Source organism: Candidatus Accumulibacter sp. ACC005, from assembly GCF_907163215.1.
Classification (GTDB): Bacteria; Pseudomonadota; Gammaproteobacteria; order Burkholderiales; family Rhodocyclaceae; genus Accumulibacter; species Accumulibacter regalis.
Genome location: NZ_CAJQUB010000010.1, coordinates 57672 through 113383, shown reverse-complemented (window position 1 = coordinate 113383; position 55712 = coordinate 57672). Strand labels below are relative to the sequence as shown.

General features: G+C 64.3%; 55 protein-coding genes and 2 pseudogenes (2 of these 57 cut by a window edge). 39 read left to right on the top strand and 18 right to left on the bottom strand.

The genetic code is table 11. The annotated features are described in order from the left end of the window. Together QZ613_RS12200 and QZ613_RS12195 are read left to right on the top strand one after the other, a co-directional pair. Positions 1-7, top strand: the 3' portion of a protein-coding gene (locus QZ613_RS12200) for a hypothetical protein (protein WP_043569052.1). Its footprint begins 410 nt before the window's first position; 7 of the gene's 417 nt are visible here — the last part of the coding sequence; its start codon lies beyond the left edge, outside the window; the stop codon is at positions 5-7. A gap of 421 nt (positions 8-428) precedes the next feature. Further along, positions 429-773, top strand: coding sequence for a hypothetical protein (locus tag QZ613_RS12195; RefSeq protein ID WP_291923444.1), 345 nt, complete (start codon positions 429-431; stop codon positions 771-773). 112 nt (positions 774-885) lie between these two features. Here the strand turns inward: QZ613_RS12195 and QZ613_RS12190 are convergent, their stop codons facing one another. Next, the gene (locus tag QZ613_RS12190; protein ID WP_291982669.1) at positions 886-1785 is read right to left on the bottom strand and encodes a FecR family protein; all 900 of its coding nucleotides are present in this window, start codon (positions 1783-1785) and stop codon (positions 886-888) included. 202 nt (positions 1786-1987) lie between these two features. On the opposite strand from QZ613_RS12190, the gene leuS reads away from it, so the two are divergent. Genes leuS through holA form a run of 3 tightly spaced genes read left to right on the top strand, consistent with a single transcriptional unit; the run spans position 1988 to position 6267 of the window. Beyond that, positions 1988-4612 (top strand): leucine--tRNA ligase, encoded by a 2625-nt coding sequence (gene leuS, locus QZ613_RS12185; protein ID WP_043569043.1) that lies wholly within the window; start codon positions 1988-1990, stop codon positions 4610-4612. A gap of 19 nt (positions 4613-4631) precedes the next feature. Continuing rightward, the gene (lptE, locus tag QZ613_RS12180; protein WP_291903904.1) at positions 4632-5249 is read left to right on the top strand and encodes an LPS assembly lipoprotein LptE; all 618 of its coding nucleotides are present in this window, start codon (positions 4632-4634) and stop codon (positions 5247-5249) included. 13 nt (positions 5250-5262) lie between these two features. After that, a complete protein-coding gene (holA, locus tag QZ613_RS12175) occupies positions 5263-6267 on the top strand; it encodes a DNA polymerase III subunit delta (RefSeq protein ID WP_043569041.1) in 1005 nt (334 codons plus the stop codon). Between the two features lie 35 nt (positions 6268-6302). On the opposite strand, the gene QZ613_RS12170 is transcribed toward holA, so the two are convergent. Beyond that, entirely contained in the window at positions 6303-6557 is a 255-nt protein-coding gene (locus tag QZ613_RS12170; RefSeq protein ID WP_291863220.1) for a hypothetical protein, read from the bottom strand. 291 nt (positions 6558-6848) lie between these two features. Here QZ613_RS12170 and QZ613_RS12165 point away from each other — a divergent pair, with 291 nt between their 5' ends. From QZ613_RS12165 to xerD, 4 genes are read left to right on the top strand one after another with little or no spacing between them, the layout of a single operon-like run. Beyond that, positions 6849-8105 (top strand): glutamate-5-semialdehyde dehydrogenase, encoded by a 1257-nt coding sequence (locus tag QZ613_RS12165; RefSeq protein ID WP_043569036.1) that lies wholly within the window; start codon positions 6849-6851, stop codon positions 8103-8105. 49 nt (positions 8106-8154) lie between these two features. Next, positions 8155-8727, top strand: a complete 573-nt coding sequence (locus QZ613_RS12160; RefSeq protein ID WP_043569034.1) for a chalcone isomerase family protein — start codon at positions 8155-8157, stop codon at positions 8725-8727. Positions 8728-8730: 3 nt separating this feature from the next. Then, positions 8731-9225, top strand: a complete 495-nt coding sequence (locus tag QZ613_RS12155) for a methylated-DNA--[protein]-cysteine S-methyltransferase (protein WP_291982666.1) — start codon at positions 8731-8733, stop codon at positions 9223-9225. Continuing rightward, complete coding sequence (gene xerD / locus QZ613_RS12150) at positions 9212-10126, top strand: site-specific tyrosine recombinase XerD (protein WP_291863215.1); 915 nt, start codon at positions 9212-9214, stop codon at positions 10124-10126. Before QZ613_RS12155 ends, xerD begins: the two co-directional genes overlap by 14 nt. Positions 10127-10250: 124 nt before the next feature. On the opposite strand, the gene cobC is transcribed toward xerD, so the two are convergent. From cobC to QZ613_RS12135, 3 genes are read right to left on the bottom strand one after another with little or no spacing between them, the layout of a single operon-like run. Continuing rightward, positions 10251-10859, bottom strand: a complete 609-nt coding sequence (cobC, locus tag QZ613_RS12145) for an alpha-ribazole phosphatase family protein (protein WP_291982664.1) — start codon at positions 10857-10859, stop codon at positions 10251-10253. Continuing rightward, a complete protein-coding gene (locus QZ613_RS12140; protein WP_291863598.1) occupies positions 10844-11596 on the bottom strand; it encodes an adenosylcobinamide-GDP ribazoletransferase in 753 nt (250 codons plus the stop codon). The genes cobC and QZ613_RS12140 overlap by 16 nt, the downstream gene beginning before the upstream one ends. Next, a complete protein-coding gene (locus QZ613_RS12135) occupies positions 11589-11786 on the bottom strand; it encodes a hypothetical protein (RefSeq protein ID WP_291863596.1) in 198 nt (65 codons plus the stop codon). Before QZ613_RS12135 ends, QZ613_RS12140 begins: the two co-directional genes overlap by 8 nt. A 514-nt stretch (positions 11787-12300) precedes the next feature. Between QZ613_RS12135 and QZ613_RS12130 the strand changes: the two genes are divergently transcribed. Continuing rightward, positions 12301-13233: a nidogen-like domain-containing protein gene (locus QZ613_RS12130; protein ID WP_043569026.1), complete on the top strand. Its 933-nt coding sequence runs from the start codon at positions 12301-12303 to the stop codon at positions 13231-13233. Between the two features lie 180 nt (positions 13234-13413). Continuing rightward, complete coding sequence (locus QZ613_RS12125; RefSeq protein WP_043569023.1) at positions 13414-14262, top strand: DUF6544 family protein; 849 nt, start codon at positions 13414-13416, stop codon at positions 14260-14262. A 54-nt stretch (positions 14263-14316) separates the two neighbouring features. Here QZ613_RS12125 and QZ613_RS12120 read toward each other — a convergent pair whose 3' ends face one another. Then, positions 14317-15516: a CaiB/BaiF CoA-transferase family protein gene (locus QZ613_RS12120; RefSeq protein WP_291982662.1), complete on the bottom strand. Its 1200-nt coding sequence runs from the start codon at positions 15514-15516 to the stop codon at positions 14317-14319. 100 nt (positions 15517-15616) lie between these two features. Then, positions 15617-16846, bottom strand: coding sequence for an NADP-dependent isocitrate dehydrogenase (icd, locus tag QZ613_RS12115; protein ID WP_043569019.1), 1230 nt, complete (start codon positions 16844-16846; stop codon positions 15617-15619). Between the two features lie 337 nt (positions 16847-17183). On the opposite strand from icd, the gene aceK reads away from it, so the two are divergent. Then, entirely contained in the window at positions 17184-18935 is a 1752-nt protein-coding gene (gene aceK, locus QZ613_RS12110) for a bifunctional isocitrate dehydrogenase kinase/phosphatase (RefSeq protein ID WP_291982660.1), read from the top strand. 33 nt (positions 18936-18968) lie between these two features. On the opposite strand, the gene QZ613_RS12105 is transcribed toward aceK, so the two are convergent. Together QZ613_RS12105 and QZ613_RS12100 are read right to left on the bottom strand one after the other, a co-directional pair. Beyond that, a complete protein-coding gene (locus tag QZ613_RS12105; protein ID WP_291982658.1) occupies positions 18969-20234 on the bottom strand; it encodes a glycerate kinase in 1266 nt (421 codons plus the stop codon). Between the two features lie 74 nt (positions 20235-20308). After that, positions 20309-21111, bottom strand: a pseudogene (locus QZ613_RS12100) (hydroxypyruvate isomerase family protein). A gap of 49 nt (positions 21112-21160) precedes the next feature. Here QZ613_RS12100 and QZ613_RS12095 point away from each other — a divergent pair. From QZ613_RS12095 to QZ613_RS12085, 3 genes are all read left to right on the top strand, one after another. Continuing rightward, entirely contained in the window at positions 21161-21721 is a 561-nt protein-coding gene (locus QZ613_RS12095; protein ID WP_291863587.1) for a cob(I)yrinic acid a,c-diamide adenosyltransferase, read from the top strand. Positions 21722-21755: 34 nt separating this feature from the next. Then, a complete protein-coding gene (locus QZ613_RS12090; protein ID WP_291863585.1) occupies positions 21756-22313 on the top strand; it encodes a hypothetical protein in 558 nt (185 codons plus the stop codon). Positions 22314-22452: 139 nt separating this feature from the next. Next, positions 22453-22647, top strand: a complete 195-nt coding sequence (locus QZ613_RS12085) for a hypothetical protein (RefSeq protein ID WP_291982657.1) — start codon at positions 22453-22455, stop codon at positions 22645-22647. Position 22648: 1 nt separating this feature from the next. Here the strand turns inward: QZ613_RS12085 and QZ613_RS12080 are convergent, their stop codons facing one another. Further along, positions 22649-23176 (bottom strand): hypothetical protein, encoded by a 528-nt coding sequence (locus QZ613_RS12080; RefSeq protein ID WP_291863583.1) that lies wholly within the window; start codon positions 23174-23176, stop codon positions 22649-22651. A 546-nt stretch (positions 23177-23722) separates the two neighbouring features. Next, positions 23723-24550: a FadR/GntR family transcriptional regulator gene (locus QZ613_RS12075; RefSeq protein ID WP_291863582.1), complete on the bottom strand. Its 828-nt coding sequence runs from the start codon at positions 24548-24550 to the stop codon at positions 23723-23725. Between the two features lie 218 nt (positions 24551-24768). Here QZ613_RS12075 and QZ613_RS12070 point away from each other — a divergent pair, with 218 nt between their 5' ends. From QZ613_RS12070 to QZ613_RS11965, 21 genes and pseudogenes are all read left to right on the top strand, one after another. Next, positions 24769-25746, top strand: coding sequence for a TRAP transporter substrate-binding protein (locus QZ613_RS12070; RefSeq protein WP_291863580.1), 978 nt, complete (start codon positions 24769-24771; stop codon positions 25744-25746). A gap of 57 nt (positions 25747-25803) precedes the next feature. Further along, entirely contained in the window at positions 25804-26298 is a 495-nt protein-coding gene (locus QZ613_RS12065; protein WP_043565750.1) for a TRAP transporter small permease subunit, read from the top strand. Between the two features lie 31 nt (positions 26299-26329). Further along, a complete protein-coding gene (locus QZ613_RS12060; RefSeq protein ID WP_043565748.1) occupies positions 26330-27607 on the top strand; it encodes a TRAP transporter large permease in 1278 nt (425 codons plus the stop codon). Between the two features lie 85 nt (positions 27608-27692). After that, positions 27693-28607, top strand: a complete 915-nt coding sequence (gene ltnD / locus QZ613_RS12055) for an L-threonate dehydrogenase (RefSeq protein WP_043565746.1) — start codon at positions 27693-27695, stop codon at positions 28605-28607. Continuing rightward, complete coding sequence (gene otnK / locus QZ613_RS12050; RefSeq protein ID WP_291863577.1) at positions 28604-29890, top strand: 3-oxo-tetronate kinase; 1287 nt, start codon at positions 28604-28606, stop codon at positions 29888-29890. Before ltnD ends, otnK begins: the two co-directional genes overlap by 4 nt. Then, positions 29887-30549, top strand: coding sequence for a 3-oxo-tetronate 4-phosphate decarboxylase (gene otnC / locus QZ613_RS12045; RefSeq protein WP_043565742.1), 663 nt, complete (start codon positions 29887-29889; stop codon positions 30547-30549). The genes otnK and otnC overlap by 4 nt, the downstream gene beginning before the upstream one ends. Before the next feature lie 15 nt (positions 30550-30564). Then, positions 30565-31353, top strand: a complete 789-nt coding sequence (otnI, locus tag QZ613_RS12040; protein ID WP_043565789.1) for a 2-oxo-tetronate isomerase — start codon at positions 30565-30567, stop codon at positions 31351-31353. Positions 31354-31370: 17 nt separating this feature from the next. Further along, entirely contained in the window at positions 31371-32372 is a 1002-nt protein-coding gene (gene denD, locus QZ613_RS12035) for a D-erythronate dehydrogenase (protein ID WP_291982655.1), read from the top strand. Between the two features lie 895 nt (positions 32373-33267). Beyond that, positions 33268-35218 (top strand): annotated as a pseudogene (locus QZ613_RS12025) (DNA topoisomerase IV subunit B). Positions 35219-35351: 133 nt separating this feature from the next. Next, positions 35352-37592, top strand: coding sequence for a DNA topoisomerase IV subunit A (gene parC / locus QZ613_RS12020; RefSeq protein ID WP_291982703.1), 2241 nt, complete (start codon positions 35352-35354; stop codon positions 37590-37592). Positions 37593-37616: 24 nt separating this feature from the next. Then, entirely contained in the window at positions 37617-38096 is a 480-nt protein-coding gene (locus QZ613_RS12015; RefSeq protein WP_043565736.1) for a CreA family protein, read from the top strand. A gap of 2 nt (positions 38097-38098) precedes the next feature. Further along, complete coding sequence (locus QZ613_RS12010; RefSeq protein ID WP_291863573.1) at positions 38099-39370, top strand: class I SAM-dependent methyltransferase; 1272 nt, start codon at positions 38099-38101, stop codon at positions 39368-39370. Positions 39371-39445: 75 nt separating this feature from the next. Next, complete coding sequence (gshB, locus tag QZ613_RS12005) at positions 39446-40399, top strand: glutathione synthase (RefSeq protein ID WP_043565734.1); 954 nt, start codon at positions 39446-39448, stop codon at positions 40397-40399. Next, on the top strand, positions 40381-41418 hold the full coding sequence (locus tag QZ613_RS12000; protein ID WP_291863570.1) for an FAD:protein FMN transferase: 1038 nt from the start codon (positions 40381-40383) through the stop codon (positions 41416-41418). The genes gshB and QZ613_RS12000 overlap by 19 nt, the downstream gene beginning before the upstream one ends. Before the next feature lie 80 nt (positions 41419-41498). Further along, positions 41499-41888: a PTS fructose transporter subunit IIA gene (locus QZ613_RS11995; protein ID WP_043565727.1), complete on the top strand. Its 390-nt coding sequence runs from the start codon at positions 41499-41501 to the stop codon at positions 41886-41888. A 25-nt stretch (positions 41889-41913) separates the two neighbouring features. Then, on the top strand, positions 41914-42183 hold the full coding sequence (locus tag QZ613_RS11990; RefSeq protein ID WP_043565725.1) for an HPr family phosphocarrier protein: 270 nt from the start codon (positions 41914-41916) through the stop codon (positions 42181-42183). A gap of 8 nt (positions 42184-42191) precedes the next feature. Then, positions 42192-43934 carry a phosphoenolpyruvate--protein phosphotransferase gene (gene ptsP / locus QZ613_RS11985; RefSeq protein ID WP_043565782.1) on the top strand — a complete coding sequence of 581 codons (1743 nt, stop codon included), beginning with the start codon at positions 42192-42194 and terminating at the stop codon, positions 43932-43934. 163 nt (positions 43935-44097) lie between these two features. After that, a complete protein-coding gene (locus tag QZ613_RS11980) occupies positions 44098-45225 on the top strand; it encodes a homoserine O-acetyltransferase (protein ID WP_043565723.1) in 1128 nt (375 codons plus the stop codon). Continuing rightward, positions 45222-45845, top strand: coding sequence for a methionine biosynthesis protein MetW (gene metW, locus QZ613_RS11975; RefSeq protein ID WP_043565720.1), 624 nt, complete (start codon positions 45222-45224; stop codon positions 45843-45845). The genes QZ613_RS11980 and metW overlap by 4 nt, the downstream gene beginning before the upstream one ends. A gap of 35 nt (positions 45846-45880) precedes the next feature. Further along, complete coding sequence (locus QZ613_RS11970; RefSeq protein ID WP_043565781.1) at positions 45881-47104, top strand: AmpG family muropeptide MFS transporter; 1224 nt, start codon at positions 45881-45883, stop codon at positions 47102-47104. Then, a complete protein-coding gene (locus tag QZ613_RS11965; protein ID WP_291863567.1) occupies positions 47071-47802 on the top strand; it encodes a uracil-DNA glycosylase family protein in 732 nt (243 codons plus the stop codon). The genes QZ613_RS11970 and QZ613_RS11965 overlap by 34 nt, the downstream gene beginning before the upstream one ends. A gap of 76 nt (positions 47803-47878) precedes the next feature. Here the strand turns inward: QZ613_RS11965 and QZ613_RS11960 are convergent, their stop codons facing one another. The 4 genes from QZ613_RS11960 to QZ613_RS11945 all read right to left on the bottom strand — a co-directional run bounded on the left by QZ613_RS11960 (position 47879) and on the right by QZ613_RS11945 (position 49964). Further along, entirely contained in the window at positions 47879-48205 is a 327-nt protein-coding gene (locus QZ613_RS11960) for a YqjK-like family protein (protein WP_043565716.1), read from the bottom strand. Beyond that, entirely contained in the window at positions 48186-48605 is a 420-nt protein-coding gene (locus tag QZ613_RS11955; protein ID WP_291863565.1) for a phage holin family protein, read from the bottom strand. The genes QZ613_RS11960 and QZ613_RS11955 overlap by 20 nt, the downstream gene beginning before the upstream one ends. Positions 48606-48620: 15 nt before the next feature. Then, the gene (locus tag QZ613_RS11950; RefSeq protein WP_043565713.1) at positions 48621-48944 is read right to left on the bottom strand and encodes a DUF883 family protein; all 324 of its coding nucleotides are present in this window, start codon (positions 48942-48944) and stop codon (positions 48621-48623) included. A 231-nt stretch (positions 48945-49175) separates the two neighbouring features. After that, positions 49176-49964, bottom strand: a complete 789-nt coding sequence (locus QZ613_RS11945) for an exodeoxyribonuclease III (protein WP_043565711.1) — start codon at positions 49962-49964, stop codon at positions 49176-49178. Between the two features lie 43 nt (positions 49965-50007). On the opposite strand from QZ613_RS11945, the gene pyrE reads away from it, so the two are divergent. Both pyrE and QZ613_RS11935 read left to right on the top strand, forming a co-directional pair. After that, positions 50008-50655 carry an orotate phosphoribosyltransferase gene (gene pyrE / locus QZ613_RS11940; RefSeq protein ID WP_291982701.1) on the top strand — a complete coding sequence of 216 codons (648 nt, stop codon included), beginning with the start codon at positions 50008-50010 and terminating at the stop codon, positions 50653-50655. Beyond that, positions 50639-51268 carry a hypothetical protein gene (locus QZ613_RS11935; RefSeq protein WP_291863562.1) on the top strand — a complete coding sequence of 210 codons (630 nt, stop codon included), beginning with the start codon at positions 50639-50641 and terminating at the stop codon, positions 51266-51268. Before pyrE ends, QZ613_RS11935 begins: the two co-directional genes overlap by 17 nt. 61 nt (positions 51269-51329) lie before the next feature. Here QZ613_RS11935 and gatB read toward each other — a convergent pair whose 3' ends face one another. The 3 genes from gatB to gatC all read right to left on the bottom strand — a co-directional run bounded on the left by gatB (position 51330) and on the right by gatC (position 54634). Beyond that, entirely contained in the window at positions 51330-52781 is a 1452-nt protein-coding gene (gene gatB / locus QZ613_RS11930; protein ID WP_043565707.1) for an Asp-tRNA(Asn)/Glu-tRNA(Gln) amidotransferase subunit GatB, read from the bottom strand. A 90-nt stretch (positions 52782-52871) separates the two neighbouring features. Beyond that, positions 52872-54341, bottom strand: coding sequence for an Asp-tRNA(Asn)/Glu-tRNA(Gln) amidotransferase subunit GatA (gene gatA, locus QZ613_RS11925; protein ID WP_291982652.1), 1470 nt, complete (start codon positions 54339-54341; stop codon positions 52872-52874). Next, positions 54338-54634 carry an Asp-tRNA(Asn)/Glu-tRNA(Gln) amidotransferase subunit GatC gene (gene gatC, locus QZ613_RS11920; RefSeq protein WP_291982650.1) on the bottom strand — a complete coding sequence of 99 codons (297 nt, stop codon included), beginning with the start codon at positions 54632-54634 and terminating at the stop codon, positions 54338-54340. Before gatC ends, gatA begins: the two co-directional genes overlap by 4 nt. A gap of 101 nt (positions 54635-54735) precedes the next feature. Between gatC and QZ613_RS11915 the strand changes: the two genes are divergently transcribed. Next, a protein-coding gene (locus tag QZ613_RS11915; protein WP_043565700.1) for a rod shape-determining protein crosses the window boundary here: on the top strand, positions 54736-55712 show its 5' portion. The gene runs 67 nt beyond the window's last position; the window shows 977 of its 1044 coding nt (coding positions 1-977); it begins with the start codon at positions 54736-54738; the stop codon falls past the right edge of the window.

Genomic DNA, 55712 nt, shown 5'->3' with positions numbered 1-55712 from the left:
GCAGTGAACGCGGCGCCGCCGAGGGCAAGCTCAGGCCCCTGCCTGAGCTTGCCGCTGCCGTCGACAATTGCTCAAGGTCGAGCACCATTCTGCCGTTGTGCGTACTTGTGCACGTTGGAAAAGCAGCTGGCGCTGCTAAGCTGGAGCTGGATCGAAGGGCAGTGGATGTTGCGGCGCGGTAGGGTCAGGCTGCTTCTCCGCGTTGCCGAGAAGACGGATGAACGTTCCTGATTTCTCGACCGCCGTGTGTTATTTCGGCCACAACTGGAGCGTCATCCGATGGCTTGAGAGAATCGATTAGAAGAAAACCCCAAACTTTTACTAGGGGATTGCTTATAATGATGCTGCATTGCAACACGACTGACCTCATAAGGTTTCGGTTGGAACGTTACAGTGCTCTGCATCGCCAGACTCTCAGGAGCAAGATCATGAAAGCACCAAAAATTCTGCCGTGGATCGCCCACAAGACCGGTATCAGCGAAGAGCTGGCGCTCAAGCTGTGGCGGCGTGCGGCCGGAGAAGCCGAGGAAATGACCGGTTGCTGCGACAGTTCGGATTACTACCGCCTGGCGGTGGAGCGTTTCATCGATCTCGCGCAAGCCGAGGGGAACTGCGTTCTCGTGCGCGACACGCCGAGCGTGACCTGTGTGTTCTGGCTGTGGCGTCACCAGAGCCGGATATCGAGCCTGCACCTGATAGCCGCCCAGAACGTCGCCAAGCTTCTTCAGCTGGGCGTCAGCAGGGCGCTGCGCATCGAGAAGCAGGCCGTCTGACAGTCCCGCCGCTGAAGCGGCGTCCACTTCGGGCCAGCGGGGCGCGTGCAGGTTGCGCTATGCTGCCTGGCCCGCCCCACGTTTTCGCGTCGTCGCCGCTCAGTACCGCGACTCAATATTGTGATACGCGCGGCGAAGCCAGGCTTAGCGCCTGCCCAATTCGCGCGGCCAGCGCTGCCGCGTCGTTCTTCGTCGCCAGCTGCGTGACCCTCACCGCATAATGATAGCCGCCGCCCGCAGCGGCTCGCGGCATGATCCGAACCGCGTAACCGGCAGCACGGGCGCGGTCGTAGAGGGCCAGGGCCGCCGCCTCGCTGTCCAGGACGGCCAGCTCGAGCAGCCACCGTCCAGCGCGCGTGGCCTCGCCGTTACCCCTCTGAATCCCCGCCTGCGCCGCCCACATGGAGAGTTGCCCGGCTGAGGCCGCTTCGCTCAGCGTCGGCGTCGCCCCCTGGCTGGCCAGATAGCAAGTTGCGGGCGCACTCAGCTGCTGTGCCTGATCGTCGGGGTGGACCACGGTGATCGTTCCTTCAAGCAGGCAGACGCGGTCGCCGTCGGCGTCGGCGCTGCCCCACAGGTCGGTTCCCCGTACCCCGGCGGTGAGCGTGCCAAAACGCAGATTGATCGCCCGCTCCCGGTGCTGCCGGGAGAAGGTCCCGGTGGTGAAGCGCAGGCTGCCGTGCGGGACGTCGATGGCCGCCGTGAACACCGGCTTCTCGCGGACGCCAAGGGCATTCAAACGCATTTCGCTGTTGTCGCCCAGGGCGAGCACGCTGCCATCAGCCAGCTGAATGCGCACGCGCGCATCGGCTCCGGTGACGAGCTTGTCCTGGTTGGCCAGGATCGTTCCCGGCACCAGCGCGTGCCGGACACCCTGGCGCTCGATCCACGCCGGCATCTGCAGCGCATCGACGATGGCGTTGGCCTGTTCCGCGCCGGTGGACGGCAGCGGCAGCAAGACGCCGGCCAGCAAACAGCCGCCAAGAAGGGTCTGCACGCGATGCCTGTTCATGGCCAGCTCCAGTGACAACGAGAGGGGGAGGATTCTAACACCGCTGCAGGTACCCCCGGCAGTTGCCAGCAGGACCGCGCATGCGAGCGCTCGAGTGAGGTCACCGGCGAGTTCCCATGGGGCGCCGGCGTGTCAGCGGAGCAGGGCCAGGCGGCTGTGCGTATAATTCGCGCTTCAGCCCATTTCCGGACCCCTACTGGCCATGCAGGAAAAGTATCAGCCCGCGGACGTTGAACTCGCCGCTCAGCAATTCTGGAACGACAGCGGCGCAGCGCGGGCCATCGAGGATCCCAGCCGGCGCAAGTACTACTGCCTGTCGATGTTCCCCTATCCGTCGGGCAAGCTGCACATGGGGCACGTGCGCAACTACACCATTGGCGACGTCCTGGCGCGCTTCCACGCCATGCTCGGCTACAACGTGCTGCAGCCGATGGGCTGGGATGCCTTCGGAATGCCCGCCGAGAACGCGGCGATCCAGAACAACGTTCCGCCGGCGCAATGGACCTACGCCAACATCGAGTACATGAAGGCCCAGCTGAAGCGCTTGGGCTTCGCCATCGACTGGGAGCGCGAGATTGCCACCTGCACGCCCGCGTATTACCGCTGGGAGCAGTGGCTGTTCACCCGCCTGTACGAGAAGGGCCTGATCTACCAGCGCCTGGGAACGGTGAACTGGGATCCGGTCGACCAGACCGTACTCGCCAACGAACAGGTCATCGACGGGCGGGGTTGGCGCTCGGGGGCGCTGATCGAAAAGCGCGAGATCCCGATGTACTACATGAAGATCACCGCCTACGCGGAGGAGCTTCTCGCCGACCTCGAGCAGCTCGACGGCTGGCCCGAACAGGTGCGCCTGATGCAGAAGAACTGGATCGGCAAGAGCACCGGCGTGCGCTTCGCCTTTCCCTACGAGCTTGACGGCGAGCCCGGGCAGCTGTGGGTGTTCACCACCCGTGCCGACACGATCATGGGCGTCACCTTCTGTGCCGTCGCCGCCGAACATCCGCTGGCCACCCACGCGGCGGCGCGCGATGCGCGGATCGCGGCCTTCGTCGAGGAATGCAAACGTGGCGGCGTCGCCGAAGCCGACCTGGCGACGATGGACAAGAAGGGCATGCCGACCGGCATTTTCGTCACCCATCCGTTGAGCGGCGAGCAGGTCGAAGTGTGGATCGGGAACTACGTGCTGATGAGCTACGGCGACGGCGCGGTGATGGCGGTTCCGGCGCACGACGAGCGCGACTTCGCCTTTGCCCGGAAGTACGGCCTGGCGATCAAGCCGGTGATCGCCGTGCCCGGCGAGACCTTCTCGCTCGAAGGCTGGCAGGAGTGGTACGCCGACAAGCAGCGTGGCCGCTGTGTGAACTCCGGCAGGTACGATGATCTGGATTGCGCCGCCGCGACCGACGCCATCGCCGCCGACCTGGCGGCCAAGGGACTGGGCGCGAAGAAGGTCCAGTTCCGCCTGCGCGACTGGGGCATCTCGCGGCAGCGCTACTGGGGCTGCCCGATTCCGATCATCCACTGCGCCACCTGTGGCGACGTGCCGGTGCCCGACGCCGACCTGCCGGTGGTCCTGCCGGAAGACGTGACCATCACCGGCGCCGGCTCACCGCTGAGTTCGATGCCCGAGTTTTACGCCTGCAACTGCCCGAAATGCGGCCAGCCTGCGCGGCGCGAGACCGACACCATGGATACCTTCGTCGAGTCGTCGTGGTACTTCCTGCGCTATTGCTGCCCGGACAACGAGCAGGCGATGGTCGACGAGCGCGTCGCCTACTGGTGCCAGGGGGGCATCGACCAGTACATCGGCGGCATCGAGCACGCCATCCTGCATCTGCTCTACGCGCGCTTCTGGACCAAACTGATGCGCGACGTCGGGCTGTTCGCCGGGCATTCGCTCGGCGAGCCTTTTGCCCACCTGCTGACCCAGGGGATGGTCGTTGCCCCGACCTTCTACCGCGAGGACGGCAACGGCAAGAAACAGTGGATCAATCCCGCCGACGTCGACGCCGTGCATGACGAACGCGGGCGCGCCAGCGGCGCCAGCCTGCGCGCCGACGGCCTGCCGGTGACCGTCGGCGGCATCGAGAAGATGTCCAAGTCGAAGAACAACGGCGTCGATCCGCAGGCGCTGATCGATCAGTTCGGCGCCGATACGGCACGCCTGTTCATCATGTTCGCCAGTCCGCCCGACCAGTCGCTGGAGTGGTCGGACGCCGGCGTCGAGGGTGCCTTCCGTTTTCTCAAGCGCCTCTGGCGGATCGTCTTCGAGCACGTCTCGGCGGGACCGCTGCCGCCGGCCGGCGATGGCGAACGCGGCGAGATACCGGCGCAATTGAAGGCCTTGCGTCGCCAGTTGCATCAGACAATCGGCAAGGTCGCCGACGATTATGGTCGCCGCAAGCAGTTCAACACCGCAATCGCGGCGGTGATGGAGTTGCTCAACGCCTATAACCGGGTGGCCGGCGACTCGGCCGCCGTTCGTGCGCTCAGGCAGGAGACGCTCGAGGCGGCGGTGCTGATGCTCAACCCGATCGTGCCGCACGTCTGCGAAGCGCTGTTTACGGCGCTGCGCCCGGGCTGCACGGCCAGCTCGCAGGCCTTTCCGGAGCCTGATGCGGCGGCCCTGGCCCAGGACGAAATCGAGCTCGTGCTGCAGATCAACGGCAAGCTGCGCGGTAGCCTGCGCGTGCCGGCAGGCGCCGACCGCGCGAGCATCGAAGCCGCCGCGCTGGCCTGCGAAGCGGCGAGCAAGCATCTGGCCGGTGCCGCGCCGAAGAAACTGATCGTCGTTCCCGGCCGCCTGGTCAATATCGTCGCCTGAGACCTTGAGGGAGATTCCCATGCGCCTGGCGCTACCGCCCACCTTGCCGGCCTTCGCGGCTCCCGTCCTGCTCGTGCTGCTTGCCGTGCTTGCCGGTTGCGGCTTCCAGTTGCGCGGCTCCTACTCCTTGCCCTACGAAAGCATCTACCTGGCGATGCCCGAGTATTCGGTGGTCGGTGCCGATCTCCGGCGGGCCATCCGCTCATCGGCTACGACCCGTCTGGCGCTGGAGCGCAACGACGCGCAGGCGACCTTTGTGCCCGGCGCCGAATATCGCGACCGTATCATCCTCTCCGTCTCCGGCACCGGCCGGGTCAGCGAACTGCGCTTGCGCTATTTGTACTCCTACCGCGTGGTCGACGACAAGGGTCGCGATCTGGTCACGCCGGGGACCATCGAACTGGTCCGCGACCTGACCTACGACGATTCCAACGTGCTCGCCAAACAGCAGGAGGAGGTGCTGCTCTGGCGCAACATGGAGGATGACCTGGTGCACCAGTTGATGCGCCGCCTGGCGGCCGGCAAGCCGGTCAAAGCGAGCGAATCGGCCACGCCAGGCGATGCGGCCAAGCGAGCCACCCCGGTCAAGCCCGCAGTATCGCCGGCCACGCCAGCCAAGCCGGACGCCGACCGGTAGCGGGCGAGGCCGCATGCAACTCAAGGGTGAACACCTCACGGCGCATCTCCAGCGCGAGCTCAAGCCGGTCTACCTGGTGCATGGAGACGAGCCGCTGCTGGTCATCGAAGCCGCCGACGCGATCCGCGCCGCGGCGCGCCGCTCTGGCTTCGACGAACGCGAAGTGCTGGTTGCCGGTACCGGCTTCAACTGGAACGACCTCTACCATGCTGCCGGCAGCATGTCGCTGTTTGCCGGTCGCAAGCTGATCGACCTGCGCCTGCCGACCGGCAAACCGGGGCGCGACGGCGGTGCCGCGCTACAGGCCTACTGCGCGCGTCCTTCGCCGGATGCGCTGCTGCTGGTGACCATGACCGGCGCCGACTGGCGCGAGGAGAAAGCCGCCTGGGTCGGCGCCGTGGCCGCTGCCGGGGCGGTCGTGAAACTGATCGCGCCTGGGCTTGCCGAGCTGCCGGCGTGGATCGCGGGTCGTCTCGCCGGTCAGCAGCAAAGCGCCGACGCGGCCGGCCTGCGCTTCATCGCCGAACGCGTCGAAGGCAACCTGTTGGCCGCGCATCAGGAAATTCTCAAGCTCGAAGTGCTTTACCCGTCGGGCGCGCTGAGCGGCGAGCAGATTCGCGACGCGGTGCTCAACGTCGCCCGCTACGACCTCGACGGCCTGCGCGAAGCGATGCTGGCGGGTGACGTGGTGCGCCTGACGCGCACCATCGATGGCCTGCAGCAGGAGGGGGAAGCGCCGCCGCTGGTTCTTTGGGCGATGACCGAGGAGGTGCGCGCGCTGGCCCAGATCAACGCCGGTCTCGAGGCGCGTCAGCCGCTGACCGAGCTCTTGAAGGAGGCCCGCGTCTGGGGTTCGCGCCAAGTGCAGATCAGGCAGGCATTGCAGCGGGTGAACGGAGGCCGGGCGCGGGCGGCGCTGGCGCACGCCGCGCGCATCGACCGGATGATCAAGGGGCTGGCCAGTGGCGACGTGTGGAACGAGTTTCTGCGCCTGGGTCTGAACATCGCCGTTGCCTGAGCGGCTCGCCGCGGGCGGTGGGCCTGCGGGTCACTTCAGGCTGGTTTGCCGCCCGCCATCCCGTCCGGCTCGTCTTCCTCCGGCGCCAGGTGTTCCCAGGCACAATGTTCGCTCTCGCCGCGGACATCGTTGAGGCTGGGCGACGCCTTGCTTTGCACCAGGCATTCGCCGACGCAACTGTCGCTGACGACGACCACCCTCAATTCGGTATCGACCTTGCGCTCTCCATCCCAGTAGCTGCAGGTGGCGCAAACTTTTACTTCGGTGGGCAGAATCAGTCTTGGTTTCATGGTCGGCGCAGGAACTCGAAAGTGAGGAATAGCCCTCTGATTGCGATTCTTTGCGGTGGTTCCGTTGACCCTCGCGCGCTGTCGATGCCTATAATCGCAACTCGACGACAAGACGGCCGTTGACGGACCCGGTAGTGGCCCTCATTGTCCTCGCTGCACTGCAACAAAGCCAGCCTTTTCGCGCCTCGTGTTGCGCTTGACGGGGTGCCGATGGCCGGCGCCCCGGGCCGGTGCAGCTTCTGGAACGGTGGTTGAATCCCTCTCGGCCGGTCGGCAATTCAGGAAAGCCTCATGAGCATAGAGCAATACGTCCATAGCGTCGGCAAGCAGGCGCGCGAAGCGTCGCGGGCCATGGCGCGTGCCGACAGCAACGCCAAGAACGCCGCGCTGCGCGCGATCGCCACGGCGATCCGGCGCGAGGCCGGCGTCCTGGTCGCCGCCAATCGCGAGGACCTGGCCGCCGCCGTTGCCGCCGGCCTCGAGCCGGCGTTGCTCGACCGCCTGACGCTCTCGGAGAAGGGCGTTGCGGCGATGGCCGAAGGCGTCGAGCAGGTCGCTGCGCTGGACGATCCGGTCGGGGAAATCAGCAACCTCAAGTTCCGCCCGAGCGGCATCCAGGTCGGCCGCATGCGCGTCCCGCTCGGCGTCGTCGGCATCATCTACGAGGCGCGCCCGAACGTCACCGCCGATGCCGCCGCCTTGTGCCTGAAGTCGGGAAACGCAGCGATCCTGCGTGGCGGCTCGGAAGCCATTCGCAGCAACCGGGCGATTGCCGCACTGGTCCACGAAGGCCTGGCCAGCGCCGGCCTGCCGGCAACCGCCGTACAGGTCATCGATACCACCGACCGCGCTGCCGTCGGTCATCTGATCACCATGCGCGAGTACGTGGATGTCATCGTCCCGCGGGGTGGCAAGGGATTGATCGCGCGCTTGCTGGCCGAGTCGCGGGTGCCGATGATTCAACACCTGGACGGCAATTGCCACGTGTATATCGACGACCACGCCGATCCCGAGAAAGCGCTGCAGATCATCGAGAACGCCAAGACGCAGCGCTACGGCACGTGCAACACGGCCGAGTCGCTGCTGCTGGCGCGTTCCGTCGCTGCCGATCTGCTGCCACTGATCGCCGGCATGTTGACCGACCGCGGCGTCGAGATTCGCGGTTGTCCGGAAACGCTGGCCATCGTGAATACCGCATGGCCGGCGAGCGAGGAAGATTACGCCAGCGAATACCTGGCGCCGATCATCTCGGTGAAGGTGCTCGCTGGACTCGACGAAGCCATCGAGCATATCAATGGCTATGGTTCGCATCACACCGACGCCATCGTCAGCGAAAACTACACGTCAGCGATGCGTTTCCTGCGCGAAGTCGACTCGGCGTCGGTGATGGTCAACGCCTCGACGCGTTTCGCGGATGGTTTCGAGTATGGTCTGGGTGCCGAGATCGGAATCTCGACCGACAAGATTCACGCGCGTGGGCCAGTCGGTCTCGAAGGGCTGACCTGCCAGAAGTGGATCGTCCTCGGCAACGGCGAGGTGCGTGCCTGAGCGAGGTCCCGGAGAGTCGATAACTTTGTGCGCAAGGAGGGGTGAGGCGATGAAAAGACTGTTGCTGGCGGCGATTGCCGCTGCGTTCTGCCAATTGGCGACCGCCGTCGAAGTGGCCGGGGTCAGGTTCGACGACAAGACCCGGGTGGGTAACGGCGAACTGCTGGTCAACGGCGCCGGCCTGCGCAAGAAGGTCTTCTTCCAGGTCTATGCCATGGCGCTCTACCTGCCGCAGAAAAGTGGCGACGCCGAGGCGGTGCTGGCCGCCGGCGGCGGCAAGCGGATTGCAATCACGCTGTTGCGCGACCTCACCGCGCAGCAGTTCGTCGAAGCGCTGCAGGAAGGCATGGCCAACAACCATTCCGAAGCCGAAATGGCTGGCCTGAAGGAGCGACTGAAACAGCTCTCCGATCTCATGCTGGCGATCGGCGAAGCGAAGACCGGGACGAGCATCGTCATCGACTGGCTGCCTGACAGCGGTACCCGTCTGATGGTCAACGGGCAGGCGAAGGGAAAGGACATCGCCGGCGAGGATTTCTACCGGGCCCTGCTCAGGATCTGGCTCGGCAACAAGCCGGTTCAGGACGATCTGAAGCAGGCCTTGCTCGGCAAGGCGTCCTGAGTGATGGCAGTGGCGGCGGGCAGGAAAGGCGATGGTGTTGCCTACCAGGCGGTGATCGCCGCACCCGGCTTCTGTCTTGGCGTGCGCTGCGACGAAGAAGAGGTGCAGCGGATCAGCTTTCTTCCGCCCAGTCCCGAACTTGCTCCGAAGAACGCGCTCGCTGCCGAGACCGCACGCCAGCTCACTGCCTACCTGGCCGACGCGGAGTTCGCGTTCGGTCTGCCCTTGCGCGCCTCGGGGACCGTTTTCCAGCGCCGCGTCTGGGAGCAGATCGCCGCCATCCCGACGAATCACACGCGCGCCTACGGCGAGATCGCCAGTGCGCTGCACAACGCGCCGCGCGCCGTTGGTCAGGCCTGCGGGGCAAATCCCTTTCCGGTGGTCGTTCCCTGCCATCGCGTTCTCGCGGCCGGCGGCGGGCTGGGCGGTTTCGCGCGCCAGAATGGCGGCTTTCTGCTCGACGTCAAGCGCTGGCTGCTGGCGCATGAAGGCTGCTGACGCCGACCCCACCGATCTCGCCGAGATCGAAGCCTTCTGCGATACCCTGTGGCTTGAAGACGGCCTGGCCAAGGCGTCTCTGGCCAGCTATCGCAGCGATCTCCTGCAACTCGCCGCCTGGCTTGCCGAGCAGCGCCTGGGCAGGCTGTGTGCGATCGACGAGGCGACCCTGCTGCATTTCGTCGCCACGCTTTCGCAAACGCTGCGCGCCTCCTCGCAGGCGCGCTACCTGTCCACCCTGCGCCGCTTCTATCGCCACCTCCTCGCGCGCGGCGTGCGCAGCAGCGATCCAACGCTGAAGATCGCCATGCCGGCGAAGCCGTCGCGCCTGCCGAAAGTGCTGTCCGAGCTGCAGGTCGATCGCCTGCTCGCGGCGCCCCAGACCGAAACGACGCTCGGCGAGCGCGATCGGACGATGCTCGAAACACTCTATGCGACCGGCCTGCGCGTCTCCGAGCTGGTCGGATTGAAGGTGTTCGAAGTCAATCTCGACATGGGCGTGCTGCGCGTCTTCGGCAAGGGCAGCAAGGAGCGCATCGTACCGCTCGGTGAAGTGGCGTGCGACTGGCTGCGCCGCCATCTCGCCAATGGACGGCGCAGCTTGCTCAATGGACGGCAGAGCGACGACCTGTTCGTCACCACCCGTGGCGCAGCGATGAGTCGGCAGGCCTTCTGGCAGCTGATCAAGCGCTACGCGCTGCACGCCGGCATGGACCCGGCGCGGCTGTCACCGCATGTGCTCAGGCATGCCTTCGCCACGCACCTGCTCAACCACGGCGCCGACCTGCGTGTCGTGCAGCTGCTGCTCGGCCATTCGGACATCTCGACGACGCAGATCTATACCCATGTCGCCCGCGAAAGACTGAAGAGCCTGCACGCCGAGCACCACCCGCGCGGTTGAGCGGCGACGCGAGCCGGCTGCGCCGGGCGTGCTGGTCCGCCGGCTGATCGGTGCCTCGTAGCCGTTCGCTCCGGCCCGGCGGTCGATACGGAATCCGCTGACAACGACGCGCCGATTGCACGCCTCAGCGATTGAGATAAAGCAGTCGGGCAGCGGTCGCCGGCGCGCATTGCGCAGTTCCCTGCCCACATCCGATCCGTCGAAGGTTGGCCTGACCATCGATTTCAAGCAGGGAGATGCTGCCGAAAGCGAGTGGCAGCTGGCTCCACTCGTCGATCGCCAGTCGCAGGCAGTGGCCGAGCGCAGCGCGGATCGCGCCAGCGTGGGTGACCAGAGCCAGGCGTCTTGCGTGTCCTGCGCGGAGGCTGTCCAGGCAGTCGATGACGCGCGCCTGCAGCATCGCCGCCGATTCGCCGCCTGGCGGGACGAAGTGCAGCATGTCGGCTGCCCAGGCGTCGAGCAGGTGGCGGTCGATCTCGTTCCAGCGCCGGCCTTCCCATTCGCCGAAGTCGATCTCCATCAGCCGGTCATCGTAGCTCGCTCGCGGGTGCAAGACCTCGGCAAGGCGGCGCGCGCGTTGCAGGGGGCTGGCAACGATCGGCGTACCGGCGGGCAGAAGCGAACGCAAGCGCCTGGCCAGTGGCTGCGGATCCTCGGCGTCGACATCGAGCTGGCCGTAGCAGATGCCGCTCTCGAGCAGGGGACGCGGATGGCGGATCAGGAAAATCTGCACAGCAGCCCGGCGTAGAAGGCGACTTCGGCCAGTTGCTGCGTGGCGCCGAGGCAATCGCCGGTATAGCCGCCGATCTGACGGCGGAACATCCGCCCCAGCCAGAGCGTTGCCAGGGCCGCGAAGAGGCAGCCAACAAGAGCCTCGAACGGGGGCAGAAAGAGCAGCGGCAGTAGCGTCGTGAGCGCGGCAAAGCCCAGCTCGCGCCAGCCGATGCGCGTGGCCAGCGGCTTCGCCTTGCCCTCGTCGCGAACGTAGTCGAGGGCGCGCAACAGCGTCGTCGACGCGAAACGCGAGAGTGCATGACCGGCCAGCAGCACGGCCGGAACCATTTGCGGGGCAAACTCGACCAGCGCCAGAAAGCGGGCCAACAGCAGGACGACGAGCGCGACGGCACCAAAGCTGCCGATCCGCGAATCCTTCATGATGCTCAGGATCTGCGCCTTCTCCCAGCCGCCGCCAAAGCCGTCGACCATGTCGCTCCAGCCGTCTTCGTGGAACGCGCCGGTCAGGTAAATGCTGCTGGCGATTGCCGCCAGAACGGCCAGCGTCATGGGCCAGATCTGATTGGCGGCAAGGAAGACCAGCGCGGCGATGGCGCCGATCAGCAGACCAACCGCCGGAAAATAGCGCGCGGCGCGATCGAGCGCCTCGCTGCTGTGACCGACCCACTTCGGCACCGGCAGGCGGGTGAAGAAGCGCAGCGCGCCGAAGAAGTATTCCAGCTCGCGCCTAAGCATCCGGCAGTGGCCGGCGGGTGCCGGATTCCTCAAGAACGATGCTGGCGACGTCCAGGCGAGGGCGGCACGAGCGACGCGTCTGCCGTCTGCCGTGCGTCTTGTCGTGTGCCGCCAGGCGCGTCGTCGGCGGGCGCAGTGCGGCAAGGCAGGCGGCGCTGGGTGGGCAGGTTTCCGGGCTGGTTGGCATCATTCGATCGCCTGGCTGAAGGGGTTCCCGATGGTATACCGAGATGCGCATTTTCCGCCATCGCCACACGGACATCCGCCGGGATGCGCGGGTTGGACGCGGCGCGTCACTTGGCCCGCTCGACTACCGCGGCAGGTCTACAAGTGTCGAAAAATTTTACACTTGTTTTCGGTCAGCGCGACGAAGTGCCTATCAGCGAGGCATGAGAGGCGTCAGGGGCGGCCGAAAAATAGCCGTCTCAGTACCGTCGACCACCGGCAGGAAAGTCCCAACTGCTTGATTTGTCGGGAGACGATTGGTATTCGCTAGGCTGTGTGTTGTGCGGACAGCAGCATTCCGAATTCTTTCATTACATCATGGGAATGGATATTGCTTCCGATTCTGGTGACGACGCTTGGGCCGGAATTGCGAGGATTTTTCTTCAACAGCAAGCTTCCAGTGCGCCAACGGGAGTTTCGTCGTTTAGGTCTGCAGTTCGTGCTGTTTACGCTCTTTTTTCGCAAGGGAGGGTTTCCTCATGATTCGGCATTCGGCTCTTTTTGCAACAGCAGCTCTGGCAGCGCTGGTTTCGTCCGGAACTGCACAGGCGGTGGTGACCGTCTTTCCGCAAGCGTCGCTGACCCCGTCGACCGATTACTACACCGATCGCATCGGTGGTGGCCTCGGTACCTCGATCGTCACCACTGGCGGCGGCAACGCCGCCAACGTTGGCGCTCTGGACGGTCGCAACGACGACGGATTTCAGGGTCCGATCGATCTGACCACCTTCGGGTTTTCGCCCGGTTTCACCTTTTTCGGGGGCCCGGGTACCTCGCTTTTCCTCAACAACAACGGCAACGTCAGCTTCGGCGCCGGGATTTCGGCATTCACTCCGACTGGACCGCAGGGGGCCTCGGCACCGATCATCTCGCCTTTTTTCGCCGATGTGGATACACGCAACGTGGCGAGTGGCGTCGTCTACTACCGTAATTCCGCCCCGGGTGAATTCATTGCCACCTGGGACCAGGTTGGGTATTTCGGTTCCCACGCCGACCTGCTCAACTCTTTCCAGCTGGTCCTGCGCGATCCTTCCGTCTACACGATCCCCGTGGGTGAAGGCGCGATCGGCTTCTTCTGGAAAACCATGGGCTGGGAAACCGGTGACGCCAGTGGCGGCAGTGGTGGTTTCGGCGGCACGCCGGGGGCGGTGGGTTTCGGCAACGGTTCGTCTGACGGGGTGATTCTCGAGGGCTCCACCCTGGCCGGGATTGCCGCCGTCGTACAGAATCACAATACCTGGTTCGACCAGGACCTGCGGCCGATTTGCGGCGTCCCCGGAGCGCCGCCTTGCCCGACCCCGGAACCCGAGAGTCTTCCTCTCCTTGCCATCGCTCTCCTCGGTTTGATCGGCGTCTACTCGCGTGGCAGGTTCGCGAAGCAAGCGCTAAGCCAATTGCAGCGCTCTTCCTGAGCGATCTTTCCTGCCAACAAACGGGCGGCCATCGGCCGCCTTTTTTTGTCGCTTCGCCAGCCGTTCTTTTGATCGTGCCAAGCACGTGCCACCTGCCGGGCGGTTTCGGTTAGCATGGGCGCGACCGTGAGCATGGCTGGCTCCGAATGAAGGTGGAAACACACCCGGGAGGTGTCGTCGATGGAATGGCTGTTGATTGTTGTTGTTCTTTCCGTGCTCGCTTACGTGGGTGTTTCGATGCTTGGCGGGGCACGCTGGTTGCTGCTGACGCGTGGCCTGCAAAAGCGCCTGGCTGCAGGGCGGCAAGCCGTCGCCCCGGCACGCTTCGACGTGCGCGAGTTGACCGGCCTGCCTGATCCCGTGCAGCGCTACTTTCGCGTCGCCTTGACGGCGGGGCAGCCGATGCTTGCGACGGTCCGAATCGAGCACGCGGGCAGCTTCAATATTGCCGAAAGCGGTGCTGACCGCTGGAAGCCGTTCACCTCGGGGCAGTTGGTGACGACGCGCCGACCGGGATTCGTCTGGGATGGGCGGGTGACGATCGTCCCGGGACTGACGGTGCATGTGCACGACGCCTACGTGGCCGGCGAAGGGACGCTCCACCCGGCGGTGTTCGGACTGACCTCGCTGGCCAGGCGGCAGGGCAAGGGAGACATTGCGCAGGACGAGTTGTTGCGCTTTCTGGGCGAGGCTGCCTGCTATCCGACGGCCCTGCTGCCGAGCCAGGGCGTACAGTGGCAGGCCGTTGACCAATCCTCGGCGAGGGCGACGCTGACAGATGGCGAGGTCACCGTCAGCCTCCTGTTTCGCTTCAGCGCAGACGGACTGATCGAGTCGGCCTGCGCTGACGCGCGTGGTCGCATGGTGAGCGGCAAGGTCGTTGCGCTGCCTTGGGAGGGGCTGTGGTCCGACTATCAGCAACACAATGGAATGTGGATACCGATGTGCTGCGAGGCGCGCTGGCTGCTGCCAGCGCCGCGGCCTTACTGGCGGGCGCGCATTGGGCTCATCGAGTACGAATTCGCATGATCCGTACGTGCTTTCCCCGGCTGAGGATTCGCACGGCGACCTTCAGGCGCCGCTTCATACACTGCCGGCGGCACGCAGGGCAGTGATCGCACTGGCCGAGTAGCCGAGTCGTTGCAGCGTCTCGTCGGTATGTTCGCCGAGTGCGGGTCCCAGCCATTCGGTGCCTCCCGGCGTCTCCGACAGTTTCGGAACGATGCCCGGAATCTTGAATGGCCTGCCGTCGGGCAGGGAGGCGGTTTCGATCATCTGCCTGGCCAGGTACTGCGGGTCGCTGACCATGTCGGCGGCCGAGTATATCCGCGACGCGGGAACTTCGGCGCCGGCCAGGACGCGCAGCACCTCGCTTTCGTCGTGCGCGGCAACCCAGTCGTCGATGGCCTTGTAGATCTCGTCACGACGGGTATCGCGGCCGGCGTTGTCGGCCAGTTGCGGGTCATTGGCCAGATCGTCGCGGCCGATGGTGTGCATCAGGCGCTTGAAGATTGCATCGCCGTTGGCGCCGATGGTCACGTGTTTGCCGTCCTGCGTCGAGTGCGTGTTCGAGGGCGTAATGCCGGGCATGATGTTGCCGCTGCGTTCGCGAACGAAACCGAAAACGTCGAACTCGGGCAGCAATGACTCCATGATCGCGAAAACCGCCTCGTAGAGAGCGACATCGACCACCTGCCCCTGGCCCCCGTTCTGCTCCTTGTGGCGCAGGGCCATCAGCGTGCCGATCACTCCCCACAGCGCGGCGATCGAGTCGCCGATCGAAATTCCCGTCTTGACCGGCGGCCGGTCGGGAAAGCCGGTGACGTAGCGCAGCCCCCCCATCGATTCGCCGATGGCCCCGAAACCGGGTTGCTGTGCCAGCGGTCCACTCTGGCCAAAGCCCGACAGACGCAGCATGACCAGGCCGGGGTTGATGGCCGACAGCGTTTCCCAGCCCAGACCGAGTTTTTCGAGGACACCAGGGCGGAAGTTCTCGACGACGATGTCGGCTTCAGCGACCAGTTGGTGAGCGATCTCGCGGCCGGCGGGGTGCTTGAGATTGACGGTCACCGATTTCTTGTTGCGCGACTGGACGTACCACCACAGCGAGGTGCCTTGGTAGAGCTTGCGCCACTTGCGCAGGGGGTCGCCGCCATCGGGCGATTCGATCTTGATCACCTCGGCACCGAACTCGGCCATGATCCGCGCCGCGAAGGGTCCGGCGATCAGGCTGCCGAGTTCGATGACTTTCAGGCCGGCGAGGGGTTTGCTCGATGTCGTCATGGCAATAAAGATCCTTTGTGCGCCTTGCGGCCGACCAAAGACAAAGCCCCCTTGCGGGGGCCTCGTCTGTGCAGCCTTGCCAGCGCCTTGCTTGTTACGCCTACATGCGCTCGATCATGGCGTCGCCGAATGCGGAGCATGAGACTTCGGTTGCGCCATCCATCAGACGCGCAAAGTCGTAGGTCACGACCTTGTCGCCAATCGCGGCTTCCATCGACTTGACGATCAGGTCGGCAGCCTCGAGCCAGCCCAGATGGCGAAGCATCATTTCGGCGGAAAGGATCAGCGAACCAGGATTGACCTTGTCCAGCCCGGCGTACTTGGGCGCCGTGCCGTGCGTTGCTTCGAAGCAGGCGTAGAGGTCGGAGATGTTGGCACCCGGGGCGATGCCGATGCCGCCGACCTGCGCCGCCAGCGCGTCGGAGATGTAGTCGCCGTTCAGGTTGGTGGTGCAGATCACGTCGTATTCGGCCGGACGCAGCAGAATCTGCTGCAGGAAGGCGTCGGCGATCGAGTCCTTGATGATGATGCCGTCCGGGAGCTTGAGCCAGGGGCCACCGTCGAGTTCGACGCCACCGAATTCGTTCTTGGCCAGGTCATATGCCCAGTCACGGAACGAGCCTTCGGTGTATTTCATGATGTTGCCCTTGTGTACGATGGTCACCGACTTGCGCTTGTTGGCGATCGCGTACTTGATGGCGGCACGTACCAGGCGCTCGGTACCCTCCCTGGAAATCGGCTTGATGCCGATGCCCGAGGTCTCCGGGAAGCGCATCTTGGTGACGCCCATCTCTTCGCGCAGGAACTTGATGACCTTCTTGGCGCCGTCGGAGCCGGACAGCCATTCGATGCCGGCGTAGATGTCTTCGGTGTTCTCGCGGAAGATCACCATGTTGGTCTTCGTCGGATCCTTGAGTGGCGAGGGGACGCCGCGGAAGTACTGGATCGGGCGTACGCACTGGTAGAGATCGAGTTCCTGGCGCAGGGCGACGTTCAGCGAACGGATGCCGCCACCGACCGGGGTGGTCATCGGTCCCTTGATCGAGACCGAGTATTCCTTGAGCGTGTCGAGGGTTTCCTTCGACAGCCAGACGTCCGAACCGTACTTCTGCGTCGACTTCTCGCCCGCATAGACTTCCATCCAGGCGATCTTCTTCTTGCCCCCGTAGGCCTTGGCAACGGCAGCGTCGACGACCTTGATCATCACCGGCGTAATGTCGACACCAATCCCGTCACCTTCGATGAACGGGATGATTGGGTTATCCGGGATAGCTTGCCCCGGAATGATTTTCTGGCCGCCTTCTGGGACTTTGATCAGACTTGCGCTCATGCCAACTCCATATAGTGTGGTTTGGTTGTATCCGTCTCACGTACCGGCACCGGCGCTGGGCAGCGCTATACGGTAGTGCGGGGCCGGCGGACCGGACTTTGCTGCGTGTTTGGGCACGAAGGATCTGACTGGAAGCAGACGCTCCTGCGGCACCGCTCGCGATTATGTCGCAAATGCAAGCGTTTTGCCAGCCCGTCGGGCGCTGGCAGGCCACCCGGCCGGGCCTGCAGGGCCTTGCCGGCGGCCAGTCGCACGCCGGCGGCGGCTGACGATGGTTTGCGACCCCGGATGCTACAATCGCCCGGTCAACACCATTCAGTTCATTCCGGCACCTCCCATGGATATTTCCACTGTAGAAAACGTGCTCGCCCAACGCATTGCCGAGGCGATGATCGACGGCTTCAATCGCCACTATCGACTGATTCGTGAATATGGCCAGAAAGCCAAGGGCCTGTTCGAGGCGGGCGACTGGAAGGGCGTCCATGTCGCCGTTCGCAGGCGTATCCGCTCCTACGACGAACGGGTCAGCGAGACCGCCGAGTCGCTCTGTGCCGACTTTGGCGCCGCGTCGCTCGACGATGCCACCTGGCAGCAGCTCAAGCTGTTCTACATTGGCCACCTGATCAACCACAAGCAGCCCGAACTTGCCGAGACCTTTTTCAACTCGGTGTGCTCGAAGATCCTGCACCGTACCTACTTCAACAACGACTACATCTTCGCTCGCCCGGCGGTGTCGACCGAATACATTCAGGCGTCGCCGCCGACCTATCGCAGCTACTACCCCGCGCAGAACGGCCTGTTCGACACCATCAGGCAGATCATCGTCGATTTCGCCTGGCAACGCCCCTTCGAGGATCTCGATCGCGACATCGGCTTCATCATGCGCAGCGCCGAGCAGCGCCTTGGTGAGTGGCCGGAGGCGGAAGCGAACGCGCAGATTCAGGTCCTGCACTCGGCGTTCTACCGCAACAAGGGCGCCTACATTTTCGGCAAGGCGATCAACGGCCATCACGAATTCGTCTTCGCTGTTCCGGTCCTGCATTCACTGGAAGGAAATCTGGTGCTCGACACGATCCTCCTCGACCGCTGGCGGATCAGTGTCCTGTTCTCGCTGTCACGCGCCTATTTCATGGTCGATATGGAAGTGCCCTCGGGCTACGTGCAATTCCTGCGGGACATGATGCCTACCAAGCCGGCTTCGGAGCTATACACCATGCTTGGTCTGGGCAAGCAGGGGAAGACGCTGTTTTTCCGCGACCTCAAGCAGCATTTCCGGCATTCCGAAGACCAGTTCATCATTGCCCCGGGCATTGCCGGTCTGGTGATGCTGGTGTTCACGCTGCCGTCATATCCCTACGTTTTCAAGCTGATCAAGGATGTCTTCGGGGCTTCCAAGGATATGGACCACGACACCGTCAAGCGCAAGTACCTGCTCGTGAAACAGGTGGACCGCGTCGGCCGCATGGCAGACACGCTCGAGTTTTCGCATGTCCTGCTCCCCAAAAAGCGCTTTTCGACCGAGTTGCTCGAAGCGCTGCGCACGCTTGCGCCGTCGCTGATCGAAGAGGACGGTGACGATCTGGTGATCAAGCACCTGTACATTGAACGTCGGCTGACCCCGCTGAACATCTATCTCGACGAGGCGACGCCGGAGGAGATCGACCACGCCGTTCATGAGTACGGCAGTGCCATCCGCGAGCTTGCCTGCGCCAACATTTTCCCGGGCGACATGCTCTGGAAGAACTTCGGCGTCACCCGCTATAACCGTGTCGTCTTCTACGACTACGACGAAATCGAGTACATGACCGATACCAACTTCCGGGTCATCCCGGAAGCACCGTACCCGGAAATGGAAATGTCCGACGAGCCCTGGTACTCGGTCGGCCGGCACGACGTGTTCCCGGAAGAGTTCGCCCGCTTCCTGCTCGGTTCGCCGAAGGTCCGCTCGGCTTTTCTCAAGTACCATCGCGACTTGCTGAACGTGGAGTTCTGGCAGACGGCGCAGGAGAAGATTCGCGCCGGTCACGTCGAGGATTTCTTCCCCTATCCGGAGGAACTGCGCTTCTGCAAGGCCTTCGCGGACTCTTGACGCGCAGCGCCTGGCGGGCGACGCCAACTTCGCTCAGCGCACGAGAATGGCGTGCAGGTCGTTGACGTTGGTCAGCGTCGGTCCACTGATCAGCAGGTCGCCGAGCGCCGAGAAGAAGCCCCAGGCGTCGTTGTCGTCGAGCGCGGCGCGGGCATCGAGACCCAGCGCCGCCGCACGCTCCAAGGTATGCGGGCCAATCATCGCGCCGGCGTTGTCCTCCGAGCCGTCGATGCCGTCGGTGTCACCGGCCAGCGCGTGGATCTGCGGCTGCCCCTGCAGGGCGATGGCCATCGCCAGCATCAGTTCGCTGTTGCGTCCGCCGCGTCCCTGGCCGCGGACGCTCACCGTCGTTTCGCCGCCCGAAAGCAGTACGCAGGGGGGCCTGGCCGGCGTGCCGTGGCGTGCGCAGCTCGTGGCGATGCCGGCCAGCGCGCGGGCCACTTCGCGCGCCTCGCCTTCAATCGCGTCGCCGAGGATCAGCGGTGTCACGCCAGCCGCTACGGCCTTTGCTGCCGCTGCCTGCAGGGCCAGGGCAGGGCTGGCGATGATGCGAAACTCGCTTCGCGCCAGGCGCGGGTCGCCCGGTTTCGGTGTTTCGAGTTCACCATTTTGCAGGCGCTGGCGCAGCTCCGCGGAAGTGCGGATGGCGTAGCGGTCGAGCACTGCCAAGGCATCGGCGCAGCTGCTCGGGTCGCCGACCGTGGGGCCCGAGGCGATGACTTCCGGGTCGTCGCCGGCGACGTCCGAAATGGCCAGCGTCAACAGCGACGCCGGCCAGGCGGCCGTGGCCAGCCGGCCGCCCTTGATCGCCGACAGGTGTTTGCGCAGGCAATTCATCTCGTGGATGCTGGCACCGCTGCGCAGCAGCGCGTTGGTGATCGCCTGTTTGTCGGCCAGGCTGATTCCCGTCGCCGGTGCCGCCAGCAGCGCCGAGCCGCCGCCGGAGATCAGCGCCAGGACGCGGTCTTCGGCACGCAAGCCGCGCAGGCGCTGCAGGATGGCGGTGGCCGCCGTCTGGCCGGCGGCGTCGGGGACCGGGTGCGCGGCTTCGACGATCTTGATGCGCTGGCACGGCACGGCGAATCCGTAGCGGGTCACCACCAGGCCGCTGAGCGGGCCGGGCCAGTGCTCCTCGACCGACCTGGCCATCGCTGCCGACGCCTTGCCCGCGCCGACGACGAGCAGGCGCCCGTGGCGATCGTCGGGCAGCTGCGCCGGCACGCAGCGCGCCGGCACGGCGGCCGCGGTCGCCGCGGCGAACGGCGATTCGAGAAAGTCGAACTCGGGGCAGGGGTTCACCGACGTCTCCTTGCGCTATGAAGCATTGATCCCGTGCTCGTTCGGACTGTGAGGCGACGCAAGCCGGCGTCCCGCTAGGCGGCCAGCCATTCCCTTGCCCACGCCAGGCCGCGGTCAGTGTCCGCCAGCAATGGCTTGTACTCGCGGCCAAGCCAGCCGCGATAGCCGAGGCGGCGCAGCAGCGCGCACAGGAAAGGGTAGTTTATTTCGCCGCTTCCCGGCTCGTGTCGGCCGGGATTGTCGGCCAGCTGGAAATGGGCAATGCGCCCGATGTTGGCTTCAATGGTCCGCGCCAGGTCGCCTTCCATGACCGGCGCGTGGTAGATGGCGTATTGAAGCCAGAGGTTTTCTTCGCCCGGCTCGGCGATCAGAGCCAGCGCTTTGGTCGGTGTATCGAGCCAGAACGCGGGGATGTCGACGCGGCTGCTGATCGGCTCGACCAGCAGGCGGATGCCGTTGCCGGCAAGGCGCCGAGCGGCGTGCCGCAGGTTGCTCATGAAAGTTGCCCGGATTGCCGCCTGCGGCGCATCGTCCGGCGGTACGCCGGCCGGGCAGTTGACCTGTGCGGGCAGCCGAGCTCGCGCGCGTAGGCGATTCCCTGCTCGACGCCGGCACGGAACTCGTCCTCGCGTCCGGGCAGGCAGGCGATGCCGCGTTCGCCAGCGTCCCAGTCGCCCGCGGGCAGGTTGTGCAGGACCTGCTGCAGCCGGTACTCGCGCAGCAGTCGCGACAGCTCCTGCGCGTCGAAAGCGTAGGGGAACATGTACTCGACGCCGCGAAAACCGGCGCGCGCCGCGCGCGCAAAGCGCTCGTCGAAAGGGCTGTCGGTGAACAGGAAGCTGAGGTTGGCGCTGAACTGCAGCGATCGGGCGGTCACGAAATCTCCTTCGGCTATAATCGCCCTTATTTTGATCAGGAAAGCCAGCATGGGCAATCGCCTCTCGAAAATCGTTACCCGTACCGGCGACGCCGGCACCACCGGCCTTGGCGACGGAAGCCGGGTGGCCAAGGACTGCCTGCGAGTCGAGACCATGGGACAGGTCGACGAGCTCAACTCGGTGCTCGGCCTGTTGCTGACCGAAGACATGCCGGACGCCATCCGGCAGGCCTTGACCCGCATCCAGCACGACCTCTTTGATCTCGGCGGCGAGCTGTGCATTCCGGGAACGAGCATGATCGGCGAGGCGCAGATCACTCGACTCGAGGCGCTGGTCGAGCAGTTCAACGACGATCTCTCGCCGCTCAAGGACTTCATCCTGCCCGGCGGCACACGGGCCGCTGCCTTTGCGCATCTGGCGCGCACCGTCTGTCGACGCGCCGAGCGTCAAATCGTCCATCTGGCGGCGACCGAGCAGGTTTCCGACTTTGCGCGCAAGTATCTGAATCGCCTCTCGGACCTGATGTTCGTCCTCGGCCGTTCGCTGAACAAGGCGGCTGGCACGAGCGACGTGCTGTGGGTGCAAGGCAAGGATCGCGGCGGCGACTGAAACCAGGCAATCACTTACTTCGAGGGGGTTCGAGATGGCGATCGGCATTACGGTCATTACTACTGCCAACCGTGCGCGGCGCTTCCTGCAGACCGGCGAGGCCGCCACCGAGCACACCATTGAGAGCCTCAGACGGAGCAGCCAGATGTTTACCGGCAAGCCTCTGATCATTGGCTCGGCAACACAGACCGAGGTCTTTGCGCGGGCGTCGATCGTCTGCGTCGAGTTCGAGGCAGCGAAAGACCTGAGCCCTTACGTGGCCAGCCCGCTCAACCTGGAGCTGACAGTGATGACCCCCGAGCAGCTCGCGGCGCCGGTCATCGGCGTGTTCGAAGGTGAGCATTTCAAGGTACGCATCGATTTCTTTTTCCGCGGCGGCCACGTCCTGCATACCCTTGCCGAAGGGGTTCGCAAGGCAGCGCTCGCCGAGCGTCTGATGAACCTGACCAGCTTCCTCGATCGTCCGGTGATGAACTACCGACTGGCCCATGGCGGCGTCGGGCTGATGAATCCGGCGACCATTACGCGCTTCCTGATCGCTCCGGGAGCCGGCGATCTGCCGCGTGATGCCTGGCTGGCGGAGTCGGCGTAAGGCGTTACTTCCTGGTCCAGTGTTACCGGCGCACAGAAGGAGCCCGACCAAGTCCAGCGCATCATTGAAGCCTTCTGACCAACTCAGGCGACGGGCTGTTGCCGCTGCCGAGAAGCAGGGGGTATCGCCCCGTGCGTTCATGGCGCACGCGATAGAGCAGGCGGCCACCTTGGCAGAGCCGCGCAGCAGCTTCGTGAGCGAAGCGCAAGCGGCACGGCAACAGATGCTGAGGACTGGCAAGGGCTACGATGCCAGCGAGGTCCACACCTACCTGAAGGCACGCATTGCCGACCGTAGCCATGCGCGGCTGAAAACCACATCTTGGCGAGACTGAGCTATTCGGAACAAGCGTTGGCCGACCTTGAACGACCAACCATCCGCTGCTTGGACGTCCGGTAGAGGTTGGCTTGCGTGAGTTGGTGATATCGCGTGGACGTAGCGCTTACCTGGCTCTCTATAGCATCGATCCAGATCAGGATGTCGAAGGTCGGGGCGTCTGCCGCGACCAAAGGAGAGCGGCAGGTATTGCGCACCAGGGTCGCCAGGTCGGCCATCAAGGTCGAGGAGCTGTGCGCCGGCGTACCGTTGTCAAGGGTGTGCTGGGAGACCTTGGCCAGGGCGGTTTCGCAGCGCGTGGCCGGCGCCACCGGGTCGCGGGTTGCCTTGGCCTCCTGATCGGTATCGGCGAACACCAGTTCGCGCCAGGCCTCGCGAATGATGTACAGGCCATCCAGCACCGCTTTCGCAGCGATACTGACCGCCTTGGGTGCGAAGGAGAAGCTCGTCTCGTCAATCACCAGTTCGCAGTGCTTGGCGAGCTTCTTCTCGACTCGCTCACGCTCCACTTCAGGTGTCGCGCGCAAGAGCCGCTTTGCTCGGTGTGGAAGGTAAGGCGTCCACCCACCCAGGCCGGGACGCGGTCGCGTTTGGCGGGAGCGTCAGCTATGCATAGCCACGGTCAGCCTTCCGGGCGCCGTTTTCGAGCAGACGTAGAGTAGCCTTTGGATCGGCGAAGCCGGCGGAATCTGCCTGGGCTAGTGTAGGGCTTCATTCTTGATGCGACTCTTGGCGACTGCTGAAAGCAGGGCGAAAACCCGGTGGTGGCTGAAATTTGCAGGGTCCATGCCGGGGCGGCCCTCGTCGCCACCCACGGCACTGACGAGCAGCGGGCTGGCGTGTTGCCGCCTTCCCGACGAGGCTCTCAGCAAGCCCGACAGCCGCGCGCAACCCCCGCGGTGGCTGGGATGTCTATGTTCCACTCTGCGTGCAACACTACACTAGGGCTGACGGGCAGTTGCGCCAAACAAGTCATCGAACTCGCCGAGCACGACGCAGGCGGTTTCGAGTTGCCGGCCACGGTGGTGGATTCACCCGTGGTCACGCGCTCGACAGACCCTGGCTGAGGCCGCTTATCTTGCGCACGACTCCTCGGCGTCGCTTTCCGCGGGGCTGATCTGGCGGGCCAGCTCTCCCCCCTCACCACGCCAGAAGTCCCGGTCCGCGGCACGTACCCGCTGAGCGGCGCCTTCCATGTGCTGCGTCGCGGCGGCGCGTGCGAGATCCGGGTCCCGGGCGGCGATGGCACTGACGATCTGCTCATGCTCGGCCCTCACCTGCCGCGCGAAATCCTCACGACGGGCTTCATTGGCTCGCGTCACCCTGACTGCCGAGCGAACGTGCTGCGCGAACATTTCGATGATCCGAACCCAATAGGGGTTTCCGGTCACTGCGGCGATGCACTGGTGCAGGCGGGCGTCTTCCTCAACGCCATCGCTGCCGGCGGCGACGGCCTCGTCTATGCGGCGCAAGGCATGCTCGATTTCCGCCAGTTGCCCAGGCGTGCGACGAACTGCGGCCAATGCCGCCACTTCCGACTCAACGCCACGGCGTACCTCGATCAGGTTCAAGAGCGCTCCGACTGATTCCTCGGTCATTCGGTCGCCGTCGACGAGGGTTTGCTGTCGATCGGTGGCCAGCACAAAAGCACCGCTACCCCTCCGTGTCTCCAAAAGGCCGTCCGCCTTGAGCCGTGCGATCGCCTCACGCATGACCGTGCGGCTGACGCCGAAATGCTTGGCCATGGCGATTTCCGACGGCAACCGGGTGCCGGGTACGAGACTGTCGCCGCGCATCTTGTCGAGAAGTTGTTCGGCCACCCGGGAGGCCAGGTTGCCGGCGACAAATCCAGGGGTTTCCTGGTTGGATGGGGGAAAAGGGAACAGGCGGGCGGTATTCAAGGCTTGATCTTCCTGCTTCAAGGCAGCGTGTTGTTGATGTAGCCAAACTATACAACAAGACAACTAACGTGGCTATGAAAAAGTAGTTGACTATTTGTTTAGGTATTTGTACATTTCTCCTAGACCACAACTCGACAACTTCTAGACATCTAGAAAGGGCAGCTCATTGAACTGTTGCCCAAAGTTGGGTCGTCACTCAACCCCTGGAGGAGATACGAATGAAACACAGCCCCTTACTTAGCTCGTTGCTCTTGGCACTTTGCTTCAGCACCGCCGGTGCAGTGCAGGCGGAAACCGTTCTTAAGCTCGGCTACACGGCCACCAATGATTCCCACTACGGCGTCGCGGCAAACGTTTTCGGAGAAGAGCTGGCGAAGCGGACCAATGGTCGTTACAAAGTCCAGCAGTTTCCCTCATCGGCCTTGGGCGGCGAGCGCGAGATGATCGAAGCGGTGCAGCTGGGAACCCAGGACATGGTGATCACTTCCACCGGTCCGGTGGGCAATTTCATCCCCGCGACGCGCATCTTCGATATTCCGTTCCTGTTCCGTGACTATGCGCACGCACGCAAGGTGCTCGATGGTCAGATCGGGCAGGAGGTGCTCAAGAAATTCCCGGCCAAGGGTTTCGTGGGCGTCGTATGGCTGGAGAACGGTTTCCGCCATATGACCAACAGTCGGCACCCGATCAACGTTCCAGCGGATGTCAAGGGTCTGAAGATTCGGACCATGGAAAACAAGGTCCATATGGAAGCCTTCAAGACCATGGGCGCGCTGCCGACGCCGATGGCGATGAACGAGCTCTTCACCGCGCTGCAGCAAGGCACAGTCGATGGTCAGGAAAACCCGGTGCCGGTGATTCTCTCGAACAAGCTGTACACCGTTCAAGACAACGTCTCCCTGACCGGGCACGTCTATTCTCCCGCGCTTCTGCTGATGTCCAGCGACGCCTGGAACAAACTGTCCGAAGCCGACAGAAAGGCCTTCCTCGAAGCCGGCAAGCTGGCGGCTGTTGCCAATCGCAAGCGGGTTAACGAGGACGAGGACAAAGGCATCGCGGTGATCAAAGGGGCCGGTGTGAAGGTGGTCGAGAAGGTCGACATCAAGCCTTTCCAGGAAGCCGTGAAGCCCGCTTATACGGTCTACGCCAAGGAGTTTGGCGCCGACGCCATCAAGAAGATTCAGGACGTCCAATAACCCACCTCTGAAAGGACGGGGTCGACGCCGCGTCGGTGGACCGACCCCGAAACGCCCATGATCAAGTTATTCCTCGCAGCCGAGCGTCGCGTCAGCTCGGCGATGATGGTGCTCGCCTGTTTGCTGATGGCCCTGGCCGCGACTCTTGGCTTCTACCAGGTGATCACCCGTTTCGTGTTCTCCGAGCCCTCCACCTGGAGTGAAGTCGGTGTGCGCATGACCCTGATCTGGATGGTGATGCTCGGCACGGTCGCCGCTTTTCGCCAGGGCGCTCTGGTCTCGGTGGATCTCATGTTCCGTCTCAGCCAAGGTAGCTGGCGGCGCATTCTGCACATCTTGATCACCACCGTCATCATCGCATTCCTCGCGGTCATCGTGTGGTTCGGTGCGGAGATCACCTGGAGGGTGCGTCACCAGGAGCTGGCAGGACTGGAAATGATCTCCATCGCCTGGGGCTATCTGGCGCTACCGGTCGGCGCCTTCTTCAGCATCGTCGCCGTCCTCGCCAACCACTTCGACCCGCGCCACATGGAGCTCGACACCGCTCTGTAGAACCGGCCACACCCAAGACAAAGGAGACCCCATGTCCGCTGCCATGTTCATCGTCATGATGCTCTGCTTCGCTTTCAGCATCCCTATTGCCGTATCCATCGGTTTCGCAAGCATCGCCGGTATCCAGTTGTTCGGCAGCGTTCCGCTGCTGGTGGTACCGAAAGAGATCTTCGGTGCCATCGACAAGTTCGCGCTGGCCGCCATTCCCTTCTTCATCCTGGCGGGAAACCTGATGGAAGTCGGTGGCATCTCCCGGCGTCTGGTCGAGTTCGCCAAAGCCATCGTTGGCGGACTGCAGGGCGGTCTGGCGATGACCTGCGTGCTGACCTGCTTGATCTTCGCCGCTGTCTCGGGCTCAAGCGTCGCGACCACTTTCGCCATCGGCGCGATCCTCATCCCGGCGATGATCAAGCATGGTTACCCGACAGGCTTCGCCACCTCACTGCAGGCCACCAGTGCCGAGCTTGGCGTCATCATCCCGCCGTCGATCCCGATGATTCTGTATGGCGTGTCGGCCGAGGTCTCCATTGGCGAGCTGTTCGTCGCCGGTTTTGGCCCCGGTCTGCTGATCGTTGCCGGGCTGATTCTCTTCGTCTGGATCTGGTCCAAGATCAAGGGATTTGGCAAAGACGACCATATCGGGCGCCTGCCGTTCGGAACGGCTTTCCGGCAGGCGGCTCTGGCGCTGATGATGCCGGTGATCATCCTCGGCGGCATCTACGGCGGGATCTTTACGCCGACCGAGGCGGCCGTGGTAGCGGTCTTCTATGCCCTCGCGGTCGGCATGCTGGTCTACCGCGAAATCCGCTTCGAGCATCTCTTTCCAATCTTCAAGAAGTCGGTGATCTCGTCGGCGGTGATCATGTTCATCATCGCCAACGCTGGCCTGTTCAGCTACCTGATCACCCGTGCCGGGGTGCCGGAGGCGATCGGCGAATTCCTCAAAGAGCACCTGACCAGCCCGTGGATGTTCCTGCTCGGCGTCAATGCGTCGCTGTTCGTAATCGGCATGTTCATCGAGACTTCTGCGTCGATCATCGTGCTGGCACCGATTCTCGTACCGGTAGCCGTCCTGTTCGGCGTCGATCCGGTCCACTTCGGCACCATCATGGTGGTGAACCTGGCGCTCGGCATGATTACACCGCCGTTCGGCGTCAATCTCTTCGCCGCCTGCGCCGTCGCCAAGACGTCGCTGGACAAGATCATCACTTCGCTGATTCCGTTCGTCCTGGTGATCATCGGCTGTCTGATGGTGATCACCTACTTCCCGCCGCTGAGCCTGTTCCTGCGCGATCTGGTCTATCGCTGAGCCTTGCGCAGTCCTCAGGAACCCGTTGTCTCGGGTGGCGGCCCAGCCGCCACCTCCGCCTCTAAAAATGTCAGGAGTATAGAAAATGAGTACTAACATACGTCGCGTAGGTGTCATTGGCCTGGGTGCCATGGGCATGGGTGTCGCCCAGTCTCTGTTGCGTGCCGGCTTCACTGTGCATGTGTTCGACCTGCGCCCCGAGGTGGTGGCGAAAGTTGTCGAACAGGGGGCCATCGGCGCGCCCTCACCAGCCGCCCTCGGAGCCACCGTCGATGCGCTCCTGATCCTGGTGGTGAACGCCCAGCAAACCGAGGAAGTGCTATTCGGCGAGCAGGGCGCAGCAGCGCAGCTGCTGCCGGGGTCGGTCGTGATTGCCAGCGCAACGGTGTCGCCCGAGTTTGCCGAAGCCCTCGGTCAGCGCCTCGAAGCGCTGCAGCTGCAATTCATCGACGCCCCGGTCTCCGGCGGCGCCGCCAAGGCCGCTGCCGGCGAGATGTCGGTGATGGCATCCGGTTCGCCGGCGGCGTTTGCCCGCTGCGAAGCCTTGTTCGAGGCGATCTGCGCCAGGCTTTATCGTCTCGGTGAACGACCGGGCCAGGGGTCCAAGGTCAAGATGATCAACCAGCTGCTGGCCGGCGTGCACATCGCTGCCGCCGCCGAGGCGATGGCCCTCGGTCTCAAGGCAGGCTGCGACGCGCGGGCACTGTATGAAGTGATCAGCAATAGTGCCGGCAACTCGTGGATGTTCGGTAACCGGGTGCCGCATATCCTGGAGGGGGATTACACGCCCCTGTCGGCGGTGAACATCTTCGTCAAGGACCTGGGCATCGTGCTCGATTATGCGAAGAAGAGCTTCTTTCCCCTGCCGTTATCGGCAACTGCGCACCAGATGTTCCTGCAAGCCTCGGCGGCCGGTCATGGCGGCGAGGATGATTCAGCAGTGGTCAAGATCTTCCCCGGCATCGTCCTTCCCGCCGCCTCGGCAAAGGGCGGATCATGAGCGCGCTTCTTGGTTGTATTGCAGACGACTTTACCGGCGGTACGGATCTGGCGGGAATGCTGGTCAAGGCCGGCATGCGTACTGTGCAGATGATCGGCATACCGCAGGGGCCCATACCCGACGATGTCGATGCGGTGGTGATTGCGCTGAAGTCGCGCACCTCGCCAGTGACCGAGGCGATCGAAGAGTCTCTGGCGGCACTGCGCTGGCTGCAGGCCACCGGCTGCCGACAGTTCTATTTCAAGTATTGCTCGACCTTCGATTCGACGCCGCAAGGCAATATCGGCCCGGTCGCCGAGGCGCTGATGGACGCCCTCGGTACCGACTTCACCATTGCCTGCCCAGCCTTCCCGGCCAATGGCCGCAGTGTCTATCAGGGCTACCTGTTCGTCGGTGACACCCTCCTGAGCGAGTCGGGAATGCGCAACCATCCGCTGACCCCGATGACCGATCCCAGCCTGGTGCGCGTGCTGCAACAGCAGGTACAGCGCGGCGTTGGTCTCGTCGCCGAATCGGCGGTGATGCAGGGTGCGCAGGCGATTGCGCGCCGCTTCGCCGAACTGCGCAAGAACGGGAAAGGCTTTGCCATCGTCGATGCCATCTCGGACGATGATCTGATGGCCATCGGCGCCGCCTGTGCGGACCTGCCGCTGGTGACCGGAGGGTCCGGGATCGCCCTGGGGCTGCCGCAGAACTTCCGCCGCCAGGGCCTGCTGGGCGACGACGCGCAAGCAAGATCGGCCGCCAGCCTGCCGCCGACCGGTGGCCTGCGGGCGGTGGTGTCTGGCAGCTGCTCTATCGCCACCCAGGCACAGGTCGAGGCAATGCGCGCACGGCATCCGGCCTTCAACGTCGACCCCTTGCGTCTCGCCGAAGGCGACGATGTCGTGGCGGCCGCTCTTGACTGGGCCAAGTCGCGCGTCACGCAGGAGCCCGTGCTGATCTACGCAACCGCCGCACCCGAGCTGGTCAGGGAAATCCAGGCCCGGATTGGCGTGGAGCGAGCCGGCAGCCTGGTCGAGGAGGCGTTGGCGTCGATAGCGCTTGGACTGGTGGAACTCGGCGTTGGGCAGCTGATCGTTGCCGGCGGCGAGACATCGGGTGCAGTGGTCAAGGCCCTGGGCATCGACGGTTTGCGCATCGGCCCGGAGATCGACCCCGGCGTGCCGTGGACGGCTGCCATCCAGAACGATCCGGCCGCGCGTACGCTGGCGCTGGCGCTCAAGTCGGGCAACTTCGGCAGTGAGGACTTCTTCCTCAAGGCCTGGGACCATCTGGCATGAGTGCCGCGATCATTGCACACGGCGAGGAAAACCGTCGGCGCGAGGAGATCGTCTCCTTTGGACGTTCCCTCTTCGAGCGCGGACTGAGCGCTGGCAGTAGCGGCAACATCAGCGTCCGTCTCGACGATGGCTGGCTGTTGACGCCAACCAATGCCTGCCTCGGGCGCCTGGACCCGGCACGGGTGGCCAAGCTGGACTGGGAAGGGCGCCTGGTCAGCGGCGATCAGCCGTCCAAGGAGGCCTTCCTGCACCGTGCCATGTACAGCGAGCGGCAAGGCGCCGGCGCCATCGTTCATCTGCACGCCAGCCACTCGGCGGCCGTCTCGTGCATGCACGGCCTCGACGATCATGACTGCCTGCCGCCGCTGACCGCCTACTACGTGATGAAGATCGGGCGCCTGCCGCTCGTCCCCTACCACCGTCCGGGAGACCCGGCACTGGCCGAGGCCATTCGCGGGCTGGCCGGCAAGCACTCGGCGGTCCTGCTTGCCAACCACGGACCGGTGGTCTCGGGCAGCACCCTCGAGGCCGCGGTCTATGCCACCGAAGAACTGGAAGAAACCGCCAAGATCTTCCTCTTGTTGCGTGCTGTACCCACCCGTCCATTGAATGAAGTCCAGATCGCCGAGCTCAAGTCGGCCTTCCGGCTCGACTTTTGAAGCGAAGGAAAAATGATGCCCAAATTTGCTGCCAACCTGACCATGATGTTCAACGAAGTCCCCTTCCCGCAGCGCTTCGCCGCCGCGGCCAAGGCAGGCTTTCGTGCCGTCGAGTTCCTCTTCCCTTACGACCACAGTCCCGCCGAGGTGGCGGGGTGGTTGCGGGAAAACAGTCTCGAAAGTGCTCTTTTCAATCTGCCGCCGGGAGACTGGGCCGGCGGCGAGCGCGGGCTGGCCGCCTTGCCCGGGCGTGAAGCGGATTTTCGCGCCAGCGTCGCCCGTGCGCTGGAATACGCGCTGGCCATGGGTACCCCCCGCGTGCACGCGATGGCCGGTCTGCTGCCGGTCGACGCCGACCAGGCTTATCGGGCCCTCTGCCGCGAAACCTATCTCGAAAACCTCGCTTATGCGGCGAGAGAACTGGCGAAGCATGAGCGGACGCTGCTGATCGAGCCGATCAACGGTCGCGACATGCCCGGTTACTTCCTCAACAGCCAGGCGGATGGGCACGCCATCCGCGAGGCGGTCGGCGAGGCCAACCTCAAGGTTCAGATGGACTTCTATCACGCGCAGATCGTCGAAGGAGATCTGGCCACCACCTTCAGAAAGCACTTCGATGGCATCGGCCACGTGCAGATCGCCAGCGTCCCCGCCCGCAACGAACCCGACGACGGCGAAGTCAATTTCCCCTACCTGTTCAGACTGCTCGACGAGCTGGGCTACGACGGCTGGGTCGGTTGCGAGTACCGGCCGCGGGGCCGGACCGAAGATGGCCTGCAATGGTTGCAGGCCTTGCTTCACTAACTGTACGAGGAAAGCACATGAAAATCGTGATTACCGGCGGTGCCGGTTTTCTTGGCCAGCGCCTGGCACGCCGACTGCTGGAGCAAGGCAGCCTGACCGATGCGGCCGGCGAGCGACGCCGGATCAGCGAGATCGTTCTGCTCGATGTCGTGGCCGCGGGTGGTTTCAGCGATTCGCGGCTCCGCGAGGTGACCGGCGACATTGCCGACCCGGATCTGATGCGGCAGGTGGTCGACGGCAATACCGCCTCGATCTTTCACCTCGCGGCGGTCGTCAGCGGTCAGGCGGAAGCCGATTTCGACCTGGGCATGCGCATCAACCTCGACGCCTCGCGCCAGCTGCTCGACGTCTGCCGGCAGCTTGGGCATCGTCCGCGGGTGGTGTTTACGAGCTCGGTTGCCGTCTATGGCGGTCGCTTGCCGGCGATGGTCGACGACGAGACCGCGCGCGAACCCCAGTCCTCCTACGGGGTTCAGAAAGCCATCGGCGAGCTGCTGCTTTGCGATTACCACCGACGGGGCTTCATCGACGGCCGCGTGTTACGTCTCCCGACAATCAGTGTGCGGCCGGGCAAGCCCAACAAGGCGGCATCGAGCTTTGCCAGCGGCATCATCCGCGAGCCGCTGAATGACGTCGAGACGGTCTGTCCCGTGTCACCCGAGAGTCGTCTGTGGCTGCTTTCACCCCGCCAGGCGATTGCTTCTCTGATTGCCGGACACGAGTTGTCCGACGAGGCGCTGGGGCAGCGTCGCTGCGTCAATCTGCCTGGCATCTCGGTCAGCGTGCAGGAGATGGTCGATGCCCTGGGCCGCGTGGCGGGCGCCAGCGCCGTCGAGCGCATACGCTGGCAAGCTGATCCGGTGGTCCAGCGCATCGTCGGTGGCTGGCCAGCCGCCTGGGACACCGGTCGGGCGGACGCGCTCGGTCTTGCCGGTGACGCCGACTTCGAAAGCATCGTCCGCGCCTATGTCGAGGACGACCTGCCGCTGGCAGCGAAGTCGTCCGGTCAACAGTCGTAGCGGGCACCCGGCGGAAGTGAAAATGAAAGTACTGGGGCAGCGTTACCTGCAATAACGTCAATCGAACTCAAGGACGTTCCGGTACGCTCTGGGAAAGTCGCTTCCGTTCGTGTCTGATCCAGAGGGACAGTGACCTCCCCCTGTCCGCGTTACATCGAACCAAACCCCGTTCGCGCTGTTGAGCATTCGTCCGAATGTCCATGGTTTTCCATGGTCGAGCGAGCGGGTAAACGCCACACCGGTGACGATAGAAGCGAAAATGTCACCTCCTGTCAGGGGGGGTGCTCCGAAAGCAGCCCTTGGCCACCCGCCCATTGAGAGCCAGCCCGGCCGCATCGGCCCCGCTTTCATGCTGGTCGGGATAACTCAAGCGAAAAGCCGTGGTCAGAGCGCCGGGGCCGCCTGCATGTCGTCGAAAGCAGCGGCAAAGTTCCGGATGCGTGGGAGCCCACGTTCTTGGCGGCGAAAGGCGTGTCATCTGGACGGCTTCGGCGCAGTATGATGGCATGCTTCCCAGAGTCGGGCCTGAGCGGCGAGAGAGGAGAACTCGGAGGGCCGCGAGGGTAAGGCCGGACACTGGCGAGGCGACGTCGAAGGAGCGCTACGGGGTGACGAACTGGTCGGAGTACGACCGGTCGCTGCTCCCCCCGCGCAAGCGGCCGTCGTCCATATCGATTGCTTCGCGCGCATTCGGTAGTACACTCCGCAGCTCGAAACACCACGGCGCCAGGCTCCGTTCTGGCGTTCTAGTGTTCGCCCCGGCCGGGTGAGGTGGCGGGCTGCTGCCAGCGCCGGCCACGGAGCCGGCTTCTAATCCGGCTGCTAGCAACCCCGGACAAGCGTCCCCGACCGCCCGCGCACTTCGCCAGCGCGGCCTGCTGGAGAAATCAGAGTCATGAGCTACACCGCAGAATCGATCGCCGTTCTCAAGGGGCTGGAGCCGGTGCGCCATCGTCCCGGGATGTACACGCGCATCGATTGCCCGCTGCACATCATCCAGGAGGCGATCGACAACGCCGCCGACGAGGCGCTGGGCGGCTTCTGCAAACGCATCACGGTGACCCTGCACGCCGACCAGTCGGTCAGCGTCGAGGACGACGGACGGGGTATTCCAGTCGAGATTCACCCGCTCGAACAGGTGCCGACGGTGGAAGTGGTGTTCACCCGGCTGCACGCCGGTGGCAAGTTCAACAAGGACGAGCGCGAGTCGGCGTATCGCTTCTCGGGGGGCTTGCACGGCGTTGGCGTATCGGTGACCAACGCGCTGTCGACGCGGCTCGAAGTCGAGGTGGTCCGCGACGGCGGGCGGCATCGCATGGCTTTTGCCGGCGGTAACGTGCTCGAGCCGCTGCAACGGCTCGGCGATGCGCCGAAGAGAGCCAGCGGCACGCGCGTGCGCGCCTGGCCGGATGCGAGCTTCTTCGACTCGCCGTTGATTCCTCTGCCACAGCTCGAACGTCTGTTGCGCAGCAAGGCGTTGCTGCTGCCGGGTCTGCAGGTCGTGCTCAATGTCGAGGGTGGCGCGACCAGCGAATGGTGTTTTGCCGATGGCATGCTGCAGTACCTGAGCGAGCAGATCGACGGCGAAATGGTCGCTCCGGTGTTCAGCGGCGAGAAGTACGCGCCCAGGGGCGACGAGAATTTTCCGGTCGGTTCGGGTGCCGCCTGGGCCATCTGCTGGACGGCCGACGGCAGCCTGGCGCGAGAATCCTACGTCAACCTGATTCCAACGCCGTCCGGCGGCACGCACGAGGCCGGTCTGCGCCAGGCGACGCTGGACGCGGTGAAGAGTTTCGCCGATCACCACGCGCTGCTCCCCAAGGGCGTCAAGCTGGCCGCCGAAGACGTTTTTTTCGCGCGCCAGCTTCGTCCTCGCGGTGCGCATGCTCGATCCGTCGTTCCAGGGCCAGACAAAGGAGCGCCTGAACTCGCGCGACGCGGTGGCACTGGTCGCGCGCATGCTGCGCGACCCGCTGGAGCTGTGGCTGAACGAACATCCGGACGCGGCCAAGAAGATCACCGACCTCGCCATCCGTGCCGCGCAGGCGCGTACGCGCGCCGGCCAGAAAGTCGAGAAGCGCAAGCAGTCGGGGGTGGCGATCCTGCCCGGCAAACTCTCCGATTGCCAGAGCGAGGATACACGCCGCAACGAGATCTTCCTCGTCGAAGGCGACTCGGCCGGCGGTTCGGCGAAATCGGGGCGCGACAAGGAACTGCAGGCGATCCTGCCGCTACGCGGCAAGGTATTGAATACCTGGGAGGTCGACGCCGGCAGCCTGTTCGCCAATCGCGAGGTGCACGACATCGCCGTCGCGCTGGGAATCGATCCGCATCCGGCGAGCGCGCCCGACACGGTGCTGAACAACCTGCGCTACGGCAAGGTGGTGATCATGACCGACGCCGACGTCGATGGCTCGCACATCCGCGTCCTGCTGTGCACCCTTTTCTATCGCCATTTCCCGAAACTGATCGCCAGCGGCCATCTGTACTTTGCGCAACCACCGCTGTTTCGCCTCGACGTTCCCGGTCAGGGCAAGAATCGCCCGCCGCGCAAGCTGTACGCGCTCGACGGCGACGAGCGCCTGGCGACGCTCGACCGTCTGCGCCTCGAGGGGATCAAGCCCGAAGCAATCGCCATTTCGCGTTTCAAGGGACTCGGCGAGATGAATCCCGAACAGCTCTGGGAAACGACCATGTCGCCCGATACGCGGCGCCTGATGCGCATCCGCATGCCGGGTAGCGAGGAGGCGAAGCCGGTGATGCAGATGCTGATGGGCAAGAGCGAGTCCGCGGGTCGGCGGGCGTGGATGGAAGACAACGGCGCGCTGATCGGCGCCGACATTTGAGGATGAGCGCAACGTGAGCAAGGACGACTCGACGCCAGACCTGTTTGCCGAAACGCTGCCGGCGGAGGCGCCGCCCGTGCCGCCGGGCGACGGTGGATTGCCGCTCGTCGCCGGCGACGGGGACGACGACAGCATCCTGCTGCACGACTCGGCGGCGCGCGACTACCTCGAGTACGCGATCGCCGTCGTCAAGGGGCGCGCGCTGCCTGACGTCAAGGACGGCTTGAAGCCGGTGCAGCGCCGGGTGCTCTTCGCGATGCGCGAACTCGGGCTGTCGGCGACGGCCAAGCCGGTCAAGTCGGCGCGCGTCGTCGGCGACGTGATCGGCAAGTACCATCCGCACGGCGATACCTCGGCGTACGACGCGATGGTGCGCGTCGCGCAGCCGTTCATGCTGCGCTATCCGCTGGTCGACGGGCAGGGCAACTTCGGTTCGCGTGATGGCGACAACGCCGCGGCGATGCGCTACACCGAAGCGCGCCTGACACCGATCGCCGAACTGCTGCTCGGCGAACTCGGCGAAGGCACGGTCGACTTCCTGCCCAACTACGACGGATCCTTCGAAGAACCGGCGTTCCTGCCGGCGCGCCTGCCTTTCCTGCTACTCAACGGCGCTTCGGGAATCGCCGTCGGCATGGCCACCGAAATTCCGGCGCATAACCTGCGCGAGGTCGCTGCGGCGGCGATGCACAAGATCGAGCATCCCGCCGCCGGCGTCGAAGAACTTCTGGAACTGGTGCCGGGACCCGATTATCCGGGCGGCGGCCAGATCATTTCTCCGTCCGCCGACATCGCCGCCGCCTATCGCACTGGTCGCGGCAGCCTGCGCGTGCGGGCGCGCTACGAGTTCGAAGAGATGGCACGTGGCGCCTGGCAACTGGTGTTCACCGAGTTGCCGCCGGGTGTTTCATCGGCCAAGGTGCTGTCCGAAATCGGCGCCCTGCTCAACCCGCAGCCGCGACCGGGAAAGAAGGCGATCGAGCAGTCGGCGGCGCAGCTGAAGACGCTGATGGCCTCGCAGCTCGACCGCGCTCGCGACGAGTCGGGCAAGGACGACGATGTCCGGCTGGTCTTCGAACCGAGCAGCTCGCGCATCGATCGCCACGAATTCGTCGCCCTGCTGCTCGCCCATACCAGCCTCGAAACCTCGGCGCCGATCAACCTGGTGGCGGTCGGCATCGACGGCCGGCCGTGCCAGAAGTCGCTGGCCGACCTGGTCGGCGAGTGGTGTAGCTTCCGCTTGCGGACAGTGTACCGGCGCACCGAGTACCGCCTGCACAGGGCCGACGAGCGCATCCACATTCTTGAAGGTCGGCACATCGTCTTCCTGAACATCGACGAAGTGATCCGCATCATCCGCGAATCCGACGACCCGAAAGCGGCGCTGATCGCGCGCTTCATTCTCTCCGATCGACAGGCCGAGGACATCCTCGAAATCCGCCTGCGCCAACTGGCACGGCTCGAGGGAATCCGTATCGAGCAGGAACTCGCCAAGCTGCGCGGCGAACGCGAGGGCCTGCTCAAGCTGCTCGGCAGCGACGCACTGCTGCGCCGGCAGGCGATCCGCGAAATCAAGGCCGACGCCGAGAAACATGGCGACGCGCGGCGGACGGTCATCGAGACTGCGGTGACCGCTTCGCGCGCGGAAGCGGCCGCCGTCGCCGACGAGCCGGTGACGGTGGTCATTTCCGAGAAGGGTTGGGCCCGCGTTCGCCAGGGGCATGGCCTGGACCTCTCGGGAGTCGTTTTCAAGGACGGCGACCGCGCCGGTTCGGCGCAGGAATGCCGTTCGGTCGACTCGCTGGTGATCGTCTCGACCGAGGGGCGGGCGTTCACCGTCGCCGTGGCCAGCCTGCCCGATGGCCGCGGCATGGGCGCGCCCCTGTCGTCGTTCGTCGAACTCGGCAGCGGCAGGATCGCGCACGTCATCACCGGCCGCGCTGACGATCAACTGCTGGTCGCCAAGACCTCGGGCTACGGCTTCATCTGCAAGTATGGCGATCTGCTTTCGCGGCAGAGGGCGGGCAAGGCTTTCCTCACCGTCGAAGACGGTGCGAGCATCCTGCCGCTGCTCCGGATCGGCAGCCAGGATCATCTGGCGGCACTCGCGGACGACGGTCGCCTGTTGATTTTCCCGCTCGCACAGATGAAGCGCCTGGCCGGCGGCAAGGGGGTGCAGATCATCGCCCTGCAGGGCCGTGAAACCCTGCGCACGGTGGTGCTCACGCAGGGCGTGCGGGTGACCATCCGGGGGACGGCGCGCAGCCGCACCAAGACTCTCGTTTCCGAGGATCGCCACCTTGGGCAGCGCGCCCGCCGCGGCTCACCGGTCGGGCAGATGAGCAACGTGACGCTGGAAGCGTATCCGGAGTGACGATGAGCGAAGGAGTAGACGACGATGATTGAGCGAACTGCCGTCTTGGCCAGGGCGAGCGTAGTTTGCGCGCTGGCCTTGTCGAGTGCAGGGGGGCTTGCCGAAGAGGTCGGCTGCGTGACCACCGAGTGGAAGCTGATCGGCGCGAATCACAAGATTTGCGTCGACAGCTTTTCCGATCGCCAGGTGCCGGGAGTGACCTGCCACGTCAGTCAGGCGAGGACCGGTGGCGTCAGCGGCAGCTTCGGGCTGGCGCAGGATCCTTCGCAGTTCTCGCTGGCCTGTCGGCAGACTGGCCCGATCACCTTGCCGGCCAAGCTGCCGAAACAGGAGGTGGTCTTCGCCGAAGATACGTCGATCATGTTCAAGGAGACGCGCGTCATCCGCATGTGGGACGCGGCCAACCACACCCTGGTGTACCTGGCGATCAGCCGCAAGCTGATCGACGGCGCGCCGGCGAACAGCATCTCGACGGTTCCGGTCATGCCCTGGGGCGGGCGTTGAGGGTGGCCGGGCTGGCAATCGCCGAAGTGCGGCCAGCGCCGGGCGATTTCGATGTCGCCGGCCTGGGGCAGGTGTTTACCCCGCCGGCGATCGTCGAGACGATGCTTTCCCTGGTCCGAAGGCACGGGCGGGTGCTCGAGCCGGCGTGTGGCAACGGTGCTTTCCTGCAGCATTTTCCCTTTGCCGTGGGAATAGAGATCGATGCCCGGCACGCGCCACCCGGGGCACGGGTGATGGACTTTTTTGCCCTGCCGGAGAACGAGACTTTTGCGACGATCATCGGCAATCCACCGTACGTGCGCTATCAGGATATCGCCGTCGCGACGCGCGCCTTGACCCGGCACAGCGTTCTCGACGGGCGCGCCAATCTTTATCTGTTCTTCATCGAAAAGTGTCTGCGCCATCTGGCGCCGGGTGGCGAGCTGGTGTTCATCACCCCGCGCGATTTTCTCAAGGCGACCTCGGCGGTACCCCTCAACCGCCTGCTCCACGCCGCCGGAACGATCACCGACTTCGTCGATCTCGGCGACTCGCGCATCTTTGCCGACGCGACACCGAACTGCGCGGTCTGGCGTTTCGAACGCGACAATTTCTCGCGCCGCACGCGTTACGCCGCGCAGGGCTTCGCCGACGGGCTGGCCGGTCTCGGACGATTGCCGTGGGAGGAGCGCCACTTCGTCGAAAGTGGCGGGCACCTGTTGTTTACGCGCGGCGACTACGCCCTGCACCTGGCCGATATCGCCTTCGTCAAGGTCGGCGCGGTGTCCGGTGCCGACGACGTGTATGCCAGCGAGGCCTACGGCAATCGCAGCTTCGTCTGCTCGGCGACGGTCGCCACAGGTGCCACCCGGCGGATGCTGTGGTGCGAGCCGGGTGCGTCGCCGCCCACGGCACTGCTGGCGCACAAGGAACGCCTGATCGCACGCCGAATCAGGCCGTTCGACGAGTCCAACTGGTGGCATTGGGGGCGTGGCTACCACCAGTCGCAGCAGCCACGGGTCTATGTGAATAACAAGACGCGCCGCCCGCAACCTTTCTTCGTCCATCGCTGCAAGAATTACGACGGCGCCGTGCTGGCGATCTTTCCGCGCGATCCCGGCGTCGACGTGGCGGCGCTGGCGGCGGCTTTGAACAGCGTCGATTGGGCCGACCTTGGCTTCGTTTGCGACGGCCGCTTTCTGTTTACCCAGCGCAGTCTCGAACAGACGCCGCTTCCCGAATCCTTCCGCACTTTCCTGGGCAGCTGCGGTGTAAGATCGCGCATCGAAGCCTAGCGTCGTGGCCCGACTGGCCCAACCCGCCGCGGCGCTCGAACTCGAGCGCACGGCCCCCGCGGAGGAGCAGTTTTCATGCGTATAGCATTCGTGGTCGATCCCCTGCCGTCGCTGAAGGCGTACAAGGACACCAGTATCGCCTTGATGCGCGCCGCGCAGGCCGCCGGGCATGCGGTGTGGGTGGTGCAGCAGTCGGCGATACACTGGTCGGCGCTGCATGGCGTCTGTGCCGAAGCGGTGCACCTGGAAATGCTCGCCGACGATGACGAATGGTTTGTCGAGGTTGACCGTCACGTCGTCGCGCTGCGCGATTTTGCCGCCGTGCTGATGCGCAAGGATCCCCCGTTCGACACGGAATACGTGACCAGTACCTGGTTGCTCGAGCGCGCCGAGGCAGAGGGCGCGCGCGTTCTCAATCGGCCGCGTGCGCTGCGTGATCATTCCGAGAAGCTGGCGGTGGCTGAATTTCCACAGTTTGCGGTCCCCGGCGTGGTCGCGCGCGTTCCGGCGCTGATCCACGCTTTCATCGATCTCGAGCGGGATACCATCGTCAAGCCGCTCGACGGCATGGGCGGGACGGGCGTCTTCCGTGTTCGTCGCGATGACCCGAACCGCAATGTGATCGTCGAGACCCTGACGCACAATGGCGCACGCACGGTGATTGCCCAGCGCTACATTCCGGAGATTGACGACGGCGACAAGCGGATCCTGATCGTCGGCGGCGAAGTCGTTCCCTATTGCCTGGCGCGCATTCCGAAACCCGGCGAGACGCGTGGCAACCTGGCGGTCGGCGGGCGGGGCGTGGCGCGCGAACTGAGCGCGCGCGATCGCCAGATCGCGACGACGCTGGCGCCCGTGCTCGCGGCGCGTGGCCTGTTCTTCATCGGCCTCGACGTGATCGGCGACTGGCTGACCGAGATCAACATCACCAGCCCGACGTGCATCGTCGAGATTGCCGAGCAGACCGGCTTCGACGCTGCCGAGCTGTTCGTTACGGCGCTGGAACGTGAGTGCGCGCCGGCCGCCTAGTTTTCCTTTGTGCGCTGGCCTGTTTTCTTGCTGCCTGCGGCCGTGCGCCGCTGCACCAGCAGCAGGCCTTCGTTTTCGGTACCCGTGTCGAGGTCCTCATCGCCGGCCTCTCCGAGGCCGCGGCGCGTCCGGCCGCGGCGGCCGTGCTGCGCGAGTTCGACCGCCTGCACCGCAGTTATCACGCCTGGCAGCCTTCCGAGCTGAGCCGTCTTAATCAGGCGCTGGCCGCTGGCCGGTCGTCGACGGTGACGTCGGAAATGGCCGACCTGCTGGCCGACGCGCAGCGTTTTTCGCTGCTCGGCGACGGGCTTTTCGACCCCGGGATCGGCGCCCTGATCGCCCTCTGGGGTTTTCAGTCGGACGAAATGCCGGCGACCCTGCCCGCGGCAAGCGCGCTCGCCGCCTGGCGGGCGGCACCGGCGGGCATCGCCGATCTGCAACTCGACGAATTGCAGGTCAGCAGCCGGAACACGCGGCTGGCACTCGATTTCGGCGGCTACCTGAAGGGCGTCGCGCTCGACCGCGCGGCGGGTATTCTCAAGGCGCAGGGTGTGCACAACGCGCTGATCAACATCGGTGGCAACGTCCTGGCCCTCGGGAGCAAGAACGGCGAGCGCTGGCGGGTGGGCATCCAGCATCCGCGCCAGCCGGGTCCGCTGGCGACGGTCGAACTCGACGATGGCGAGGCGATTGGCACCTCCGGTGACTACCAACGCTACTTCGAGGTCGATGGCCGGCGCTACTGCCACCTGCTCGATCCGCGCAGCGCCGAGCCGGTGAGGCACACGCAGGCGCTGACGGTACTGGTCAGCCGACGTTCCGACGCGGGAACGCTCTCCGACGTCGCCTCCAAGCCGCTGTTCATTGCCGGCGCCGACTGGCCGCGTCTGGCGCGGCGATTGCAGCTGCAGCAGGTTCTCAGGGTCGATGCTGAAGGCCGGGTACAGGTCAGTCGCGCGCTGCACGCTCGCCTCGATTACGTCGGCGGCGAGCCGTCGGCGCTCGAAATCCTTCCATGAGCGGTTCAGCGATCGTGTGGAGAGTGCCCCGGGGGCGCGGAATCGCTTAGAATGGCGGCCTGTTTTGACGGGTGGGCGCAATGATCGGCATTCTTCTGATAACGCACGGCTGCTTTGGCGAAAGCCTGATCCAGAACGTTTGTCATGTGCTCAACAAACGTCCGCCACTCATCGCACAATTTGGCGTCGCACCGCAGGACGACCCGCTCGATATCCTGCCGCGGGCGCGCCTGCTGCTCAAGGAAGTCGACGGCGGCGAAGGGGTGGTGGTGATGACCGACATCTTTGGCGCGACGCCGGCCAATCTGGCGCTCAAACTGCTTCAGCCCGGCCGCGTCGAAGGTGTTTCCGGCGTGAACCTGCCGATGCTGCTGCGCGCGCTGACCTATCGCGACAAGGGCATGGAAACCATTCTTCAGAAGGCCGTCAGTGGTGCTCACGATGGCGTGATGAAGCTGCCCACACCCTAGCCGCTGACGACGATCGGAGCCGCGAATGGTACGTGCTGAAACAGTCATTCTCAACAAGCTGGGCCTGCACGCGCGTGCCTCGGCGAAGCTGACCCAGCTGGCCAGCAGCTTTGACAGCGACGTGTGGATGGAGAAGGGCGCCCGTCGCATCAACGCCAAGAGCATCATGGGGGTGATGATGCTCGCTGCGGGCAAGGGATCGACGGTCATTGTCGAGACGACGGGCAACGACGAGCAGGCGGCCAGCGAGGCCATTCTGGCTCTGATTGCCGAAAGATTTGGCGAGGCCGAATGAGTTCCAACATGAGTTTTACGCTGCATGGCCTGCCGGTGTCCGGCGGCATAGCGATCGGTCAGGCGCATCTGATGTCGCACGCGACACTCGAGGTCTCGCACCTGGTCATCGCGCCACGCCTGGTAGACAGGGAGGTGGCGCGCTTCGAGGACGCGCTGGAGCGCGTCCGCGAGGAGTTTGCCAGCCTGAAGGAGCGCATGCAGCATGCGCCCGGCGAGTTCGGCGCGTTCATCGACCTGCATACGATGATTCTCGCCGACCCGGAGCTTGCCGAGACGCCCAAGCAGCTGATTCGCGAACGCCGCTGCAACGCCGAATGGGCACTGGTGCAGCAGATGGAAGTGCTGGTTGGGCAATTCGAGAGCTTTGAAGACCAGTATCTGCGCGAGCGCAGCTACGACGTGCGCCAGGTCGTCGAACGGGTGATCAAGGAACTCATCGGACAGCCGGGGCGAATGGCGATGCGCACCGGCAAGGGGGTCAAGGAAGAGGATCTGATCGTCGTTGCGCACGATCTCTCGCCCGCGGACGTCATCGCCTACAAGGAGCACCATTTCGCGGCCTTCGTCACCGACGTTGGCGGCTCGACCTCGCACACGGCGATTCTTGCACGCAGCCTGCGCATCCCGGCGGTGCTTGGCCTGCACAATGCCCGGCAACTGATCCGCGACAAGGAAAACCTGATTGTCGATGGCACTCGCGGCGTGCTGATCGTCAACCCCGATCCGCGCATCCTGGACGAATATCGCCTCAGAAAAAGTCAGATCGAGCTCGAACGCACGAAGCTCAGGCGTCTCAAGACGGCAAAGTCGTCGACGCTCGACGGTGTCGATATCGCGCTGCATGCCAATATCGAGCTGCCTGGAGACGTTGCCAATGCGCTCGACGGCGGCGCCGAAGGAGTCGGCCTGTTTCGCAGCGAGTTCCTGTTTCTCGACCGCGGCGACATGCCGACCGAAGACGAACAGTTCGAGGCCTACCGAACGGTGGTCAAGGGCATGATCGGTCGCCCGGTCACCATCCGTACCTTCGATCTCGGTTATGACAAGGACCTGCATCCGGAGAAGGTCGCCGGGGAGCGCATGCAAAGCAATCCGGCGCTCGGCCTGCGCGCGATCCGGCTGTCGCTCGCCGAATCGAAGATGTTCCAGACGCAGTTGCGCGCCATCCTGCGCGCGTCGCAGTTCGGCAAGATCAAGTTGCTGATTCCGATGCTTTCGCAGGCGCACGAGATCGACCAGACGCTGGCGGCCATCGAGCGCGCGAAGGCGACCCTGCGCGGCGAGAACTGTCCGTTCGACGAGGCGATCGAAGTCGGAGCGATGATCGAGATCCCGGCCGCAGCGCTGGCGGTTGGACTCTTTCTGCGCCGCCTTCACTTCCTGTCGATCGGTACCAACGACCTGATTCAGTACACGCTGGCCATCGATCGCAGCGACGAGCAGGTGGCGCACCTCTACGATCCGCTGCATCCGGCCGTCCTGATGCTCCTGGCGCACACCATCGCCAGTGCCGAAAAGGTGCACATACCGGTTTCGATCTGTGGCGAGCTGGCCGGCGACCCCCAGCTGACGCGCCTGCTGCTGGGAATGGGTTTACGCCAGTTCTCGATGCATCCGGCGCAGATCCTGTCGGTCAAGCAGCGCATCATGCAGAGCAACTGCGCGGAGCTGGCGCCGATCGTTCGCCGTTTGCTGCGTTACGAGGAGCCCGGGAAGATTCGCGAGCAGCTCGACAAGCTCAACGCCTGAATTGACTTTTTCGCAGGCTGCGGGTAACTTTCGCGGCCTTGGCGCCGATTTGAACGATCAGCTTGCGGGCGCCCTATAAATACGGCTAAAGCGCGGCATGCCCAGTCCGCCTTGCCAGCTGACTGGGTTTTTTTCTCCTGCCTCGGTTACTCAAACGATCGCGATGTCACCAGAGAACTCTGTCGGACTCGTTACGCCGCAGCGCGTGCGCTTCGACACGCCGCTGACACTGAAGAGCGGTGCCGTGCTGCCCGGTTTCGAGCTCGCCTACGAAAGCTATGGCACGCTCAACGCGGACCGTTCCAACGCCGTGCTGGTCTGCCATGCGCTGGCCGGCAGTCACCACGTCGCCGGCTTCTATGCCGACGATCGCGAGAACATCGGCTGGTGGGACAACCTGGTCGGACCCGGCAAGCCACTCGATACCCACAGGTTCTTCGTCATCGGGGTCAACAATCTGGGCGGCTGCTACGGTTCGACCGGCCCGCTCTCGATCAAGCCGGAGACCGGCAAGCGCTACGGCGCTGATTTTCCCCTGGTCACCGTCGAGGACTGGGTCGCGGCGCAAGCCAGGCTGGCCGACCATCTGGGCATCGACACCTGGGCGGCAGTGCTTGGCGGCAGCCTCGGTGGCATGCAGGCGCTCGAATGGTCGTTGCAGTTCCCCGACCGCATCCGGCACGCGATGGTCATCGCTTCGGCACCCAAGCTTTCGGCGCAGAACATCGCCTTCAACGAGGTGGCGCGGCAGGCGATCATCTCCGATCCGGATTTCCATGGCGGGCACTACGCCGAACACGGGGTGTTGCCGACGCGTGGCTTGCGGCTGGCGCGAATGGTTGGCCATATCACCTATCTCTCGGATAGTCAGATGGCCGAGAAGTTTGGGCGGCAGCTGCGCCATGGCGAGCACAAGTTCAGTTACGACGTGGACTTCGAAATCGAGTCCTACCTACGCTATCAGGGCAACAAGTTCGCCGCTTTCTTCGACGCCAATACCTATTTGATGATGACCAAGGCGCTCGACTACTTCGACCCCGCCTACGCCTACGCCGGGCACCTGCCGAGCGCCCTGGCACGTGCCAAGGCGAGGTTCTTCGTCGCCAGCTTTTCGACCGACTGGCGTTTTGCACCGGCGCGTTCACGGGAAATCGTCTTCGCGCTGCTGCAGAACGGCCTGCGCGTCGTGTATGCGGAGATCGACTGCGACGCCGGCCACGATTCCTTCCTCCTCGACGATCAGCATTATCACGCCCTGCTGCGCGCCTATCTGGAGAACATCGCCGTATGACCGAGCACGAGAGGAGAGTCAAGGCCGAGCAGCGCGAGCGCTTCGATTTCGCGGTGATCGCCAACTGGCTGCAACCCGGCGAGCGCGTTCTCGACCTTGGTTGTGGCGACGGCAGGTTGTTGCGTTACCTCGACGAGACGCGCGATGTGACCGGCTATGGCGTCGAAATCGACCAGGAAAGCGTTCTCGGCTGTATTCGCAACGGCGTCGACGTGATCCAGATGAACATCGAATCGGGCCTGCAGGGCTTCGAGGACCACTCTTTCGATCGCGCGATCATTTCGCAGGCCTTGCAGACCATGCATACCACCGAACGCATTCTCAGCGAGATGTTGCGCGTCGCTCACGAAGCGGTGGTCAGCTTCCCGAACTTCGCTTACCGCAGCAACCGCGCGGCGATTGCCGCCGGGCACATGCCGGTGTCCGAGGATCTGCCCTACGACTGGTTCGACACTCCGAACGTGCGCTTTTTCACCATCGTCGATTTCGAAGATCTGTGTGCCCGGCTCGGTATCGAGATTCGTGAGCGCCTGGCCTTCGACGAGGCTGGCCGGGAGGTGGCCGACGACCCGAACCTCAACGGCAGCCTGGCTTTCTATCGGCTCGGACGCAAATCTTGACGCCTGACTGGTTGCGCCTGCTGCTGACGCGGCGGATGCTCATCTGTGTGTTCACCGGGTTCAGTTCAGGACTGCCACTCTACCTCTTGCTGAACCTGCTTCCGGCCTGGCTGCGCAGCGACGGCGTCGACCTCAAGATCATTGGTTTCTTCGCCCTGATCCAGTTCCCCTATACCTGGAAATTTCTCTGGGCGCCGCTGCTCGATCGCTATCGCCTGCCGCTCGGTCGCCGACGGGGCTGGACGCTGGTTTCGCAGATTGGCCTGCTCTTGTCGATCGGTCTGCTTGGCGGCTTCTCGCCGGCGACCAATCTGACGCCGGTGATCTGGCTCTCGGTCGCGCTGGCCTTCCTTTCGGCGACGCAGGATGTCGCCCTGGATGCCTTTCGCCGCGAAATCCTGCATGACGAAGAGCTCGGGCTTGGCAATGCCGTGCATGTCAACGCCTACCGGATCGCCGGACTGGTACCGGGATCGCTGTCGCTGATTCTGGCCGACCTGATTCCCTGGGCGCAGGTCTTCTGGATTACCGCCGCCTTCATGGTTCCCGGGATGGTGATGGTGCTGCTGGTCGACGAACCGCTCGCGGCAGCGGCCCCCAAGACCCTGCGCGCAGCGGTCATCGAGCCCTTTCACGAATTCATCGGCCGCAAAGGCTGGCTGGGAGCCGCGCTGGTTCTCGGCTTCATCTTTCTCTACAAGCTTGGCGATTCGCTGGCCACCAGCCTGTCTACGCCGTTCTACCTCGACCTCGGCTACAGCATGACCGACATCGGCGTGATCGCCAAACACGCCGGCCTGTGGCCGGCGGTATTTGGCGGCCTGCTTGGCGGCCTGTGGATGGTGCGCCTGGGTATCAACCGCGCGCTTTGGCTGTTCGGCGTGGTGCAGATGGCGACCATTCTCGGTTTCGCCTGGTTGGCCTGGCGCGGCGTGCAGCCGAGCATCGAGGGCATTGATCGAGTGGCGCTGGCGAGCGTCATCGCCGCCGAGTACCTGGGTGTCGGGCTTGGCACGGCGGCGTTTACGGCGTTCATCGCGCGGGCCACGAACCCGGCGTTTACGGCCACCCAGTTCGCCTTGTTCACCAGCCTGGCGGCCGTTCCGCGAACCTTCATCAACGCCACGGCTGGCGCACTGGTCGAGTCGCTGGGCTGGGTGAGCTTCTTTTTTCTGTGTTTCGGGCTCGCGCTCCCGGGCATGCTGCTGCTCTTGAAAGTCGCTCCATGGAACGAGACACCGGCGTCGCCGAAAGACTGATCGCTGCCGCCCGACAGCTGTCGGCAGGACTCGCCGGGTTGCGCTTCGCTCCGCCGGTCAGCCATACCTACGACCCGCTGACCTACGCCTGGGCGGCGCATGAGATGTACCTGCGGCGCTACGCTGTCGGCCTCCGCCGGGTGGTGTTTCTCGGCATGAATCCCGGCCCTTTCGGGATGGTCCAGTGCGGTGTGCCTTTCGGCGAGATTGCGCTGGTGCGCGACTGGCTGGGAATCGTGGCGACCGTTGAGAAGCCGGCGCTGGAGAATCCCTGGCGGCCAATCGAAGGATTCGCCTGCACGCGTTCAGAGGTCAGCGGGCGGCGCCTGTGGGGATTGTTCCGCGACCGCTTTGGCTGCGCCGAGCGCTTCTTTGCCGATCATTTTGTCGCCAATTATTGTCCCCTGGCTTTCTTTGCGCGTGCTCGCAATCTCACCCCGGACAAGGTGCCCGGCGAAGAGGGAGTGGCCTTGCGTGCCGCCTGCGATAGCCACCTGCAGACCTTGGTCGCCGTTCTGCAGCCGGAATGGGTGATTGGCGTCGGCGCTTTTGCCGAGGCGCGGGCGCTGGCGGCACTGGCCGGGACAGGCGTCAAGATCGGGCGAGTGCTGCATCCGAGTCCGGCCAGCCCGGCGGCCAACCGTGGCTGGGCGGAAGCCGCCACCCGGCAGCTTGTTGCGCTTGGTGTTTGGCCGTGAAGGCAGCGCGGCGTCGCGCTGCCTTCCGGGCTGACGAGCACGCTGACGGCCCCCCGGTCGCACTGGGTGCCGCTCGCTATGGCCGCTGGCGAGCGAGTACTCCAAGATCGGTCAACTGTCGGCGCAGCGCGCTCAGGGCGCGCCACGCGAAGTAGCCACGTTTGCTCCAGCGCCAGACGCGGCCGGGTTTGACGACGATCAGCACAGCGACGCCGACGGCGACGATTTCGGGGTGTTGCTTGAGGTAAGCGGCGCCCTGGCGAACGCTTATGATTGCGCGATCGGCGGTGTGCAGGCTTTCAGCGACGGGCTGCAGGTCGCGAGCCAGAATTTGCCGCTGGTTGCTGATGCGCTCGATCAGTCGGCCGCGCTCGACGGCGATGTCAATCAGCTCTTGATTCATCGCCGGCCGCGCGTTTCAGTTGGCGGAGATCCTCTTCGAGTTGGGCCAGGCTGGCTGCGAATAGATGATCCGGCCGGCGCATGGCTCGTTGCAGAGCCAGGTAGGCAAGACCACTGCCCGCAATGAACAGCACGCTGCCAGAGGCCAGGATGACGACGCGCTGGTCCCAGTACACGATGACCAGCAAACCCACCAGCAGAATCGTGCCCAGTGCCAGGCAGAAGGCCAGCATCTGCGAGAGGAGGAGCAGACGGACGGCGCGCAGCTTTTCCTCCTTGAGCTCATTGCCCAGGAGTTCGAGCCGCGTCCGCCCGCTGCCGAGTAGCGCCAGCGCAGAATTCCTGGCGCCGGTAAGCAGGCCGCTGCGGCCGTTCCCAGCGCTGAACCCGGTGTCGCTCATGGCGCCGGGCTATGCCTAGCGGCGACTGATGAGCGCACCGAGCAGCAGGCCGACGAAGGCCGCGACGCCGACGGCCCGCCACGGATTCTCGTGCACGAAGTCGTCGGTGGCACGTGCCGCTGCCTTGGTTCTATCGACCACCGCCACTTCAGCGTCGGCCAGGCGAAGCTTGGCGTCGCGCAGGCTCTCGCCAATACGTTCGCGCAGGTCGCCCATCTTCTCGCCGGCAACGCCGGCGGTTGCGCGCAGAATCTCCTCTGCATCGGAAACCACGATCTTCATGTCGGAGACCAGCTTCTGTTTGCTGGCGGTGGAAAATTCGCTGTTGACGTCGGGCATGGTAGACCTCGCAGTAGAAAGTGATCAGGAAAAGAGGAGCAGGGCAATCGCGATGCAGGAAGAAGAAAGTGCGAAGAGCGAAGAGGAGTCGTGGCCCAGCAAACGATTCGTCATGGATGTTTCAGATTATAGAACTAGGCACGCAAGATCAATGCACGCTCGCAAAAGACATCGTCTCCTGTCCTCAACGTCAGGGGCATGCGCCCGGCGCTCCTGCGGTCTGCAGGAGCCTTACCCGTGCAGGTCGAAATTGTAGTCGATGGTCAGCGGCGCATGATCACTGAAGCGCTGCTGCTTATAGACCGCGGCGTTCGTGGCCGTTGCGGCGATGGCCGCGGTGGCGAGCTGGTAGTCGAGTCGCCAGCCGACGTTGTTGGCCCATGCCTGGCCGCGGTTCGACCACCAGGTGTACCCTTCCTCGCCAATGGTCGGGTGCAATTGCCGGTACACGTCGCACCAGCCTCCGTCATCCAGCAAGCGGCTTACCCAGGCGCGCTCGGCGGGCAGAAATCCTGAGTTCTTGCGGTTGCTGCGCCAGTTCCGCAGGTCGATTTCCTGGTGGGCGATGTTCCAGTCCGCGCAAACGATGACCTCCTGTCCGCTCCGGGCGAGTGCGCGCAGATGCGGGTCGATGAAGGCCATGAAGCGGTATTTTGCTTCCTGTCGCGACTCGGAACTGGAGCCGGAGGGTTGATACAGCGAGACAATCGACAACTTGCCAAAATCGGCGCGCAGATAGCGTCCCTCGGCGTCGAACTCGCTGCTGCCGAGCATGTCGCTTACCCGTTCGGGCTTCTTGCGGCACCACAGGCCGACGCCGCTGTAGCCTTTCTTTTCCGCGCAGCGGTAGTAGGCATGGAAACCGTCAGGGGCCTGCATTTCTTCGCTGAGGTCTGCGTGTTGAGCCTTGAGTTCCTGCAGGCAAATGATGTCAGCATTCTGCGCGCTGGCCCAGGGAAGTACTCCCTTGCGCCAGGCCGAGCGAATGCCGTTGAGATTCAGGGTAATGATGCGTAACATAGGGCACCGGGCCGGGAACGGCCCTGTTTCAGAAAAAGGCGGTATGGACTTTCGTCAGGAATTCATCGAGTTTGCTGTCGGGCAAGACGTGTTGCGCTTTGGTGAGTTCGAGACCAAGGCGGGGCGGCTTTCTCCGTATTTCTTCAACGCTGGCCTGTTCAACGACGGTGCGGCGCTGGGCCGGCTGGCGGAATTCTACGCCAAGGCGATCGGCGTCAGCGGTATCCGCTTCGATGGCTTGTTCGGGCCGGCCTACAAGGGCATTCCGCTGGTTGCCGTGATTGCCGTCGCCTTGGCGCGCGCCGGGCGCAACCTGCCTTTCTCGTTCAACCGCAAGGAAGCCAAGGATCATGGCGAAGGCGGCAATATTGTCGGCGCGTCGTTGGCCGGGCGAGTGCTGATCGTCGATGACGTCATTTCGGCCGGCACCTCGGTTCGCGAATCGGTCGACCTGATCACTGCCGCAGGCGCTACGCCCTGCGGGGTGGTGATTGCCCTTGATCGTATGGAACGTGGTCGTGGCGCCTTGTCTGCGGTGCAGGAAGTGAAGCGGGACTACGATATTCCAGTCATCGCTGTTGCCAGTCTGGACGATTTGCTGAGTTTTCTTCATGGCCGTCCGGATTTCACGCAGAGCGAGGTGGCCGTCGAGCGCTATCGACAGGAATATGGCGTTGCGCGCAGCAGCTAGCGTCGCCTTGCTGATGTCGCTGGCGGTGGGGGGTACTGGTTCCAGTATCGCCGCAGCGCGGATTTTCTGTTGCCACGACGAAACGGGCAAGCAGGTCTGCGGCGACATTCTTCCGTCGGCGTGCTACGGGCGCGCCTATCGCGAACTTGGCCAATCCGGCAGGACATCGAGACTCGTCGATGCACCGCTGACCGCCGAGGAGCGTGCGGCGAAAGCGGCCGAAGAACGGCAGCAGCAGGAGCGCGAGCGTCTCGAGAATGAGCAGAGGCGCAAGGATCAGGCGCTGCTCAATACCTACGGTAGCGAGAAAGATATCGAAGTCATGCGCAGCCGCACGCTGGGTGATCTCGATACGGCGATCAAGGCGGCCGAGGAGCGGATCGTCGAAATACGCAAGCGTCGCAAGACGTTCGAAAACGAGGCGGAGTTCTACAGGAATCGGCGTCTGCCGGCGGAGGTTGCCAAGGGCTTGCGCGATGCGGACTACGAGATCCGGGCGCAGGAGTCGGTGATCGACTCCAAGAGAAAAGATCAGGAAGCCGTTCGTCTCAAGTACGACGAGGACTTGCGCCGTTTTCGCGATATCTCCAAGCGGGCCGCTCAACGGCGCTGAGCGCGCGGCGCAAGGAACACACCGCAGGTGCTGCTGCCGGCGGCCGAGTGCAGCGAAGCGGTCAGCCGAGCTTCTTGCGCAGCAGCGCGTTGACCTGTTGTGGGTTGGCCTTGCCTCGTGTCGCCTTCATCGCCTGGCCGACCAGCGCATTGAAGGCTTTCTCCTTGCCCGACCTGTATTCCGCGACCATCGCCGCGTTGGTCGCCAGCAGTTCGTCAATCAGCGTTTCCAGCGCATCGCCATCGGTGATCTGCTGCAGTCCCTGGCTGGCGATGATCTCGTCGGCAGAACGGCCTTCGCCGTTGCACAGGGCGTCGAACACTTTGCGGGCAATATTGGTCGAGATCGTGCCATCGACGATGCGCGCGACCATGCCGCCGAGCTGTTCCGCGCTGATTGGCGACTGGCCGATGTCGCGTTCCTCCTTGTTCAGACGGGCGGTCAGGTCGACCATTACCCAGTTGGCGCAAGCCTTGGCGCCCGAGTTGCCGGCGGCGGCAACGGCCGTTTCGTAGTACGTGGCAAGTTCGAGTGAGGCGGTCAGGAGTTTTGCGTCGTAGGCCGAGAGCCCGTAGTCAGTGGCCAGGCGATCGCGCCGCGCCGCCGGCAATTCGGGCATCTGCCGGGCAATCTCGTCGACCCACTGGCGATCGATGACCAGCGGCAGCAGATCGGGGTCGGGAAAGTAGCGATAGTCGTGCGCGTCTTCCTTGGAGCGCATGGCGCGGGTTTCGCCGCTTTGCGGGTCGAAGAGGACCGTTGCCTGTTCGACCGTACCGCCATCCTCGAGGGTGGCGATCTGCCATTGCACTTCGTAGTCGATCGCCTGCTGCATGAAGCGAAAGGAGTTCAGGTTCTTGATTTCGCGCCGCGTTCCGAATTCCGTCTGGCCGACCGGGCGAACGGAAACGTTGGCGTCGCAGCGGAACGAGCCCTCCTGCATGTTGCCGTCGCAGATGCCGATCCAGCGCACCAGCGCGTGCAGCGCCCGGGCGTAGGCGACGGCCTCGGTCGACGAGCGCATGTCGGGTTCGGTGACGATCTCCAGCAGTGGCGTTCCGGCGCGGTTGAGATCGATTCCCGTGCGCCCGTGGAAATTCGCCCCCGCGCATTCATGCAGGGATTTGCCCGCATCTTCCTCGAGGTGGGCACGGGTCAGCTTGACCACTCGCTCGCTCTCGCCCACCACGATCGCCAGCTGGCCACCAACAACGACCGGCAATTCGTACTGACTGATCTGGTAACCCTTGGGGAGGTCGGGGTAGAAATAGTTCTTGCGTGCGAAAACCGATCGCGGAGCGATTTTTGCACCAACCGCCAGACCGAAGCGGATCGCGCATTCGACGGCGCCCCTGTTGAGCACCGGCAGCACGCCGGGCAGGGCGATGTCGACGGCATTGGCCTGGACGTTGGGCTCGGCGCCGAAGGCCGTCGAGCTGCCCGAGAAGATCTTCGCTCGCGTCGACAGCTGCGCGTGCGTCTCGATGCCGATGACCACTTCCCATGCTTTCATCACTGCTTACTCACTCGTCAAGAACGACGCCCGCGGCAAACTGCCAACCGGCGCTGGGGGGAGAGCCTGCTGCGAGCGCGGGCGCGCGCATCAGTCAAAGCCGGCTGGCCGCTGCACATGCCAGTCGCTCACCTGTTGGTAGCGGTGGGCGACATTCAGCAGCTGCGTCTCGGCGAAATAGTTGCCGATCAGTTGCAAGCCCGCCGGCAGGCCGCCAGCGAAGCCGCAGGGAAGCGAAATTGCCGGCAGGCCGGCGAGGTTGACGGCGATGGTATAGATGTCCGACAGATACATCTGCACCGGGTCGGCGGCTTTCTCGCCGAGCTTGAAGGCGGTACTCGGGCTGGTCGGCCCGATGATCACGTCGCATTGCCCGAAAGCCTTGGCGAAATCGTTGGCAATCAGCCGGCGAATACGCTGTGCCTGCAGATAGTAGGCGTCGTAGTAGCCGTGCGAGAGGACGTAGGTGCCGATCAGGATGCGCCGTTTGACCTCGGCGCCGAAACCCTGCGCGCGGCTCTTGCTGTACATGTCGTTGAGGTCCTGGTACTCCGGGGCACGGTAGCCGTAGCGCACGCCGTCGAAGCGCGCCAGATTCGAGCTCGCTTCGGCCGGCGCGATCACGTAGTAGGCGGCAACCGAGAGCTGCATGCTCGGCAGGCTGACGGAGATCGTTTCGGCGCCGAGCTTGCGGTACTCGGCAATCGCCGCTTCGACCAGGTGCATCACTTCCGGGCGACAGCCTTCGCCGAAGAATTCTACCGGCAGGCCGATTTTCAATCCGGCCAGGGGTCTGTCGCCAGCGGCGGCGTCGATTTCGCGGCAGTAGTCCTCGCCGGGACGTTCGACGCTGGTCGAGTCGCGTTCGTCGAAGCCGGCCATGGCGTTGAGCAGCAGCGCGCAGTCCGCGGCCGAACGGGCCAGCGGACCGGCCTGGTCGAGCGAGGAGGCGAAAGCGATCATGCCGTAGCGCGAGACGACGCCATAGGTTGGCTTCATCCCGGTCAGGTTGCAGAGCGCGGCGGGCTGGCGGATCGAGCCGCCGGTGTCGGTGCCGGTGGCTGCCGGAGCGAGGGCCGCGGCGACGGCCGCGGCCGAGCCTCCGGAAGATCCGCCGGGAACGCAGTCAGCCTTCCAGGGGTTCCTCACCGGGCCGTAGAACGAGGTCTCGTTCGACGAACCCATCGCGAACTCATCCATGTTGGTCTTGCCGAGCAGGACCGCACCCGCGGCCTTGAAACGGGTGATCACTGCCGCGTCGTAGGGGCTGACAAAATTGTTCAGCATCCTTGAGCCGCAGGTGGTCAGCCAGCCCTGGGCGCAGAAAATGTCCTTGTGGGCGATCGGGATGCCGGTCAGCGGACCGCCCTCGCCCTTCGCCAGGCGCTCGTCGGCGGCGCGCGCCTGAGCCAGGCTGCAGCCTTCGTCGACGCTGATGAAAGCGTTGAGCTGTGGGTTATGACGGGCGATGCGATCGAGGTACAGGTGGGTCAACTCGACGCTCGACACTTCTCTCTTGGCCAGTGCCCTGGCCAGCACCTGCAGACTGGCGGCGATCATTCGATGACTTTCGGGACCAGGTACAGGCCGGCCTCGGTTTCCGGCGCGACTTCCTGAAATGCGGCGCGTTGGTCGATCGTGCCCGCCTCGCTGACGCGGTCAGCGCGCAGGCGCTGGGCGACGTCCTGAGCGTGGGCCATGGGCTCGACGCCACGGGTGTCGACGGCCTGCATCTCTTCGATGAGCGAGAAAATTTCGTTGAGCTGGCCGAGAGTGCTCTGCGCTTCGCCGTCGCTGATTTCAATTCGGGCAAGGTGGGCAACGCGGTGGACCTGTTCTAGGGTGAGCGACATGGCTGGGAAATCACTAAGGTGTTAAACGAGGTAGCCATATAAGGTATCATAAAAGTTTTTCCCACCGCAGCCCCTGCGGGGCCATCACGGATTTCGCCAGCATGTTCAGTTTTCTGCGCAGTTATTTCTCGAACGATCTCGCCATCGACCTAGGCACGGCCAACACGCTGATCTATGTTCGCTCGAAGGGGATCGTCCTCGACGAGCCGTCAGTGGTCGCCATCAGGACCGAAGGCGGACCGAGTTCCAAAAAAACCATTCAGGCCGTCGGCAAGGCCGCCAAGGAAATGCTTGGCAAGGCGCCTGGCGCGATTACCGTCATCCGGCCGATGAAGGATGGCGTGATTGCCGACTTCACGGTGACCGAGCAGATGCTCAAGCAGTTCATCAAGAAAGTGCACGACTCGCGCTTGCTGTCGCCCTCGCCGCGGATCATCATCTGCGTGCCCTCGGGTTCGACGCAGGTCGAGCGCCGCGCCATTCGCGAGTCGGCAATCGGCGCGGGTGCGAGTCAGGTCTTTCTGATCGAGGAGCCGATGGCGGCAGCGATCGGCGCCGGGCTGCCGGTTGCCGAGCCGACCGGTTCGATGGTCGTCGATATCGGTGGGGGAACGACCGAAGTCGGGGTCATCTCGCTCGGTGGCATGGTCTATGCCGGTTCGGTTCGTGTCGGCGGCGACAAGCTCGACGAAGCGATCATGAACTACATCAGCCGCAACTACGGCATGCTGATCGGCGAGAACACCGCCGAGAACATCAAGAAGCATATCGGTTCGGCTTTCCCCGGTGCCGAAGTGCGCGAGATGGAGGTGTCGGGAATCAACAAGGCGGAAGGTATTCCGCGCAAGTTCACCATCTCGTCGAATGAAATCCTCGAAGCGCTTACCGAACCGCTGAACAGCGTCGTGTCGGCGGTCAAGTCGGCGCTCGAGAAGACGCCGCCGGAACTCGGTGCGGACATTGCCGACAAGGGGATGGTGCTGACCGGCGGCGGCGCCCTGCTACGCGACCTCGATCGTCTGCTGATGGAGGAGACCGGCCTGCCGGTGATCGTGGCCGAGGAGCCGCTGACCTGCGT

Excerpts from the sequence above, each read along its gene's own strand:
- QZ613_RS12090 (WP_291863585.1), top strand. The coding sequence starts at position 21,756 with ATGGCGATCGGCATTACGGTCATTACTACTGCCAACCGTGCGCGGCGC.
- denD (WP_291982655.1), top strand. The coding sequence starts at position 31,371 with ATGAAAATCGTGATTACCGGCGGTGCCGGTTTTCTTGGCCAGCGCCTG.
- QZ613_RS11960 (WP_043565716.1), bottom strand. The coding sequence starts at position 48,205 with ATGAATCAAGAGCTGATTGACATCGCCGTCGAGCGCGGCCGACTGATC.
- QZ613_RS11970 (WP_043565781.1), top strand. The coding sequence starts at position 45,881 with ATGCTCATCTGTGTGTTCACCGGGTTCAGTTCAGGACTGCCACTCTAC.
- QZ613_RS12070 (WP_291863580.1), top strand. The coding sequence starts at position 24,769 with ATGAAACACAGCCCCTTACTTAGCTCGTTGCTCTTGGCACTTTGCTTC.
- QZ613_RS12120 (WP_291982662.1), bottom strand. The coding sequence starts at position 15,516 with ATGACGACATCGAGCAAACCCCTCGCCGGCCTGAAAGTCATCGAACTC.
- pyrE (WP_291982701.1), top strand. The coding sequence starts at position 50,008 with ATGGACTTTCGTCAGGAATTCATCGAGTTTGCTGTCGGGCAAGACGTG.
- QZ613_RS12140 (WP_291863598.1), bottom strand. The coding sequence starts at position 11,596 with ATGCTTAGGCGCGAGCTGGAATACTTCTTCGGCGCGCTGCGCTTCTTC.
- QZ613_RS12085 (WP_291982657.1), top strand. The coding sequence starts at position 22,453 with ATGGCGCACGCGATAGAGCAGGCGGCCACCTTGGCAGAGCCGCGCAGC.
- QZ613_RS11980 (WP_043565723.1), top strand. The coding sequence starts at position 44,098 with ATGTCACCAGAGAACTCTGTCGGACTCGTTACGCCGCAGCGCGTGCGC.
- QZ613_RS12165 (WP_043569036.1), top strand. The coding sequence starts at position 6,849 with ATGAGCATAGAGCAATACGTCCATAGCGTCGGCAAGCAGGCGCGCGAA.
- gatC (WP_291982650.1), bottom strand. The coding sequence starts at position 54,634 with ATGTCGCTCACCCTAGAACAGGTCCACCGCGTTGCCCACCTTGCCCGA.
- ltnD (WP_043565746.1), top strand. The coding sequence starts at position 27,693 with ATGAGTACTAACATACGTCGCGTAGGTGTCATTGGCCTGGGTGCCATG.
- ptsP (WP_043565782.1), top strand. The coding sequence starts at position 42,192 with ATGAGTTTTACGCTGCATGGCCTGCCGGTGTCCGGCGGCATAGCGATC.
- QZ613_RS12160 (WP_043569034.1), top strand. The coding sequence starts at position 8,155 with ATGAAAAGACTGTTGCTGGCGGCGATTGCCGCTGCGTTCTGCCAATTG.
- QZ613_RS11950 (WP_043565713.1), bottom strand. The coding sequence starts at position 48,944 with ATGCCCGACGTCAACAGCGAATTTTCCACCGCCAGCAAACAGAAGCTG.
- metW (WP_043565720.1), top strand. The coding sequence starts at position 45,222 with ATGACCGAGCACGAGAGGAGAGTCAAGGCCGAGCAGCGCGAGCGCTTC.
- QZ613_RS12060 (WP_043565748.1), top strand. The coding sequence starts at position 26,330 with ATGTCCGCTGCCATGTTCATCGTCATGATGCTCTGCTTCGCTTTCAGC.
- QZ613_RS11995 (WP_043565727.1), top strand. The coding sequence starts at position 41,499 with ATGATCGGCATTCTTCTGATAACGCACGGCTGCTTTGGCGAAAGCCTG.
- aceK (WP_291982660.1), top strand. The coding sequence starts at position 17,184 with ATGGATATTTCCACTGTAGAAAACGTGCTCGCCCAACGCATTGCCGAG.
- QZ613_RS12195 (WP_291923444.1), top strand. The coding sequence starts at position 429 with ATGAAAGCACCAAAAATTCTGCCGTGGATCGCCCACAAGACCGGTATC.
- QZ613_RS12095 (WP_291863587.1), top strand. The coding sequence starts at position 21,161 with ATGGGCAATCGCCTCTCGAAAATCGTTACCCGTACCGGCGACGCCGGC.
- xerD (WP_291863215.1), top strand. The coding sequence starts at position 9,212 with ATGAAGGCTGCTGACGCCGACCCCACCGATCTCGCCGAGATCGAAGCC.
- QZ613_RS12065 (WP_043565750.1), top strand. The coding sequence starts at position 25,804 with ATGATCAAGTTATTCCTCGCAGCCGAGCGTCGCGTCAGCTCGGCGATG.
- QZ613_RS11945 (WP_043565711.1), bottom strand. The coding sequence starts at position 49,964 with ATGTTACGCATCATTACCCTGAATCTCAACGGCATTCGCTCGGCCTGG.
- QZ613_RS11990 (WP_043565725.1), top strand. The coding sequence starts at position 41,914 with ATGGTACGTGCTGAAACAGTCATTCTCAACAAGCTGGGCCTGCACGCG.
- gatB (WP_043565707.1), bottom strand. The coding sequence starts at position 52,781 with ATGAAAGCATGGGAAGTGGTCATCGGCATCGAGACGCACGCGCAGCTG.
- lptE (WP_291903904.1), top strand. The coding sequence starts at position 4,632 with ATGCGCCTGGCGCTACCGCCCACCTTGCCGGCCTTCGCGGCTCCCGTC.
- holA (WP_043569041.1), top strand. The coding sequence starts at position 5,263 with ATGCAACTCAAGGGTGAACACCTCACGGCGCATCTCCAGCGCGAGCTC.
- QZ613_RS12170 (WP_291863220.1), bottom strand. The coding sequence starts at position 6,557 with ATGAAACCAAGACTGATTCTGCCCACCGAAGTAAAAGTTTGCGCCACC.
- QZ613_RS11965 (WP_291863567.1), top strand. The coding sequence starts at position 47,071 with ATGGAACGAGACACCGGCGTCGCCGAAAGACTGATCGCTGCCGCCCGA.
- otnC (WP_043565742.1), top strand. The coding sequence starts at position 29,887 with ATGAGTGCCGCGATCATTGCACACGGCGAGGAAAACCGTCGGCGCGAG.
- gatA (WP_291982652.1), bottom strand. The coding sequence starts at position 54,341 with ATGATCGCCGCCAGTCTGCAGGTGCTGGCCAGGGCACTGGCCAAGAGA.
- otnK (WP_291863577.1), top strand. The coding sequence starts at position 28,604 with ATGAGCGCGCTTCTTGGTTGTATTGCAGACGACTTTACCGGCGGTACG.
- QZ613_RS12125 (WP_043569023.1), top strand. The coding sequence starts at position 13,414 with ATGGAATGGCTGTTGATTGTTGTTGTTCTTTCCGTGCTCGCTTACGTG.
- QZ613_RS12155 (WP_291982666.1), top strand. The coding sequence starts at position 8,731 with ATGGCAGTGGCGGCGGGCAGGAAAGGCGATGGTGTTGCCTACCAGGCG.
- QZ613_RS12130 (WP_043569026.1), top strand. The coding sequence starts at position 12,301 with ATGATTCGGCATTCGGCTCTTTTTGCAACAGCAGCTCTGGCAGCGCTG.
- QZ613_RS11955 (WP_291863565.1), bottom strand. The coding sequence starts at position 48,605 with ATGAGCGACACCGGGTTCAGCGCTGGGAACGGCCGCAGCGGCCTGCTT.
- otnI (WP_043565789.1), top strand. The coding sequence starts at position 30,565 with ATGCCCAAATTTGCTGCCAACCTGACCATGATGTTCAACGAAGTCCCC.
- QZ613_RS12015 (WP_043565736.1), top strand. The coding sequence starts at position 37,617 with ATGATTGAGCGAACTGCCGTCTTGGCCAGGGCGAGCGTAGTTTGCGCG.
- leuS (WP_043569043.1), top strand. The coding sequence starts at position 1,988 with ATGCAGGAAAAGTATCAGCCCGCGGACGTTGAACTCGCCGCTCAGCAA.
- QZ613_RS12190 (WP_291982669.1), bottom strand. The coding sequence starts at position 1,785 with ATGAACAGGCATCGCGTGCAGACCCTTCTTGGCGGCTGTTTGCTGGCC.
- QZ613_RS12135 (WP_291863596.1), bottom strand. The coding sequence starts at position 11,786 with ATGATGCCAACCAGCCCGGAAACCTGCCCACCCAGCGCCGCCTGCCTT.
- icd (WP_043569019.1), bottom strand. The coding sequence starts at position 16,846 with ATGAGCGCAAGTCTGATCAAAGTCCCAGAAGGCGGCCAGAAAATCATT.
- gshB (WP_043565734.1), top strand. The coding sequence starts at position 39,446 with ATGCGTATAGCATTCGTGGTCGATCCCCTGCCGTCGCTGAAGGCGTAC.